Below are 42228 nucleotides of genomic sequence, written 5' to 3' on the forward strand. Positions count from 1 at the left end.
CAGGGTGTGTCACTTGCTCCGCGACACGAACTGTGTCAACTCAGCTGAGACTGAAGACGCCGCCGTCGCGGTGCCAGTAGGTCACCTCCGACCCGGACAGGCTGACCTCGTCGTGTTCCACACCGGACAGGTACCGGGTCACGTCCTCGGTCCTGCCGATGCCGACGAACACGTTCTGGCCGGTCTTCAGCCGCACCTCGCCCAGCCAGTTGTCGGCGAGCACCCAGTCCGCGTCGGTCCAGCGCAGTTCCACCGTGCCGAACTCGAGCGCGTATCCGTTGCCGTGGAACGACTGCGCGCTCGTGCTGAGGAACCCCTCTGCGTCGCGCTGCGTCGAGTCGGCCCAGAGCCCGAAGCCGCCGGTGCCGCCCAGCGCGCCACCGGTGACGAACAGCAGTGCGCCGATGACGACGGCGATGACCCGTCCCGGCGTCCAGCCGCCGTGACCGGACGCCGGTGGCGGCGATGGCTGCTCGATCGTCGTGACGCCGGGCTCCTCGCCGCCCGAGTCGAACCGGAACGGCGGGTAGGTGTCGGTCATCAGCCCGGCGTAGGCCGCCACGCGCAGCGCCCAGCGGTCCATGCCGAGCACGAAGTCGAAGAGCCCCTTGGGATAGCGGCCGGTGAAGAGCAACGCCACGCCCGCGAACAACGCCATCAGGCCGACCAGCCCGCCGGAGTTGTAGACGGTCTCCCCCGTCTGATAGGCGACGTAGCTGCCGCCGCCGACGAAGAACCCGACGATGAGGTAGTGCGGAATCGCGAGCAGCCACCACTTCACCAGCACCAGGCCGCGCGAGAGGTGCTCGGGGTAGGCGATGTCGAGGGTGGCCGGGTAGTCCGGCTCCGCGCCGAGGCTGAACGGCGGATAGCGGTCGGTCGCCAGGGCGCCGTAGGTGTAGTAGGCGACGCGCCACGACCAGCGCAGCACGCCGACGTTGAAGTCGAACAGGACGCGCGGGTAGCGGCCGGTGATCAGGATCGCGAAGAACGCCACCACGCTGAAGACCGCGAACCCCAGCCACAGCAACGCGAGCAGCAGGTAGTGCGGGATCGCGAGGAACCACTTCACCAGCCACAGCCAGCGGCTCAGGCCCGGTTCCAGGTGGGCGTGCACGTGCACCGGATAACCGGCGGTAGCGGTGGTCATGAAATCCTCCCGAAAGCGATCAGCTGTTTGCTCGCTGCACGCGGATCTCGACCTCCGGCGGCTGCCGGACGGAGAGCCGGTGGAAGATCGGTCTTGCCGACGTGATGGTCATGCGGGACTCACGGCCCCTCGCGCGTCGCCCGCCTTCACGACCACGACGGGACAGCTCGCGTGGTGCACGCAGTAGGAGCTCACCGAGCCGAGCAGCAGTTCGGCCAGCGGGCCGTGCCCCCGGTTGCCCACCACGAGAAACCTCGCGTCGTGGGACATCTCGACCAGCAGCTTCCTCGCTTCGCCCTCGACGAGGATCTCGCGCAGCTGCACTCCCGTCACGTTCACCGCCGCCTCGTCCATGATCTTGCGCTGCGCCCTCTCCGCGGCTGCCTCGCTCAGGCCGTCCGGGTCGGGGAACGCCTCCGTCATCAGGCCGTACTCCAGGTGCCACACGGAGATCACGTCGAGCGGGCACGCCAGCGCACGGGCCTGCTCGACGGCCCAGCGCAACGCCGCCGCCGCGGCCGCCGAGCCGTCCACACCCACCACGATCGGGCTGAGTTCGTCGTCGCTCATGCACTTCAGCGTCGTGCCCGGCACGCTCCGGGGTCAGTGGCCCGTGGCCCGCACGGCACAGGACCTTCGTCCCGGTCAGGACGCGACAGCGGTTCTCCGCACACCCGGCACGGTCCGCACCAGTGCCTCGACGACCCTGCGCTCGGCCTCGTCGGCGAACGGACCGCGCACGCTCACCTCGCCGTCGTCGACCGCCACCGTCCATCGTGGACCGCCGCTGTAGGCCCGCAGCGCGCCCTCGACCCGCGCCGCGAGCACGGCGTCGGCCGGTGTGAGGATGCGCAACAGGTCGCTGCGGCTCACCACGCCCACGAGCAGCTCGTCGTTCGCCACGATCGGCAGGCACCGCAACCGTTCCGAGAGCATGGTCGCGGTCAGCTCCGCGGGCGTGGCCGTCATCGGCGCGCTGATCACCGGATGGCGCATCACCCGTGCGACCGGGCCCTTCGCCGCCGCCGGCGTCATGCCGGCCAGCAGGAGGTCGGCGCCCGACACGATGCCGACCAGCCTGCCTTCGTCGTCCACCACCGGCAGCGCGGAGAAGCCGTGCTCGCCCAGCACCGCACTCGCCGTGCGGACGGGGGTGTCCGGGTTCACCACGACCGCCGGACCGGTCATCACATCTGCTGCGTTCATGTCGTTGAGCCTCTGTCTCTCTCGCGTGCCGCGGCAGAGCGGTTGGGCACGCCCGTGCGGGGACGTAGGTCCCCGTCCGTCACTCGGATTTGCGGACGATCGCCAGCGGACACGGCGCGTGGTACACGAGCGCCTGGCTCGTGGACCCCAGCAGCATGCCCACGAATCCCCCGTGGTCGTGGCTTCCGACCACCAGCAGCTGGGCCTCGGCGCCGTAGCGCATCAACGCCCGCGCCGGCCTGTCCCGCAGCACGACCCGCCGCACCTCGACGTCCGGGTACTTCTCCTGCCACCCGGCGAGGCGCTGCGCGAGGAGCCTGCGTTCGTCCTCCTCCACCTGCGCCCAGTCGATCGCGATGCGCGAGACGTTGTAGGCGCTGTCGACGGTGAAGTCCTGCGACGTCATCACGGCGGTCAACGGCGCGCCGCGCAACGAGGCCTCCTCGAACGCGAACGCCACCGCGGCCTCGCTCGTCGGCGACCCGTCCACGCCCACGACGACCGGCCCACCGGGCACCTCCGTGCCGCGCACCACGACCACCGGGCTACGGCCGTGGGCGGCGAGCGCGAGCGCCGTCGACCCGACCAGCAGGCCGGTGACGGTGCCGAGCCCCTGGGACCCGATCACCACGAGCCGCGCCTTCTCCGACTCCTCCACGAGCAACGCCGTGCCACCGCAGCACACCACCTCGGTCGTGATCTCCACGTCCGGCGCCGTGGCACGGGCGGCCGCGGCCGCCTCGGTCAGCCAGTCGCGGGCCTGCGTCTCGATCGCGTGCCTGGCCTCGACCGCCGTGATCACCAGGTCCGGATAGCCGTTGACGGGCAACATGAAGCCGTGCACGAGCCGCAACGGCACCTGGTGCCGTGCGCACTCGGCCGCCGCCCAGCTCGCGGCGGCGAGCGCCGACGCCGATCCGTCGATCCCCACGACGACCGGCGCGTCCGGGGCTTTCATCCTCTGGTCGCTCATGCCACCGACGATTCCGCCGCACACCACCACCTGGGCAGTGCGGACCGGCTCACCGTGCTCAGGTCCTTCGGCCCTGCGCGGCGAGGCGATCACGCGCCGCCGCGAGGTAGGTCGCCGCGGGCATGCCGGCGAACAGCTGCCACTCCTGCGGCATCGAGCTCGCCTCGTCGAGGAACCGCAAAGCCGGCTCCGCGGTGCGGTGGCGGAACAACGCCCCGAACGCCCGCTCCAGCTGCGCCGGCTCCCGCCTCACGACGTCGAGCAGCACGCCGTCGAACATCCGGAACCGCGCGGGCGGCACCGGCACGTCGAACGGATGGCCGTGCCGGTGCAGCGACTCGGCGATCGCCGCGCTGTCGCGCTGGATCCGCTGGTAGGCGAACCCGGTCGACGCCTTGAGCAGGCCCGCCTCGGCACCGATCGCGACCACTGAGCCGTTCCAGCGCGACACCGGCCGCGACCGCAACGGCAGCACGGCGTGCTCGGCCCGCTCGACCTCGTGGCCACCCGTGCGCACCACCTCGGTGAGGTACTCGCCGAGCGCTTCTCCTTGCGCCACCCCGTTTTCGACCACACCGGGAGCGGTGAACGACGTGTGCTCCACCAGGGCGTGATGCGCGTCGAACGGCAACACGTAGACGAAGCTCGCACCACCGACCTGCGCCGTGCGGAAGTCGAACAGAGTCGGTATCTCCGCGTCGAACGCCGCGCGCTCGCTGCGCACGTACCAGCCGCGGAAGGCGAGACAGGCGTCGACCGGCGGCACCACCGCCGGGCCGATCACGCTGTCGAAGACCCACGTCGCCCGCAGGTGCTGCCCGTCGACGACCACCCCGTCCTGCTCGACGCCGTCCACGTGGCCCCGCAGGGTGGTGAAGTGCCGCAACGGCGCGGTGAACCGCCCGGCCACCGCCGCCAGATCACCACCCCGCACCACCCGGTACCGGTAGCGCCCCAGCCGCAGGACCCTCGTCTCGCCGGACACGTGCACCCGGATCCGGTCGAACCACCGGCAGGCCGCGGCGTCGAGCAGGCCGGGCCGATCACTCCAGGACGCCCAGGTCCTCTCCGCGAGCGGACGGCTGCCGTCGTCGACCACGACGACGGGATGCCGGTGGTCCGCGACGGCGAGATGCGCCGCGAGACTCAGCCCGCTCAGCCCTCCGCCGGCGATCACGATCCGCGTCATGCGCCCACTGTCGTCCCCGAGTCCCCTGGCCGACACGGCACTGCGGACCGCGCAGATGGGGACCTTCGTCCCTGCGCTCGCCACCGCCGATGGCCGATCGTTGAACCATGAGCACCACGCTGACGACCGTCCGCAAGAGCTGGTTCGCCTGGGTGACGGCCGGTGAGTTCACCGGCTTCCTCGCCCCGGCCCTCGCCGGCGCGCTGACGTCGTCGGCCCCGCTGCTCGTCCTCGCGGGCATCGTGGAGGGCGTGATCCTCGGTGCGGCGCAGTGCCTCGTCCTGCGCCGCACCTTCCACTCCTTCGACGCACCGCGCTGGATCGGCGTCACAGCCCTCGCCGCGGGGTTCGCCTGGGCGGTCGCGATGCTCGCCGTCGACAACGCCGACCGCCTCAACACCCTGCCGCTGCCCGCGGTGGTCGTGCTGGCGGCGATCTCGGGCAGCGGCGTCCTGCTGTCACTGGGCACCGGTCAGTGGCTCGTGCTGCGGCACCACGTCCGCAACGCCTCCGGCTGGATCTGGGCCAACGCCCTGGCGTGGGGCGCGGGACTCGTCGCGTTCGCCGCCGTCACCACTCCCCTGTGGCAACCCGGCCAGCCCACCGTCGTGATCACCCTCATCGGCGCGCTGGGCGGCCTCGTGATGGCCGCGACCATGGCCGCCGTCACCGGCTTCGCCCTCACCCGCCTGGTCGAGCGCTGAGAAAGGAAACGGGGCAGGGAAAGAACTCCCTGCCCCGCACACCGTTCAGCCGACGTCAGCGCACCGCGCGCACACCGTTCTCGAAGAACGCGAGCCGCACCTCGCGGTCCACCGCCCGCTCCGGGTGGTCCATCAGCCCGAACGACAACCCGTCCAGGCTCGTGATGCCCGCGATGTTGTCGAACGAACCGTCCGGGTTGGACTCCTTCTCGTAGCGCAGCGCCACGCGGTACTCCGCACCGGTGCTGTCCGGGTGGAAGCGGCCCTCACCGTGCGCACACGGGAAGACGAGGGTCTGACCGCCCAGGCCGGTGAGCCACGGGCTGTCGTTCTCCTCGTCCACGACGTGACGCTGGTTCTCCTCGTTGCGGAACGTGCCGGAGCTGTTCACCTTCAGCCCCACCTTGCCGAAGCAGCCACCGCGCACCGCGATCTGGAACCCGTTGCAGATGCCGATCAGCGGCCGCGTCCGGCACGTCTCGAACTGGTCGGCCAGGTGACTGCGCAGCAACGCGCCCGCCACCGCACCCGCGCCGAGGTGGTCGCCGAACGAGAACCCGCCGGGGATGCAGAGGATGTCGGCGTCGTCGAGCCGCTCGGCACCGGCCAGCAGGTCGGCGGCGAACCTCAGCCGCGGGGTCGCACCGACCGCGGCGAAGGCCGCGACGGTCTCCTCCTGGCAGTTCGTGCCGGGGAGGTACAGGACGTTGACGGTCGGCTTCATGCGATCCTCGCCGTGAACGAGTTGAGCCAGCCGTCGCGCGCGGCCGGGGTGAACAGGTCGGTGCCGTCGAGCAGGATCCCCGCGCCCGGCACGAGCGCGCCGAGCACGACCGGGTTGAGCTCGGCCGGCAGGCGGTCGACGTCGGCCTGGGCCACCTCGACGACCGCGCCCACGCGGTGCTCGGCGAAGAGCGACTCGGTGGTCGCGGACTCCAGCCGCACGCCGATGCCGCTCGCCAGCACGCCCTGGGCGAGCGCGGCCGCGACACCACCGGCGCCGATGCGGGCACCGCTGCGCAGCAGGTTCCTGCTGCTCGCCAGCGCCGCCAGGTAGCTGTCCACATCGGACAGATCCAGGTCGTCCAGCGCACCGGACGTCAGACCGAGCTTGCGCCCGGCGACCGTGCCGACCGGCGACGCCGTCGACAGTCCGATGTGGACCAGCACGTTGTCCTGCGCGGTCCACTGCTCGCGCAGCAGGCCGTCGCGGTGCGGCACCTTGCCCAGCGCGCTCAGGAACACCGCGGGCGGCACGCTGACCAGGCCCTCGTCGGTGTGCACCGAACCGGCCGAGGAGTCCTTGCCCGAGATCAGCGGCACGCCGAAGTGGCGGACCAGCCCGGCCAGCTCGTCGACCATGCCGACCAGCCACTCACGCCAGTTCTCCGACAGGTGCGGGGTGTAGAAGTTGTCGCACATGCAGATGTCGCGCACCGCGACACCGGCGAGCACCTGCCCCGCGATCGCCGCGCAGAACATCTGACGGGTCGCCGCGACCGGATCGGCCTCGAACAGCCACGGGTTGAACGCGGTGTTCAGCACCGCCGCGGCGGGCGAGCCCGCGACCGGCGTGCCGGCCCAGTAGGCCGTGCGCACCGACTGCTCGGTGCCGTAGTGCGGGCCGTACCAGGTGTGGCCCTGGACCGTGGAGTCGTACTGCGAGTCCGCGTAGTGCTGCGACGCCACCTCCGCGTCGGAGACGACCTGCTCCAGCAGCCCGGCGAGCTCGGCGGGCGCCAGCGACGGCCACGCGGGAACACCGGACGGACGCGGCGGCGGGCCGACCTCCTGCCGTTCGACCTCGATGTCCAGCAGCTCGTACGGCACGTCGAAGCCGGTCTCGCCCTGGTGCGCGGGCACCGCGTCCGGCGCGGCCGCGATCAGGGCGTCCTCGGTCAGGTCCGGCGCGTGGAACACGTGGTAGCGGCCCGTGTCGGCGAACCGGCCGATGACCGTCGAGCGGACCATGTGCCGGTCGAGGATCTTCTTCGCCCGCTCCTGGTGCTCCGGCGGCACGGCGAGCAGCATGCGTTCCTGCGACTCCGACAGCAGGATGCGCCACATCGGCAGCGCCGCCGTCTTCAACGGCACCAGCGCGGTGTTGATCCACACCCCGCACGCCTCACCGATCTCACCGACGGCGCTGTTCAGGCCAGCGCCACCGACGTCGGTCAGCGCGCTCAGGCAGCCCTCCTCGCGCAGCTCGATCAGCGCCTTGCGGAACTTCACCTGTTCCAGCGGCGCGCCGATCTGCACCGCCGTGGTGTCCATCGTGGCGCCCGCCGAGCTGGCGGACGCGCCGTGGATGCCCTCGTTGCCGGTCAGACCGCCGATCAGCACGACGAAGTCGCCCGGCCGCGGGGTGCCGCGCTGCGCCGCCGACACCGGCAGCAGGCCGATGCTGCCGCCGAGCGCGAACGGCTTGGCGCGATAGGCCGGGTGGAACGTCATGCGCGACGACATCATCGGCACGCCGAACGTGTTGCCGTACTCCTTGATCGCCCGGATCGTCTCCCCGGCGAGCCTGCGCGCGTCCGGACGGCCCTTGATCGGCGCGGGCGCCTCCGGCTCGCCGACCGCCGTGTACTCGAAGCTGCCGATCGGGTCGGCGCTCAGCCCGGTGCCGAGGATGTCGCGCAGCACACCGCCGAGCTTGGTCAGCTGTCCGAAGTAGCCGGAGATCGCCGACGGCCCGTTGTGCGTCTCCGCCTTGATCGCGATCGCGTGGCCGTCGTAGAAGTCCCAGACGCCCGCGTTGTCGTGGAACATGCTCAGCACGTTCGGGTTCGCGACGTCCTTGGCGGCGTCGATCAGCTTGCCGAGCAGGCCGCCCAGCGACTTCCACGTGGTGTGCGCGCAGTGGTCGCTCCACCGCGCGTCCAGCGCCTCCAGCAGGACCTCGGTGACGTACTCGTCACCGAGGCTCTCCTGGATGTGCCGCACGTGCTTCATCTGGGCGAGCGAGAGGTTGCGGCCGCCGGCGAGACCCAGCTCGGCGAGCGCCGCGTCGTCGAGCCCGCGCAGGTCGAAGTGCACGGTCGGCTCGTAGTGCCCCTGCGGCAGGAGGGTGTCGTAGTGCGGTTCGGAGTCGTGCAGCTCTTCGATCGTCGCGTTGAACCGCGTGGAGGCCACCAGGTCGCGCAGCCGCGGCGACGCCGATCGGTAGGTGGTCGCGACCTTGCCCGCGCGCGCCCGCACGCCGAGCAGCCCGCACACGGTGACGATCGAGTCGCTCTCGTTGTCGACCACGCCGCGCTTGTACGCGACCTGCACGTCGCCCGGTTCCAGCGGCTGGTCCACGGAGACGACGACGTCGAGCTGGTCGCCGAGCACCCCGGCCACCTCGTCCAGCGCCGCCGGGGCTGGCTCGCCCTCGAACTCGACGTAGTAGTCGCGCCACACCTCGAGGTCGTCGAGCTCCCACGATCGGCCTAGCTCACGGATGTCGGGCTCCGCGATGCCCGCGGAGCGAACCGAGAACTTGTGGATCAACAATCCTCCTGGAGCTGTGCTCGGGCGTCGGAAGAGATTCTCCTAAATGGCGGCTGACGACGCTGAGGCACCCCTGGTAATTGCTTTTAGTCAACACTGAAGTAATCGTGATTACTGGGCCGGACCGGGGAACCCGGGCGGGATGATCATCTTGCGGCCCGCCGTCGCACCGCCGTCCACCATCACGGAGGCGCCGTTGAGGTAGCCGAACCCGTCCGCGGCGAGCCCGACGACGGCACTCGCGATCTCCTCCGGTGCCGCCATCCGTTCGATGCCCTCGATGTTGAGCGGTCCGAACGCGGCCTTGAACTTCTCCCAGACGTCGTCAGGGATCCCCGGCGGCCGGACGAACGGCGTGTCGGTGATGCCGGGCAGGATCGCGTTGACCCGGATGCCCTTGTTCCCGTACGCGAGCGCCGCCGCCTTCACGATGCCCTGGACAGCGCGTTTGCTGGCGGTGTAGGCGGCGCCGGTCGGCCTGGCCTGCTCCGTCGCCGACGACGAGGTGCAGATGATGACGCCGTGTCCTGCCTTCAGCATGTGCGGGATCTCGTGCTTGATCGCCAGGAACACCCCGCGCGCGTTGGTGTTCATGACGTCGTCCCACTGTTCGAGGGTGATGTCGTGCGGCGTGGCCGCGACGCCGATCCCCGCGTTGTTGAAGGCGATGTCGAGTCCTCCGTAACGGGCGGCGACGGCGTCGACGAAAGCTTTGACCTGGTCAGGTTCACGCACGTCGGCCTTGATGTAGCAGGCCTCGCCCCCTGCCGCGCGGATCTCCCGCTCGACCTGCCGGCCGAGCTGCTCGCGCCGGCCGCAGAAGCCGACCTTGGCCCCCCTGGCGGCGAACTGCTTCGCGGCGGCCTTGTCGATTCCGGACGTGCCCCCGGTGATGATGACGACCTTGCTGTGCGGGTTCGCCCGCGCCGGAACCACGGCGGAGAGCCCTGCTGCTGTCCCTGCGGCCAGAACCGTGCGACGGCTGATGTTGTTCATGGCGTTGATCCTCGGTGGGCCGCCACGACCGGGACATCTGTCGAAATGACTGGTGTAGTGGTGGTGTGATCTGCGAGCAGGAGGCTCTGGACGAGCTGCTGGCCGAAGCACGCGCAGGACACGGCGGTGCGCTCGTCCTGCGCGGCGAACCGGGCAGCGGCAAGACCACGCTTGTGCGCTGGGCCGCCGAGCGCGCGTCGGGGATGACGGTGCTGTCCGCGACGGGCGTCCGAGCCGAGTCGGAGCTGTTGTTCGCCGGGCTGCAGCAACTGCTCACCCCGTTGGACGGCTCTGCTCTGCCAGAGCCGCACCGGTCCGCGATCGAGGTGGCGCTCGGCCGCTCCACCGCCGCGTGCACCGACCTCGTCGTGTACACGGCCGTGCTGCGGTTGCTGCGTTCGGCAGGGCCGGTGCTGGTGATCGTCGACGACCTGCAGTGGTGGGACCGTTCCTCGGCCACCGCGCTGGGGTTCTGCGCGCGCCGGGTCGCCGACGCACCCGTCGCGTTCGTGCTGGCCACCGACGGGCCTGCTCTCGACCTGCCGGAGCTGGTACTGCCGGGCACCGAGACCGCGGATCGGTCCGTCGCGCACCGCGCGCCGGCCGCGTCCTGGCCGGACGAGGACCTGGCGGCCGCGCTGGAAGCCGAGGCCGCCACCGCCTCCAGGTGCGGTGGCCTGGCCACCGCGGCCGATCTGCTCCGGCGTGCGGCGGACCTGTCAGCGCCGTCCGAGCGCGAACGCAGGCTGGCGGCCGCGGGGTACGCGGCGTGGAAGTCCGGTCACCCGGCGCTCGCCCGCGCGCTGACCGCGTCGGTGTCCGACGCCGCCGCTCTGGACCGCCTGCACGGGCTCATCGCGCTGAGCGACGACGACCAGCGCTCAGCCCACGACCACCTCGTGCGCGCGGCCCTGCGCAGGCCACCGGAGGAAGCCGTCGGCCTGCTCTTCATGGCGGTCGCGGCCGCGATGCACGCCGACATCAACCCCTCCCCGGCGCTGGCCCACCTGTCCGAAGCCGGCGCGGAGCTGGGTTTCACGACGTTCGTCGAGCAGCTCGCCCGGCTGCGGGCCGGCACGACGGCCGACCCGTGGCAGTTGCGCGCCACCGCGCCACCCTCGTTGCTGCGCAGCGACGTCCACCAGTGGCTGTGGCCCCTCGTGATCGCCCGCCACGGCGCCGACCCGCGGGCCGCGCTGCGGTTCGGCATCGAGGCCAGGACGTCGTTCTCGGTGAACGGGATGCAGGCGGTGCTCGCGTTCCCCGAGCTGTGGCTGGCCGAACTGGAACACGAGCTGGGCCACTGGAGTGCGGCGTTCGCCCGTGCCGAGGAAGGACTCCGCTCGGCCCGCGAGACCGGCCAGCGCGCCCGTGCCGCCGACTTCCACGCCGTGCTCGCACTCGCCGCACCGAACCCGGAGCTCTGCCGCGAGCACGCCGCCGCGGCGCTCGCCCTGGCCGTGCCGCTGCACAACCGGCTGGCCGCCGCCAAGGCGACGTGGGCGCTGGGCCAGCTCGCGCTGTCCACAGGGGACAACGAGGCCGCCGTGGGCCACCTGTCCGCCATCGCCGAACCGACGTCCCCCACCGGACACACCGTGGTCAGCCGGTGGGCGGCCGCCGACCTCGTCGAAGCCCTCGTGCGCACCGGAACTCCGGCCGGCCACGTGCCTCTCCCGCCCGCCACGACACCGCTGATGCGCAGCAGGCGTTGCCGCGCCCTGGCGTTGCTCACCGACACACCCGGCCTGTTCGCCGAGGCCGCCGCCGAGGCGTTCCCCGACCACCCCCACGAGCAGGCCAGAGCAGCCCTGCTGCACGGCGAATGGTTGCGCCGCACCAAACACCGGTCCCGCTCGCAGCTGAGGCTGGCCCACGACACGTTCACCCACCTGGGCGCGACCCACTGGACCCGCGCGGCGGCTCTCCAGCTGCGCCCCGCGACCGGCACGGCCTCCGGACTGACGCCCCAGGAGCTCAGCGTCGCGCGCCTCGCCGCGCAGGGCCTCACCAACAAGGAGATCGGCGCCCGCCTGTTCCTCAGCCCCCGCACCGTCGGCCACCACCTGTACAAGATCTTCCCCAAGCTGGGCATCGCCACCAGGTCGCAGCTGCGCGAGCTGGACCTGGGCCACCCGGCGTACTGATCACGCTGCGTAACAGCCCCTCTGACTGCTCCGATAGCAGTAGGACACCCCTGGAGAAGGGCAGGCCGGCCATGCGCGCAGTCCGCTTCCACCAGTACGGCGACCCGCAGGTCCTCACCGTCGAGGAGGCCCCGGAACCCCACGCGGGACCGGGCGAGGTCCGGATCCGGGTCCATGCCGCGAGCGTGAACCCGGTCGACTGGAAGACCCGTGCCGGCTACCTGGCCGAGCACCTGCCGGTGACGTTCCCCGCGATCATCGGCTACGACGCGGCCGGTGTCGTCGACGAGGTCGGCGAGGGCGTCGAGGACGTGCGGCCAGGTGACCACGTGTTCGGCCTGGGCCAGGGCACCACGGCCGAGTACGCGGTCCTCACCGACTGGGCACCCGTGCCCAGCACGTGGACGCCCGAGCAGGCCGCGGGGGCGGGCCTCGTGTCCGCCACGGCGCTGGCGAGCCTGGACGTCCTCGGTGACCTCGCCGGCAGGACGTTGCTCGTCGAGGGTGCCGCGGGTGGCGTCGGGTCCGCCGCCGCGCAGATGGCCATCGCCGGCGGCACCACGGTGATCGGCACCGCGAGCGAGGCCAACCACGACTACCTGCGCGAGATCGGCGTCATCCCCGTCACCTACGGCGAGGGCCTGGCCGACCGGGTCGCGGCGGTCGCCCCGGACGGCGTCGACGCGGCGCTGGACACCGCCGGGTCCGGTTCGCTGGCCGAACTCGTGGCCATCGTCGGCGATCCCGCGCGCGTCGCGTCGATCGCCGACTTCAACGCCACCGCTCTCGGCGTCGCGCTCGTCGCGGGCAACGTCAACGCCACCGCGCACCTCGCCGCCGCGGCCCGGCTCGCGGAGGACGGCGCCTACGCGCCGCGCGTGCAGGCCACCTATCCGCTGGAGGAGGCCGGCGAAGCACACCTGGCCGTCCAGAGTGGTCACGCCAGGGGGAAGGTCCTCATCGCTCCCTGACGGTTGTGGTGACCGCGCCCGCCATCACCGGGAGCGCCGTCGGCTCACGGCATACCCACCGGTTCGCGGTGCGGCCTCCAGCGCAGGTGCACGTTCCGGTCCGGTGACTCCGCCCGCAACAACGACAGACGTGGCCGCACCGCATCGGTGCGCGCCGACGGCGGCTTCCGGCTCCCTGCCCGGTACTGCACGGGCCACTCAACGCGATACCCCTGCTCGGCCGCCGCGTGCAGGGTCCAGTGCGGGTCGTACAGATGCGTGCGGCCGATCGCGCACAGGTCGGCGCGGCCCGCCAGCAGGATGGAGTTGACGTCGTCGTAGGAGGCGATGGCCCCCACCGCGATGACGGCCGCGCCGGGGGCTTCGTGGCGGATCCGGTCGGCGAACGGGGTCTGGTAGGAGCGGCCGAACGCCGGGCGCTCGTCCGCGCCGACCTGGCCGGAGGAGACGTCGATCGCGTCCGCGCCGTGGGCGATGAAGGCGCGGGCGATCTCCACGGCGTCGTGTTCGGTGTTGCCGTCGGGCATCCAGTCGGTCGCGGAGATGCGCACGATCATCGGGCGCTCGGCCGGCCACGCCGCGCGGACGGCGTCGAACACCTCCAGCGGGTAGCGCAGCCGGTTGGCGAGCGAGCCGCCGTAGGAGTCGGTGCGGCGGTTCGCGATCGGCGACAGGAACGACGACAGCAGGTAGCCGTGCGCGCAGTGCAGTTCGAGCAGGTCGAACCCCGCGTCGGCACCGCGGCGGGCGGCGGCGGCGAACTCGGCGGTGATCCGGTCCATCTCGTCGCGGCCGAGCTCGCGCGGCACGGGCGATCCGGGGCCGTACGGCAGGGGCGACGGGCCGACGACCTCCCAGTTGCCGTCGGGCAGCGGTTCGTCCATGCCCTCCCACATCAGGCGGGTCGAGCCCTTGCGCCCGGAGTGGCCGAGCTGCAGACCGATGCGGGCGGTGCTCTGCGAGTGGACGAACGACACGATCCGCGCCCACGAGTCGCGCTGCTCGTCGGTCCACAACCCCGTGCAGCCGGGCGTGATCCGGCCGGAAGGCGAGACGCACACCATCTCGGTCATGACCAGGCCCGCCCCGCCCATGGCCTTGGATCCCAGGTGCACGAGGTGGAAGTCGCCCGGCACGCCGTCGACGGCGGAGTACATGTCCATCGGCGAGACGATCACGCGGTTCTTCAGTTCCAGCTGTCCCAGGCGGAACGGCTGGAACATCGCCGGGGCGACCGTCTCGAGGCCCTGGGACGCGGCGAAGGCGGCGTCGACCCGGTCGGCGAACTCTGCGTCGCGGGTGCGGAGGTTGTCGTAGGTGATGCGGCGGGACCGCGTCAGCAGGTTGAAGCAGAACCGGGTCGGCTCCTGGCCGGTGTACATGCCGATGTTCTCGAACCATTCCAGCGACGCCTGGGCGGCGCGCTGCGTCGACTCCACGACGGGACGCCGCTCGGCCTCGTAGGCGGTCAGCGCCGCTTCGACGTCGCGGTGCTCGTGCAGGCAGGCGGCGAGGGCGAGCGAGTCCTCCATCGCGAGCTTGGTGCCGGACCCGATCGAGAAGTGCGCGGTGTGCGCGGCGTCGCCGACGAGGACGAGATTGCCGTGATGCCACCGCTCGCTGCGCACGGTCGTGAAGCTCAGCCACTTCGAGTTGTTGGCGAACACCTGGTGCCCGGCCAGCTCCTCGGCGAACAGCTCGCGGATCCGTTCCACGGCGCGGTCGTCCGAGGCGCCCGGCGGAAACTCCTCGCCGGTGTCGAAACCGGCCCGGCGCCACACGTCGGAGTGCATCTCGACGATGAACGTCGAACCGCTGTCGGAGTAGGGATACCCGTGGACCTGCATGGTCCCCCACTCGGTGTCCTTGACGAAGAACTGGAACGCCTCGAAGACGAGATCCGTGCCGAGCCACATGTACTTGTTGTGCCTGCGGTCCAGCACCGGCCGGAACGAGTCCGAAAAGGACTGTCGCACGGCAGAGTTGAGGCCGTCGGCCGCGACCACGAGGTCGTGCGACTCGCGCAGGAGACGAGCGTCGGGCGCGGGCGTCGAGAAGTGCACGACGACGCCGAGATCGCGGCACCGCTCCTGCAACAGCCGCAGCAGCTCCTTGCGGCTCATCGCGGCGAACCCCTGCCCGCCGACGGTGTGGCTCTCACCGCGGTAGTGGATGTCGATGTCGGTCCACCGGGCGAACCTGCGCGCCATCGCGTCGGCGAACTCCGGGTCGGCGTTCTCGATCCCGCCCAGCGTCTCGTCGGAGAACACCACGCCGAAGCCGAAGGTGTCGTCCGGCGCGTTGCGTTCCCAGACGGTGATGTCGTGGCTCGGGTCGAGCTGTTTCATCAGCGCGGCGAAGTACAGGCCACCGGGGCCGCCGCCGACGACAGCGATCTTCACGTCAGCACCTCGTCCTCGACGATCTTGCGGAGCGCGAACCGCTGCAGCTTGCCGCTCGCGTTGCGCGGCAGCGAGGTGCGGAACCGCACGTCGCGCGGGTACTTGTAGGGGGCGATCGTCTGCTTGACGTGGTCCTGGATCTCCTTGACCTTCGCCGCGTCGCCCTCCACGCCCTCGCGCAGCACCACGAAGGCGCACACGACCGAACCCCGTTCCTCGTCGGGTTTGGCGACGACCGCGGACTCCACCACGTCCGGGTGGGTGTCGATGGCCTCCTCCACCTCGGGCCCGCCGATGTTGTAGCCGGACGAGACGATCATGTGGTCGCTGCGGGCGTGGTAGTGGAAGTAGCCGTCGGCGTCGCGGTGGAAGACGTCGCCGGTGACGTTCCAGCCGTTCACCACGTAGTCCTTCTGCCGCGCGTCGTCGAGGTAGCGGCAGCCGACCGGGCCGATCACGCCCAGCCGCCCCGGTTCGCCGACGCCCAGTTCGAGACCGTCGGGGTCGAGGATCGCGGCGCGGTAGCCCGGCACCGGCTTCCCGGTGGCACCCGGCCGGATGTCGTCACCGGCGGCGGAGATGAAGATGTGCAACAACTCCGTGGCGCCGATGCCGTCGATCACCTTGAGCCCCAACCGGTCCCGCAACCGTTCCCACGTCTCCCTGGGGATGTGCTCACCGGCCGACACCGCGGTCCGCAACCCGCGGAGCTTCCCGTCGACGCCGTCGCGCAGGATCGCCTTGTACGCCGTCGGCGCGGTCGCGAGCACCGTGACCCCGTGCTGCTCCACCAGATCCGCGACCTGGGCGGGCGTGGCGGCCTCGGTCAGCAGCGCGCAGGCACCGGCCCGCAACGGGAACACCACGAGCATGCCCAGGCCGAACGTGAACGCGAACGGCGCCGTGCACGCGACGAGGTCGTTCTCGTTCAGCCGCAACACGTGCCGGCCGAAGGTGTTGTCGATCGACAGCACGTCGCGGTGGAAGTGCATGGTGATCTTGGGTGTGCCGGTGCTGCCGGACGTCGGTGCCAGCAGCGCCACGTCGTCGGCGGCGGTGTCCACGGCGGTGAACTCCCCCGGCTTCGTCCCGCAGCGTGCCGCGAGGTCGTCGTACGTCACGACAGTCAGCGACGGCAGAGCGCGCACGTCCTCGGCGAACCGGTCGTCCGCCAAGGCGATCGACGGACGAGTCCGCTCCACGATCGGTGTGAGCTCACGGGTGCGCAACGCCGCCATCGTGGTCACGACGACGCCACCGGCCTTGAGCACGCCGAGCCACGCCGCCACCGTCCACGGGTTGTTCGGCGAACGCAGCAGAACCCGTTGCCCCGCAACGAGATCGAAGTCCTCGGTGAGCACCCGCGCCACCTGGTTGGCGCGGGTCAGCAGTTCGCCGTAGGACCACACCTCGCCTGCCGGGGTGCGCAGCGCCGGGCGGTCGGGCCCGAACCTCGCCACCGGGACGTCGATCAGTTCGGTAGCGGCGTTGAGGCGGTCCGGGTATTGCAGGTCCGGCGTCGTGAACTCGATCGTCGGCCACAGCGCCGCGGGCGGTAAGTGGTCGCGGGCGAAGGTGTCCATGGTGAGTCCTTCCTGGACCCGTGGCGGCGGGTCACGAGGCGCGGATCATGCCTTCCTGGGCGACGGTGGCGAGGTGCCGGCCGTCGCGCGTGAAGAAGCGGCCGTACCCGAGGCCGCGGCCGGAGTCGGCGGCGACGGCGTCCTGCAGGTAGAGCAGCCAGTCGCCGACCGGTCCCCCGCGGTGGAACCACATCGCGTGGTCGAGGCTCGCGGTGACGAGTCCCGGCTGGGCCCACGGCAGGTCGAGCACCCGCAGCACGGGCTCCAGGATCGTGTAGTCGCAGACGTAGGCCAGCGCGGCGAGGTCCCGCTGGGCGTCGGTCAGTCCCTCGACCGGGCGCAGCGCGTCGAACGGCTTGATCCACACGGCCTGGTGCGGCACCCGCTCGCCCTCCACCGCGAGGTAGACGGGGCCGGGCACGTGCCGCATGTCGAAACTGCGGCCACCGGACCAGTACGCCTTCGACACCTCGGTCATCGAGCCGCCGCTGCGCCCGGCGAGGTACTCCGCCGAACTGGGCAGGTCCTCCGGGCCGGGCAGGGCGCCGGTGAACGAGGCCTGGAAGCTGCCACCGGGCTCACCGGCGGCGAAGTTCGCCAGGCAGACGTAGAGGGGCTTGCCGTTCTGGTAGCCGCGCACCTGCCGGGTGCTGTAGCCCCGGCCGTCGCGCAGCAATTCCACCTCGTAGCGCACCTGCGCGCCGATGTCGGCCGGGCGCAGGAAGTAGCTGTGCATCGAGTGCATCGTCTTGCCGTCGGTCACCGAACGCATGGCCGCGGCGGCCGCGGCGGCGACCAGGTCTCCCCCGTACGCCTTGGGCCACGGGCAGGGCTGCGTGACGGCGGTGAAGGCCAGGTCGAAGTGCTCAGGATCGGCCTTCTCCAGCGTGATGGCCGAGGTGAAGATCGCGGAGGTGCCCGCCGTCATCGGGTCAGCCAGTCGCGCAGGTCCTCGTCCGGGACGTCGTCGAGGTTGACCACGATGTTCTCCGGCGTGCGTGTCGTCATCCACGTGAGCGGCTTGCTGCGGGAGAGGTTGCACTCGATGTGCGGCAGGAACGGCGGCACGAACACCCAGTCGCCCTCCTCCATGTCGACGTAGTCCTCGAACTTCTCACCGAAGTAGATCCGCGCGCGGCCGGAGAGCACGTAACCGCCGGTCTCGGCCTCACCGTGGTGGTGGGTCACCGAGCGGTAGCCGGGTTCGTTGGTGACCTTGCCGAACCACAGCTTCGTCGCCGGGGTGTGCTGGATGCTCACGCCGGAGATCCGGATCGCGCCACCGGAGTTCGCGGTGTCCGGGTTCTCCATGCCGCCGCGCGTCACCACCGGGGCGACCAGGCCGCTGGGCAGCCGGTACATCGAGTTGTCGCCTTCGAGCTGGTACTTGCTCAGGTCGGGCTCCATATATCGCATTCTTCACTGCCGTCAGATATTGTCAATACGCATGAGGCCCGTAGCAGTGAACCCGGCCAGCCTTCCCGCACCGAGCGGTTACTCGCACGGCACGCTCGCAGGCAACACCCTCCACCTGGGCGGACAGACGGCGCTGGACGCCGACATGAAGATCGTTCCCGGCGGCATCGTCGAGCAGTTCCGCCAGGCGTTCAGCAACGTGCTGACCACGCTGCGCGCGGCGGGCGGTGAACCGGAAGACCTGGTCAGCATCACGATCTACCTCACCGACATCCCGGACTACCAGGCGCACGGCAAGGAGATCGGCAAGGTGTGGCGCGAGCTCGCCGGCCCCGTCTACCCGGCAATGGCGGGCATCGGCTGCACGGCGCTGTGGCAGCCCGAGGCCCTGATCGAGATCCTCGGGGTCGCCGTGATCCCCGAGCACCGCCTGATCAAGCCATAGCGGTTTCATGATCACCGAAATGGGGACGCGATAGTGAAGCTCGCTTCCGTGACCGTCGACGGCGTCCGCCGGGCCGGTGTCGTGGACGTGGCCGCGCAGTCGATCGCGCTGCTGTCCACCACCGTGGACGACATCGTGCGCGGCGGCCCGCCGGGTGAGCGCGGCGACGTGCTGCCGCTGTCGTCGGTCCGCCTGGAGTCGCCGCTGCACCGCTTCAACCGCGACATCCTGTGCACCGGCTGGAACTACCTCGACCACTTCGAGGAGTCGAGGGGCAAGCGCGAAGGGCAGGACCCCGTCTCCCCGCCCGAGCGCCCCACGTTCTTCACCAAAGGCCCGGACACGGTGATCGGCCCGTCCGACGCCATCGCCTACGACCCGGACATCTCCCAGAAATGGGACTACGAAGCCGAAATCGCCATGGTCATCGGTCTGGACGGCCGTTCGATCCCGGAGGAGAAGGCCCTCGGCCACGTCTTCGGCTTCCTCGTCGCCAACGACGTGTCGCAGCGCGATCTCCAACGCGCCCACGGAGGACAGTGGCTCAAGGGCAAGAGCCTCGACGCCACGATGCCGCTCGGCCCGTGGCTGACCACCATCGACGAGATCGACGACCTCAGCGCGTTCCAGGTGCAGTGCGAGGTCAACGACCGGCTGCTGCAGAACGCCTCCAGCGGCCAGATGGCCTTCTCGTTCGCCCGCATCATCGCCGAGCTCAGCCACGGCATGACCCTGCGCGCCGGCGACGTCATCCTGACCGGCACGCCCAGCGGCATCGGCAGCGCCCGCGAGCCGCAGCTCTTCCTGCGCGACGGCGACGTCGTGGTGACGCGGGTCAGCGGCCTGGGCGAGCTGCGCAACACCGTCACGGCGACCGATAAGCTCACCGGCAGCTGATCAACGTGAGGAGAGGGCGCTGAACGTCGCGGTGACCACCGAGCCCGGCCAGGCGGCCCCGGCCGGCCGCGACCGCCTCGGCCCGCTGATCGTCACGATCTTCGGGCTGTACGCGCGCGGCGAGGACAACTGGCTGTCCGTGGCCTCCGTCGTGCAGCTGATGGCCGACCTCGGCGTGGAAGGCCAGGCCGTCCGCTCCTCGATCTCCCGGTTGAAGCGCCGAGGCGTGGTCCGCAGCGACCGCCGCGACGGCGCCGCGGGCTACGCCCTCGCCGAGTCCACCCTGGAAACCCTCGCGGAGGGCGACGCCCGCATCTTCGAACGCAGGCGGGCGACACTCGACGACGGCTGGCTCGTCGTCGTGTTCTCCGTCCCCGAGTCCGAACGCGAGAAGCGCCACGCCCTGCGCACCACCCTGACCCAGCTGGGCTTCGGCACCGCCGCCCCCGGCGTGTGGGTGGCACCGGGCAACCTGGCCACGGAGACCAGGCGCACCCTGGAACGCCGCGGCCTCGCCGAGTACGTCGACATCTTCACCGGCGACCACTTCGCGTTCGGCGACCTGCGCTCGAAGGTCCGCGCCTGGTGGGATCTCGACGAGCTGGCCGACCTCTACGCGGACTTCGTGCGCCGCCACCGCCCGGTCCTCGACGCCCTGCCGTCCGGCAGCATCGCGCCGGAGCAGGCGTTCCAGACGTACGTGCCGATGCTGACCCAGTGGCGGCGCCTGCCCTACAGCGATCCCGGCCTGCCCCTGTCCCTGCTCCCGCCGGGGTGGAACGGCGTGACGGCGGAGACGTTGTTCGAGGAGCTCAACACCAGGCTCAGCGCACCGGCCCGCGAGCACGCGCTGGCCGTGATCCACGGGCTCGGGTAGCTGATCGCGGCCTCGGCCTGCGTGCTGGCCGTCGAACCGGTCGTGCACCGCCGCTGGTACCGCGCTCCGGCCTGAGTCACCTTCCGGAACCGGCCAGCCACGCCACGTCTCCACGGCCCAACGGCTTCCTCCTTTCGGCCCTACCGAACGGGCCGTGTGCCACGGGCGGGCAGGGCCTGCCGGGTGCTCTCCTGGGGAACCAGTTCCAACCCGCAGGAGGCGGCCATGTCCGGTCTGCTCGTCAAGCACTTCGACACCCCAGAGGAAACCCGCCCCTTCGAGCAGGGCATGGGTCAGCTCGACCTGCTCAACCTCGACTCCGGCCCCGTCGGGCGCGCCGTCTTCCAGCCGGGCTGGCGCTGGTCGGAGCACGTCAAGCCGATCGCGGGGACCGACAGCTGCCAGGTGGCCCACCGGGGCTACTGCGTGTCGGGCCGGATGAAGATCGTCATGGACGACGGCGACGAGCAGGAAATCGGTCCCGGCGACCTCATGGTCGCCGCGCCGGGACACGACGCGTGGGTGCTGGGCGACGAGCCGTGCGTGCTGGTCGACTGGGCGGGCTACAACGACTACGCCAAGCGGAGCTGATCATCCTTTGTGGACGGCGCCGGTGGTCTTCACGCGGCGCACGAGCGGGCCCGCGCCCAGGCCGTGCAGCAACACGCTGCCCAGGACGCAGGTCACCGTGATCAGCAGGATGGTGTCGGCCGCGTCGCTGCTCGGCAGTTTGTTGAACGCCAGCAGACCGAACACGATCGACGTCGTGCCGCGCGGGCCGAGGGCTCCGACGAGCAGACGTTCGCGTTGCGACAGGGTCGAGCCCAGCAGGGAGACGTGGACCGGCACCATCCGCACGACGGTGAGCACCGCCGCGCAGAACAGCAGGACCTGCCAGGAGACACCGGTGGAGTAGACGAGCACGGCGGCGATGCCCACGACGAACCACATCAGCATCATCAGCACGGACGTGACGTCCTCCAGCAGGCGGAAGTTCTCGTGCATCGAGTGCGCGCCGTTGTGCTCGGTCGCGGTCTGCCGGATCCGCCGGGCCGTGGCCGTGCGGTGGACGTAGCGGAACGCGATGCCGCAGACGAAGGACGCGACGAAGCCGTTGCCGTCGATGAGAGCCGTCAACGCGTAGGTCGTCAAAGGTGCCAGCAGCACGACGATGCGGCCGGACTGGTCGGTGAGCCAACCGGCACGCTGGGCGCGATCCATCAGCCACGCCAGCAGTGAACCGACGACGATGCCGACGACCAGGGCCTTGAGCGCGAACGGGACCACCGTCGCGAGCGCCTCGAGCGGGGTGCGCTCCTGGGTCACGTCGCCCGCCATGAGCAGCGCGAACAGGAACAGCGGCGAGACGATGCCGTCGTTGTAGCCGCCCTCCACGTTCAGCACGCTGCGCACCCTGGCGGACAGGCCGCGGTCGCGCACCACGCGTTCGGCGGGGGCGAAGTCGATCGGGACGACCACTCCGGCGATCAGCAGGAGCACCGGCCAGGGCAGGCCGGGGAACAGCGCCCAGCCCACCAGCATCGCCGCGCCGAGGCTCAGCGGGAGCGCGAGGAACAGCAGGCGGGCCACCACGCCGGGCCAGTTGCCCCAGAACCGGCCCGCGCGGACCTCCGTGGCGTCGACGAACAGCAGCACCGCCAGGATGATCTCGGCCACGTACTGCACGGTCTCGGTGTTCAGCACGGCGTTGATCGAGTTGTCGTTGAGCAGGCCCACGACGACACCGGCGACGACCATGATGATCGGCGCGCCGAGGTTCCACCGGTCGAGCCGGCCGGCGGCCAGCGATCGCACCGCGATCGCGATGGCGATGGCGAGCAGGAAGGAGTTCATTCGTGGAGTTCCTCGTCGACTGGCCGCTGGCGTGCGCGCAAGCCTAACGTCCACATCGGACGCCTGAGGGCACGGCTCCCCCGCCGGTCGGATGGTGAATTCCAGCCAGTCGGCTGGTTGCGCCTGCCAGGACCCGGATGGTGCGCGGGTGCCGGAATCGGTGACACTGAGCGTGTGCGGGTTCCAGGAAAAGGCATGATCCGGGTGGTCGTCGTCGACGACGAGGAGCTGGTGCGGTCGGGCTTCCGCCTGATCCTGCAGGCCGCGGGGGACATCGACGTCGTCGCCACCGCGACGGGGGCGCAGGCCGTGCGCGAGGTGGCCATGCACCGGCCCGACGTCGTGCTGCTCGACATCCGGATGCCGGACGTGGACGGGCTCACGATCCTCCGCGAGCTGCAGGGGCTCACGCCGCCGCCGACCGTCGCGATGCTGACGACGTTCGACTCCGACGAGTACATCTCCACGGCGCTGCGGTCGGGTGCGGCGGGTTTCATCCTCAAGGACACCGGGCCGGAGCAGCTCGCCCAGATGGTGCGCACGCTCGCCGCGGGCGGGGTGGTGCTGTCGTCGAAGGTCACCAGGACCGTCGTGGACGGCTATCTCGGCTCTGCGGCGGACTCGCGCGCCGCCGCGCAGGTCGAGCAGCTGAGCGAGCGGGAACGCGCGGTGCTCGTGCTGATCGCCGAGGGACTGTCCAACTCGGACATCGGCGCCCGGATCCACGTGAGCGTCGGCACGGTGAAGGACCACGTCAGCGCGATCCTCACCAAGCTGCGGGTCGGCAGCAGGGTGCAGGCCGCGCTGGTGGCCGAGCGGGCCGGTCTCCTCGCGGACGGCCGGTCGTGACGCGCCGGATGCCGGCGTGGGTCGCTCCCGCCGCGCTGATCGCGGTCGCCGCGGCCGAGGGAGCGCTCACCGCGCTCACCGAGATCTCCGAGACGACGCCGGTCGACGTCGCCGTGACGGTGCTCGCCGTGCTGGCGCTCGTGGTGCGCGACCGGTGGCCGCTGCCGGCCTTCGCGGCGACGCTGCCCGCCGCCGTGCTGCCCGGCGCGATCGTCCCCGCGATCGTCGCGCTGTACTCGGTGTCCGCCCGGTACCGCAGCTGGTGGCTGCTCACCGGCTGCGGCCTGCTCGCCGCGGGCAGCCTCGCGTTCCCGCTGTCCGACGTCAGCGAGACGTTCTGGACGACCGACGTGCTGCTCGGCCTCATCTACATGACGATGACCGCGCTCGCTCCGATCCTGCTCGGCCAGTTCCTGCACACCCAGCGCGAGCTGGCGCTGCGGCTCGAGGAGGTCAAGCAGGCCCGCGAGCACGAGCGGCGGATGGACGCCCAGGCGATCCTCACCCAGGAGCGCAACCAGCTGGCCCGCGAGATGCACGACGTCGTGTCCCACCAGGTGAGCCTCATCGCGGTGCAGGCGGGAGCGCTCCAGGTCAGCACGCGGGACCCGGCCGCGAAGGACGCCTCCGAGAACATCCGCAAGCTGTCGGTGAACACGCTCGACGAGCTGCGGCACATGGTGAACCTGCTGCGCGCCTCCGGCACCCCGGCGACCGAGCTCGCTCCGCAGCCGACGCTGACCGACCTGGAGCGGCTCGTCGAGGGCAGCGCGATCGACGCCCGGCTCGTCGGCAGCGCACCGTCCACTGTGGAACCCGCCGCGCAACGCGCCATCTACCGCACGGTCCAGGAAGCGCTGACCAACGTCCGCAAGCACGCGCCGGGAGCGAGCGCGGTCGTCGACATCAGCCACGACGACACCGACCTGACGGTCACCGTGACCAACACGCCGCCGACCAGGCCGGCGCTGGCGTTGCCCAGCGCCCGCCACGGTCTCGTCGGTCTGCACGAGCGGGCCGCGCTGCTCGACGGGAAGGTCCACACCGGACCGACGCCGGACGGCGGTTTCCAGCTGCGGCTGCAGCTCCCGCTTCACCCGGTCAGCAGCTGAGTCGCGGCGAACTCCGCGTAGAGCGGATCGTTCGCGACCAGCTCGTCGTGCGTGCCCACCGCGCGCACGATCCCGTTGTCCAGCACCACGATCCGGTCGGCGCTGGTGACCGTCGACAGCCGGTGCGCCACCACCAGCACGGTCGCCGTCTTCGCCACCGCCGTGACCACCTCCCTGATCGCCATCTCGTTGACGGCGTCGAGCTGCGAGGTGACCTCGTCGAGCAGCAGCACGCGAGGACGCCGGACCAGGGCGCGGGCGAGCGCGATCCGTTGCCGCTCACCACCGGACAGGTGGTTGCCGCGGTGGCCGACCGCGGTGTCCAGCCCGTCCGGCAGCCGTTCGACCAGCGTGTCCAGCCGGGTCTGCACCACGGCGTCCCAGATCTCCTCGTCGGTGGCCTCCGGACGGCCGTAGACGAGGTTGTCGCGCAACGTCCCGGACAGCACGGGTGCGTCCTGTTCGACGTACCCGATCGACGCCCGCAGCTCCGCCAGGTCCCAGTCCGCGAGAGCCCGGCCGTCGAGCAGGATCCGCCCGGCGTCCGGCTCGTAGAAGCGCTCGATCAGCCCGAACATCGTGGACTTGCCCGCACCGGACGCACCGACGAACGCGGTCATGCCACCCGCGGGGATCTCGAAGCTCACGCCGCGCAGCACCTCCGGCCGCTCCGGCCCGTACCGGAAGCGGACGTCCTCGAACGCCAGCGGTGCCGCGCCGGTGCCGGGCTGCGCGGTCCCCTGCGGGGCCGGCTCGGCGGGCATCCCGTCCACCTCGGCCAGGCGGCGCACCGCGGCCAGCCCGATCTGCAGCCTGCTGCTCGCGTGCAGCAGCTCCCCGATCGGTTCGGTCAGGTAGAAGAGGAACAGCAGGAACGCGACCAAAGTGGACAGTGACATGGCGCCGGTCGCCACCCGCCCGCCGCCGACGGCGAGCACGGCGAGGAACGCCGCCTGGATCGCGAGTCCGTTGGAACCGTGGACGATCGACTCCCAGCGCGCCGACCGGATTCCGGCCAGCCACGCGCGTCCTGCGCTGTCCTCGATCGCGGCGATCTCCCTGGCCTCGGCACCGGCCGCCTTGACCGTGCGGACGGCGCCGAGCGCGCGCTCCAGCCGTGCCCCGGTCTCGCCGACGGCCTCCTGGGCGGCGCGGGACGCCTTCTCGATCATCGGCATCCCGGCACCGGCCAGCACGCCGACGACCACCAGCACGGCGGCGGTCACCCCGAGCAGGACGAGGTCCATCACGCCCATCATCACGATCATCACGACCGTCGTGACGGCACCGGTGACCAGCCCGACGAGCGCGTTGGTGCACACCTCGCGCAGCAGCGTCGTGTCGCTGGTGAACCGGGACAGCAGGTCGCCGGGCTCGGCCCGGTGCACGGCGGGCACCCGCAGCGAGACCAGCCGCCTGGCCAGCCGCTTCCGCGCGACCAGGACGACCGACTCGCCCGCGCGTTCGAGCAGGTACTGCCCCGCCATCGCGATCGCGGCACCGGCGAGCGCGAGGCCGACCAGCAGCACGAGGAAGCCGGTGATCTCGTCGCCCGTTCCCAGCCGGTCGACCAGTGCCTTCGCCGCGAGCGGCTGGGCCGCCGCCGCAAGACCGGCCAGCAGGACGAGCGTCCCTCCGAAGAGGACGGTGCGCCGCTGCGGCCTGGCGTACGACATGAGCATCCGCCAGGCCGGGCGGTCGAACTTGGCGCGCACGGTGAAACTTCTCCATCGTCGGTGATCGGTACGTTCCGATCTTCGACGAGGCGGTGTGGCCGCGGTATCCGTGCACCGGCCGGTCGGTCCAGCCAGGCGGCTGGAGCCCTAGCGGCGGCCTGCGGTCGGCCGGTCGTGTCCGGCGTCGGCGCCCGCCACCCGGTGGGGCACGTCCAGCCGACCGACGGGGTGTTCCGGACGCCCGGCAGATGGCCGCGGACCGGCCGGCGCCACGAAGCTGGTGGCACGGCTTCAGTCCATTGTGGTGTGCAGGAGGAGATAGATCATGTTCAACCGGATGCTGAGCGCCCTGGGAATCGGCGGTCCGTCCGTCGACACGGTCCTCGACTCGCCGCACGCCGTGCCTGGCCAGGCGATCACCGGCCAGGTCCGCGTCCAGGGCGGCAGTTCGGACACCGAGATCGGTCAGGTCGCCCTCTCGCTCGTCGTGGGGCACCAGGCCGAGTTCTTCCGGCTCGTCGTGCAGGAGGGTGTGCGGGTTCCCGCCAACCAGCTCGTGTCGATCCCGTTCCAGCTCACGCTGCCGTGGGAAACCCCGATCACCGCGGTCGGCGGCATGCAGCTGCCGGGCGTGAACGTGGGCGTGCGGACCGAGCTCACGATCGCGGGCGCGCCGGACAAGGGCGACCTCGACCCGATCCTGGTCGGGCCGCTGCCGTCGCAGAACAAGGTGCTGGACGCCTTCGGGCAGCTCGGTTTCACCTTCCGCGGCACCGAGATCGAGGCGGGCCGCCAGGAGCTCGCGTTCTTCCCTCCCGCGCAGTACGCGGGCGGGGTCAGCGAGGTCGAGCTGACCTTCGTCGCGAGCGCGGACGAGCTGTACGTCGTGCTGGAGGCCGACAAGCGCGGCGGCGGGTTCTCCTCAGGGGACACCACCGGGCAGATGCGGATCTCCCACCAGGAAGCGCAGGTCACCGACTGGGCGTCGGCGATCACCGGCTGGCTGACCCAGGTCGCCGGGCGCGGCCAGTTGAACCCGGCCTTCGGCCACCAGCCGGCGGGATTCGGCAACCAGGGCTACGACCACGACGGCCACGGCCAGAGGCGTGGACCGGGCATGGGCGGCATGATGGCCGCGGGTGCGGCCGGTGTCGTCGGCGGCATGGTCCTCGGCGGGGTCGCCGGCGAGTTCTTCGACGACGAGGACTGATCCCGTGGCGATCTCCGGACTCTTCAGCGCCCTGATCGTCGGACTGGTCATCGGCGCCCTCGGCAGACTCGTCGTGCCGGGGAAGCAGCGGATCCCCATCTGGATGACCATCCTCATCGGCGTCGTCGCCGCGGTGATCGGCACCTTCGTCGCCAACGCGCTCGGTGTCGGCGACACGCGCGGCATCGACTGGATCGAGCTGATCATCCAGATCGCTCTCGCCGCGGGAGGAGTGAGCCTGGTGGCCGGGATCTACGGCCGCCAGCACCACTAGCCCGGTGCTCCCGCCGCACGGGCGGCCCGCCGCGCCAGCCCGGCGAAGGCGTCGCGCAACGCCTGCGGGGCGACGACGTCGACGTCGGTGTCGAACCGCGCCAGCCGCGCGGCGAGCGCGGCCCACGACCACGACCCGACCACCAGCCGGGTCGTGGTCGCGCCGATCTCCTCGGCGACGCCGTCGCCCACGAACGGCGCCACCTCCGCTACGGGACGGTGGAGCACCACCTCCCCTTCGCACGGCCAGGCGTTCGTGGTGCCGGATCCCTTGAAGCGGGCCGAGAGAAAGGCCGCGACGTCCCCGCCTGGCACCTCCCGCGGCGTGAACCGGGGCCCGGTGGGGATGCGGAGCGTCATCCGGTCCGCCCGGTAGGTCCGCCAGTCCTCACGTTCCGGGCTCCAGCCGACGAGATACCAGCGACCGGCGGAGACCACGAGGTGGTGCGGCTGCACCCGGCGGGCCGGTCCGGCGTCCTCGCCCCGGCCGGGTGAGCGGTAGTCGAACCGCACCTCCTCACCCGCCCGGATCGCACTGCTCAGCGCGAGCAGAACCTCCGTGTCCACCTGACGTCGCGCCGATTCGGCGGTGGTGACCTCCAGGGCGTCGACGCGGCGGCGCAACCGGGCGGGCAGCACCTGGCGCACGGTGACCAGGGCGCGGGCGGCGGCCTCCTCGATGCCCGCCCCGGTGCCCACCGCGATCCGCAGCGCCACGGCCAGCGCGACCGCCTGCTCCTCGTCGAACAACAACGGCGGCACCTCGCTGCCCGCCTCCAGCCGGTAACCGCCGTCCGGTCCCTTGATCGCGTGGACGGCGTAGCCGAGCTCGCGCAGCCGGTCGACGTCCCGGCGCACGGTGCGTTCGCTGACGCCGAGCCGCTGGGCGAGCAGGCTTCCCGGCCAGTCGCGGCGGATCTGCAGCATCGACAGCAGCGCGAGCAGGCGGCCGGAGGTGGTCGCGGAGGAGGCGATCGGCATGGTCGAAGCCTCGCACGAGTAGCGGACGTTCCCTGTCCGCTACTGCTGACATCGTGGTTCTCGTCGCCGGAAACCTCCCGCGGCCAGAACGACTTCCGAAGGACCACCATGTCGCTCAACGCAGTCGCCCACCTGAACTTCCGCGGCGAGGCCAGGGAAGCCCTGGAGTTCTACCAGTCGGTGTTCGGTGGAAAGGCCACCATCGCCACCTACGGCGACTTCGGCATGCCCGCCGACCTGCCAGGCGCTGGCAACGTGGTGTTCGGCCAGGTCGTCGCCGACAACGGCTTCCGGGTCATGGCCTACGACGTGCCGGGCGAGAACGCACCGCTGCCCAGGGGCACCACGCGCAGGGAGAACGGCGTCACGATCACCGACGAGCCGTTCTTCCTCTCCGTGCGCGGCGAGACCGTCGAGGAGGTCACCGAGCACTGGAACCGCCTCGCCGACGGGGCCGTGGTGATCGAGGCCTTCGGTCCCGCGCCGTGGGCAGCCGGCTTCGGCATGCTCACCGACCGGTTCGGCGTGACCTGGATCCTCGACGTCGCCTGAGAAACCGCCGGGGTGCGGCTCTGAGCCTTGCGGCACAACAGCTGCCCGTCTTTTGCCCGGTCCGGTGCGCGTGCTGAGTGGGATGAACGGAACCTTCGTCCACCTGGGGTGGATGAAGGTTCCGTTCATCCACAACGTGCGAGCGTGCGAGCTCAGCGGGAGGTCGCCGCGCTCGTCGCGCAACGCCGTTCCTGCGCGGCGAGCACCTCCGGGCCGGTCGCCTGCTGGTAGGCGCGGACCACGTCGAGGGCCACGCGGTCCCACGCGTAGCGGACCCGCGTGCGGTCCTGACCCGCTGCCCCCAGCTCCTGGCGCCGGATGTCGTCTCCCACCAGGGATCGCAGCGCCCGCGCCAGCACCGCGGGCTTGCGCGGCGGGACGTGCACACCTGTCACCTCGTGCACCACGGACTCGGCCAGGCCACCGACCGCCGACGCCACCACCGGCACGCCGCACGCCATCGCCTCCAGCGGCACCACCCCGAACGGTTCGTGCCGCTGGGCGCACGCCACGACGTCCGCGGATCGGATCAACGCGGGCATGTCCGAGTGCGGCACGCGGCCGAGGAAGCCGACCCGGTCGGAGACGCAATGCCGCGCCGCCAACGCACGCAGGCGCTGGAGCTCCACGTCGTCCAGGTTTCCGGCCACCACCAGCTCGGTCCAGGTGACCATGGTGAGCGCGACGATCAGGTCGTCGGCTCCGTCAGCGCCCACCGCGAGGATGCGCGGCATCCCGTTGCGCGGCGCAGTTGGGCCGTTCACCGTGAAGATCCTCGTGTCCACGCCCCACGGCACGATCGAGATCCTGGACCGGCGCACGCCCAGCCGGCCGAGCTCCCGCGCCTCGTGGGCCGACGTGGCGATCACACCGGAGGCTCCGCGGCCGACCAGCCGCTCGATGCCGGTGGAGTCGCCGCCTTCGAGTCCGTGGAAGCTCTGCACGATCGGGATTGCGGTGCGCCGGGCGCTGAGGACCGCGGCGAGGCCGGAGGTCCAGTGGTGCGCGTGGATGACGTCCGGCGGATCACCGGCCCATCGTTCGTTCAGGAACCGCGCGAACTCCCCGATGTGCGGGACGACGTCGTTCTGGCCGAGCTCCCGCACGGGCCCTGCCGGACCGTGCACGACCTCGAAGCCCTCGCCGATCCGCCGGCGGGCGGGAACGCGCCGGTCCGTCTGTCGCGTGTAGACGGTCAGGTCGTGCCCTCGCCGGTGCAGTGCCTCCGCGAGCTTCGCCACGTGCAGGCGTTGCCCGGTCACGTCGGGGTCGCGCAGCGCGGTCAACGGGTTCGCCCGCAGCGAGATCATCGCGATCTTCATCTCGCCACCTCCGGGTTCGGCCACGGGTTCGGCACGCACGTCCTGCCGTCCCGCGGGACCGCCGTCCCCTGGGGCGCACCGGCGACGATGTCGGCGAGCCTGTCGTTCGAGATCGACAGGGTCTGCTGCATCATCACGGGCGCGGGAGCACCGTTGGCGGGGCACGGTTCGTGGCCGCGGCCGAGGAAGTGCCCGATCTCGTGGTTGATCAGGTACTTGCGGTACCCCTCCAGGTCGCCCGCGAACGACTGGGCGCCGCGGAACCACCGCGCCGCGCTCACGTACACCACACCGCGGACGTAGCACGAGGTGTCGTAGGGCAGGTCGAACCCGCAGGTCGCCCGCGCCGTTTCCGGTGCGGTGAGCCGGATTCGGACGTCGGGCTCCGCCACGTCGACCCGGCGGAACGCGACGTCGCCGGACGCGGTCCAGCCGCGCGGATCCGCGATGGCCGCGTCGACCGCGGCACCGAAGGCGTTCTGCGCCTGCGGCGGCACGACACCCTGCTCGACCTCGACGGAGTAGGTCCGCACCCGGCCACGGCCGACCTGGGCGGTCGTGCCCGCCACCGTGCGCCACCAGCCTTCGCCCTGAGCGAGCACCGGTTCACCCGGCGGCAGCTCCGGTCCCGGCCGGGGCGCCGCCAGCGCGGCCGGTGCCGGCGAGCTGGACGACGACGGCGGCGGCGACGACGGTGGTGACGAGGGCCGCGGCTTCACCGAGATGCTCGCCACCACAACGGGAACCTCGGGCTGCGCCACGTCCTGGCGGGTCGGCGCCGGCCAGCTCTTCAGCAGGCCGATCGTCACCCCTGCCAGCATGGCGGCGAAGACGTACACGACGATTCTGCCGGTGGTCATGAGGTCACTCCCCCTGTCACGAACAGCTGAACAGCACGGGGCAGGCCGCGTGGTGCAACGCCGCCCTCGCGGCCGGTTGGAGGCCCTCCGCAGGGCCTCGCTCCCGGCCGGACACCACGAGCAGGTCGCTCGGGTGCGTCGCCGTCTCCTCGGTCACGGACCTCGCTTCCCGCACCAGTTCGACGATCACGCCGGGGCAGGCGGCGTGGACGGCGTCCGCGATGGCGTCGAGCGGGTCGCAGGTTCCCGCGAACGGCAGCATCAGCACGCGGAGCCGGGTGGCCTGTCGCGCACGGCAGAACGCGATCGCGCGCCGCACCACGCCTTCACCGCCGACGCACTCGACGACCGCGGTCACCACGCCGAAGCGACCGGCGACCGCGGCGGGCGTGCCGCCCAGGACCACGACGTCACGCAGGTCACGGCCGGCGAGGGGCGGTGCGGCGAGCGCACGGGAGCGGGAGATGACCACGAGCCCGCCTTCCCACCGGGCGGGCGGCGAGTCGTGGTGTTCGATGTGGACGGTCAGGTCCGGGTGCTCCGCCAGGAAAGCGGCCACATCGGCGTGCGCCGGGTCGTTCTCCGGTGCCGCGTGCACGACCAGCCCGACACCGAGCGCGTCCGCGCACGCGGCAGCCCACCGGACGCCGGCGACCCCGCAGTCCCGGAGGTCGACCAGCACGCAGGTGGCCGTGACCTGCCGCGGTTCGGGGGCGAGGGCGGTCACGACGTCACGCTCGCCGCTTCCGACCGCCTCGGCAACGGCAGGTCCGGTGTCGAGGCGACCTCGGCGTGCCACTGCTCCAGCAACCGTTGCCGCTCGGTCAGGCCGGCGAGCATGGCGCGGGACTGCTCCAGCGCCTCGCCGACGATCTCGCGGGCGCGGCGGCTGGCCTCGGCGAGCCTGCGCTGGGTCTCCTGCTCGGTCTCGTCGAGCAGGCGGGCGTGCCGTCCCGCGGCTTCCTCCGCCTGCCGCACCGCCTGGTCCGCGCGGACGCGGGCAGCGGTCTCGATCTCCTCCGCCTTCCGCTTCGCGACGTGCAGGAGGTAGCGGATGCACCCGGACACGGCGTCGTCCTTGCTGTGGCCCGCGTGGATCATCCGGTACTCGGCGAGCTCGGAGCGGGCTTCCTCCAGGTGCCGGGCGAGGTCCTCGGCGGTGGCGAGGGCCGCGTCCCGATCGGTGCGGGCGACGTCGAGCTGTCCTTCGAGCCGGGCGTACTCCTCGTCCACCTGGGCGCGGTCGTAGCCGAACCACCGGGTGCGAAATGTCCTGGGTCCCTCGTTCAGGAGGTCTTCGATGGCCATTGCCTTTGTCCTTTCCTGAACGTGGGCCTTGGTGCTGGTAAATACCCGTGGACGGACCTGCCAGACATTCTTGACGAGGTAAGCACCCTCATCGGTGAATTCCTCACGGAGTGTCACCGGGAACGACCCGCCCGAGTGCAGTCGAAAGGCGCGCCGTGCTCCGGCGCGCCTTCGGTCCCGTACCGGGATCAGCCCTGCCTGGTGCGCAGGTGACCGAGGTAGGACTCGGCAGCCGTCCTGGCCCTCTCGCGCAGAGCCTGCGGGTCGGTCGCGGCCGCGGCCTTGAGCCCTTCACAGCCGGCGGCGAGCGCTTCCGGGCCGAGCGTGGTCATGGCCAGGTCCGGCAGTTCGTCCTTCAGGCAGCGGGTGGCCCGCCCGACGGCGTCCGGGCTGCAGTAGTCCTGCGGCGAGTAGCACTTCTCCACGGCGCCGTCGAGGACCGGCTTGGCCCGTGCGTAGATCTGCTCCAGACCGCCGAGGCCGGACACGGCCTTGGGCAGCACGACGTCCTTGAGCTCCTGGACGTCCCTGCGGTCTGTTCCTGGTTGGAGGTGCGCGGCGCAGACCCGCGACACGAACTCCTCGCGCGTGATCTTCGTGAGGGTGCCGACTGTGTCGCTGAAGTTGCCGAGGCACGCGACCGCGTTCGCGGCCGCGGGGGCGAGCACCAGCGGAATCGCCGCGCACAACGCGGCCAGGGCGGTTGTCCTCGTCTTCATCTGTCCTCCTGGGACTCTCGCAGAGTCGATCGGTCAGTCGGCTGGTACCCACGTGATCACGAAAAGCACGCGGGCACGCCCGGTTCAACCGCATCGAGTGACGGTGAACGCGTGCTCGACCTTGGCGTCCAGCAGCAACGGAGTGGCGTTGCGAACACGGACGAGCAGCGTGTGGTCCCCTTCGGACGGTGCGAAACCGCGCAGTGTCAACCGGTTTCCGTCGCGGTGCGTGGCGACAGCCGAGTCGTCGACGAGAACTTCCACCCGATCCAACGTCTTCGGGTCACCCGCAGTGACGCTGACGTCCTGCACGGCCGCGGCCGCAAGCACCGCGCCGTCCTCCAGCCCGTCGACGGCGAGACCGGCCCGCTCGATGTGCACGACGGAACCCACCACGACCGTCGACGACACCGCGAAGACCACGGCGAGGAAGACGAGCAGGACGAGTTCCGACCTGCGGACCGGGCCGCGCATCACTCATCCTGTGGCCAGTGCCGCGAGCCGGTCGGCGCCACCGTTGAACACGTTCTGGTCGATCGGCGACGACGTGTACTGCCAGATGGTGTGGAACGGCCACTTGAACGGCATCGGACCGACGGCGGGCGCGTACCTCGCCACCCACAACGCGTTGGTGGAGGTGAAGTCGCCGGTGCGGCCGGTGCACCTGTCCCACCACAGGGTCGACGTGTAGATCACCGGCCAGCGCTTCGTGAGCGCGTGGTAGGTGTCGCTGAAGCTGCGGATCCAGCCCACCATCGCGGCGTGGTTCAGGCCGTAGCAGATGTCGCCGCCGTACGGGTTGTACTCGATGTCGAGCGTTCCCGGGAGCGTCTTGCCGTCGCGCGACCAGCCTCCGCCGTTCTGCACGAAGAACCGGGCCTGCGTCGCGCCGTCGGAACGGTTGGGCAGAGCGAAGTGGTAGGAGCCCCTGATCATCCCGACGGCCGCGGATCCGTTGTACTGCTGGGTGAAGTTCGGGTTGCGGTAGCCGGTTCCCTCGGTGGCCTTGACGTAGGCGAACCGCTTGCCCGAACGCCAGTGGTGACCCCAGTCGACTTTCCCCTGATGGCTGCTGACGTCCATGCCGTCCACCCGGCCCACGCCGAGCTCCGGTGGTGTCAACGGCATCTCACCGGTGCCTTCGTGCTTGGCGATCTGCGAGCCCGCCGGGTGATCTTCCTGCCCCTCGTCCGCGTGCGCGGGCGCGGGACTCAGCACGCTGACGACCAACGCGATCGCAGCAGTGCGAACAAGACGATAACCAGCACGTGGTTGCGACGGCATTGGTTTTCCTCCCCGCTCATGAATGGTCCTGCCAGGCCAGCTACCCCTGCCGGAAACGGAAAAACCGGCCTCACGCCTTGTTGACACGAGAGAGTGAGCCAGCCGGGGTGGACGCCTGATCGCCGATTCGCCGGGTAACCGCCGGAAACCGCACTCGGCGAGGGGAGTCTCATCGTGGTTCGCACACCGATCGCGCGCTGCGCCGGCAAGCTCGCCGGGTGCTGCGTGCTCGCCGGCGTTCTCGTGGCCGGACTTCTCTTTCCCGCCACGGCGACGCTCGGCGCGTTGTCCAACAAGATCAGCGATCAGGTGAAGGACACCCTCGCCCTCATGCTGAACACGGATCCACCGCTGATGACGACGGTGACGGATTCCGGCGGCGCGCCGATCGCCCACCTGTACGACCAGTACCGGGTGCGGACGCCACCGGACCGGATCTCCCCGCACATGAAGACCGCATTGCTCGCGATCGAGGACCGCCGGTTCTACGACCATCACGGCGTCGACTGGCTCGCGACCCTGCGTGCCGCCGCCCGCAACAACTCGAGCGGTTCGGTGCAGCAGGGCGCGTCCACCCTGACCCAGCAGTACGTGAAGAACTACCTCGTGCACGTGCTCGCCCGCACCGACAAGAACGCCCAGCGCGCGGCCCAGGAGCAGAGCATCACGCGCAAGCTCCGCGAGGCACGCATCGCGGTGGGCCTGGAAACCGCGCTGAGCAAGGACGAGATCCTCGCGCGTTATCTCGACCTCGTCCCGTTCGGGTCGACGATCTTCGGTGTCGCCGCCGCGGCCCAGGCCTACTTCGACACGACCCCGGACAAGCTGACGCTCACCCAGGCCGCGACGCTCGCCGGCATGGTCAACAGCCCGACGGCGCTGGATCCGGAGGCGCGTCCCGACAAGGCCGTCGAACGCAGGAACCTCGTGATCGACGCGATGGTGGCGGACGAGAAGCTGCCGAAAGACGAAGCGGAACGTCACAAGTCCGCTCCCCTCGGCCTGAGCGAACCCGTCCGTCCACTGCAGACCGGCTGCGTCGGCGCCGGGCCGTCGTACGGGTTCTTCTGCTCGTTCCTCCTCGAGTACCTGACGGAGGCGGGCTTCGACCTCGACGAGCTGAAGATCGGCGGCTACCGGGTGGAGACCACGCTCGACCCGAAGATCACCGAGCACGCGAAGAAGGCTGTCGAGGCACAGGCACCGAAGACCACGCCCGGCGTCGCCAACACCATGGCGGTCGTGCGGCCGGGCAAGGACGCGCACGAGGTCGTCGCACTGGTGGCCAACCGCGACTTCGGCCTGAAGAAGGAGGAGTTCGAGACCCAGTTCGACCTGCCGAGCGGGGTGGAGAACAAGTTCGGCACGGGATCGGTCTACAAGGTCTTCACCGCGGCCGCCGCGCTGGAGAAGGGCTTCGGCATCGACACGGTGGTCGCCGCTCCCAACACCCACACCTCGAAGGTGTTCAAGGGCGGTGCGGCGTCCTGCCCTCCCACGGGTGAACCGAACACGTACTGGTACTGCCTGGCCAACCACAACGACCGCTACCCGCCGCGGATGCCGTTGCGGCAGGCACTCGCGACCTCGCCCAACACGGCGTTCGTCATCCTGGAGGAGCAGACGGGACTGGATGCCGTGGTGGACATGGCCTCCCGGCTCGGCATGCGCAGGACGATGGCGACGAACATCGCCGGGGTGGCGCCGGATCCGAAGGCAGCCAAGGAACTGCGCGTCTCGCAGGCCGAGTTCTACAAGGCCAACCGCAACGCGTCGTTCACCCTGGGACCCGCCCCGTCGAGCACGCTCGAACTCGCGAACGTCGCCGCGACGATCATCAGCGGTGGTGTCTGGTGCAAGCCCACCCCGGTGCGGCGGATCGTCGACAGGGACGGCAAAGCGGTGGAGCTGAAGCGGCCGCCGTGCGAACAGGCCGTACCGGAGCCTCTCGCCAACGCTCTCGCCGTCGGCCTGAGCGAGGACAGCAAGGGCATGGGCACCGCGGCGTTCACCGCCCGCAAGGCCGGCTGGAAGCGCCCGATGATGGGCAAGACCGGCACGACCGAGGAGTACAAGTCGGCCGCGTACCTGGGCGCCACGCCCGACTACGCCGGTGCCGTGCAGGTGTTCAACGACAGCACCTCGCCGAAGGGCATCTGCGTCGGCGCGGGGCCGCCCCGGCTGTGCGCCGAGGGCAACATCTACGGCGGCACCGTGCCCGCGGCCACGTGGTTCGACACGATGACGAAGGTGCACGCCGACCTGCCGGAGAAGCCGTTGCCGCAGGTCGAGGACCGCTATCGGCACGGGGACGCGCGGATGCGGGCACCGGTGGACGCCGGTCCTGCCCCGTCGACCACCTCCGCACCACCGACGAGCTGATCATCCGGCCTGTCGCCGACTACCTGCGCAGCGGCGACGAAGCGGGCATGTACCTGCCCGACCTCGCGGATTCCGCGCTGGAGACGATGCGCCTGGTCGCCACCCGGTGACCCTCATTCCGCTGACCAGTCGATGTCCTCCCACGGCACCTCGCGCGTCCCGCGGTGCAGCAGGGAGGAGATCCGTTCGAGCAGCCAGGGCCGTTGGATGCCGGGCCGTTCGAACCCGAGCAGACGGCCGCGCCGGCGTGGCGTCACGAGCACCCGGACCACCCGCTGCCTGCCGTGCTCGTCCGGTTCGGTCAGCAGGTCGGCCACCCGGCCGAGCGGCTTGCCGTCGCGGTCGCGGACCGGGCGTCCCAGCAGGTCACTGGCCAGCATCAGAGGCTCCCGGAATGCGTCCGATCACGTTGTCGCGCAACCACAGCTCCAACGCGGGCGTGTTCAGCAGCTCGTGCCGGACGTCGAGCCGGATCGCGCTGCCGATCTCCGCGACCCGCTCGAACGGGATGCGCAGCGGCTGCGGGTCGCCGGTCGTGTGCAACCGCCGTGCCACGGCGGCCATCCACCGGCCGAGCCTTCCCCCGATCCGCTCGCCCAGCGCGTGGTGACCGACGAGGATCGCGGCCACGAACGGCCGGCCGTCCGCGGTCGTGCCGAACTCGACGTCGTCGACCTTGCCGACGGGATGGCCGTCCAGATCGACGATCTGGCGGTCCAGCAGGTCGAAGTCGACCCGCAGCACTTCGTTCGTCACGATCCCATCCCCGTCAGGATCATCAGCGGCACCGCGGCGATCGCCGCGACGAGAATGATCACCAGGTACGTCACGCCCAGCACGTTGGTGAGCGGGCTGTTCACCTCGTCGCCCAGGTAGTCGCGGTCGTTCGCGACGATCAGGATCGGCAGGTAGGTCAACGGCAACGCGACCGCGCTGAACACCAGCGAGTACTCCGTGATCGCGATCGGGTCGGCCGTCGTGAGCAACAGCGCGACCCCGAGCAGCACGCTGATGAGCACGACGGTGTGGAAGCGCGCGGCCTGCCTGGGCCGGACGAGCTTGCCCCACTGCCAGCCGAAGTACTGCGCCACCGTGTACCCGGCGGACAGACCGGTCTCGAGCGCCGCGCCGAACGTCGCCGCGAAGAACCCGAGGATCACCACGACCAGCCCGAGCTTGCCGAGCGCCATCGCCACCGGCAGCGCGGTCTGCCCGAGGGTGTCGACCTGGGCCTGGAGCGGCTCGTAGACGACCGCCGCACAGCCCATGACCGCCAGCGAGAGCACCCCGCCGAGGGGAAAGCCGACGAAGACGTTGACCCGCGAGATCGCGAGGTCGCGCGACGTCCACTTCTCCTCGACCCCGCCAGAGGAGAAGAAGAACACCTCGTACGGCGTCATGGCCGCGGCGAACAGCGCGACGGCGAAGAACCCGTAGGTCCCCCAGTCCTCAGTGGCCGGTGGGACGGGGCTCGTGACCTGCTGCCCGAGCTGCGCCCACGGCGGGTCGAGCGCGATGAGGGCGACGACGAACACGACGAGTGCCAGCCCGGCGAGCCCGAACACCCGTTCCATGGGCTCGAACTTCACCTTCCACAGCACGACCCACAGCACGAAAGCCGCGATCGGCACCCACAGCAGGTAGTGCACGCTCGTGGCCAGCTCGATCGCGAGCGCGACACCACCGATCTCCGCGCTCAGGGTGAGCAGGGTGACGAGGTAGGACCCGGCCAGGTTGGCCAGGGCGACGCGGGCGCCGAGCCGTTCCCGCACGAGGTCGAACACGGGCCGGCCGCTGACGGCGGCGACCCGGCCCGACATCTCGGCGTAGAGGCAGATGCCGATGACACCGACCACGACGACCCAGGCGAGCCGCATGCCGAACCGGGCGCCGGTCTCGGAGTTCGCCACGAGGTCGCCGATGTCGACGAAGCCGCCGATCGCGGTGAGGATGCCGAGCGTGACGGCCAGGAACCGCTTCACCGCAACCCCTCCAGCGCCGCAGTCAGCCGCTCCCCCACCTCGGCGAGCCCGTCCGTCGCGCTCGACGCCAGGCCCCGGTCGTCCGAGTCGAGGCCGGTGCCCAGATCACCGATGAGCCGCGCGGACTCCTGCAACAACGGCAGCACTTCGTCGCGGAGCCGCCGGGAGTCCTGATCAGGCACTTCGGACTCGACGACGTCCGTGATCGCCGTCGCCACGCTCTTGCGGGTGTCGTCGAGCACAGTGGACTCGTACGCGCCGAAGGTGTTGCCCCGCAACGCGGTTTGCCCGGTTGTGCGCGCGGTGCCCACGGAGGAGACCGCGTCCTGCACGCTGGATTCCACTGTGGACCGAAACTGGCCGGACGTCGTGGGCCAGACACCCAGCAACACGAGCGCGAGCAGCACCGCACCCAGGCTGATCAACACTGCCCACCGACGCGTTCGCACACCGAACGCTTACCCGTCTTCCGACGGTCCAAACCTCGGTCAGCGCAGGCCGCCGGCGCGCTCCTCGCGTGCCTTCTCGATCCGCAGCTCCAGCGCCTCGAACCACTCCTCGCCCTGCGGACCGCAGCTGTCGCGGATCTCGAACTTGAGCTCCGAGGTGTTGGCGTTCAGGGTGCGCACCATGCCCAGTCCCTGGTCGACCTGGGCGCGGAGCTCGAGGTGCGACTGGGCGAGGTGCGTTGCGGCGGCGTGCATCTCGGCGCGAGCCCGGCCCGGCAGGCCCAGGCGATGCGGGGCGAACCGCGCTCGCCGCACCAGCTGCGACATCGTGCGCATCGACGTCTGGGCCGACTGGTAGGCCAGGTGCGCGGTGTCGGCGCACTGGTAGGACTCGCGGTGGAAGGTGCGCAGCGCGTGGAACTCGACGTCCGGCCGGCCTGGCGGACGGGTGCGCAGCTGCACCAGGCGTGCCTGCACCTGGTCGGCCTGCCGGCGCACGCGGTCGTTCTGGGCGCGGACGCGGCGCAACACGCGGTCCGCCTCCGCGGCCGCCGTGCGGACCTCGCCAAGCGTGACTCGCCGCGGGCGCCGGTCCCAGAGCGACACGGCGATGAGCGCGCCGATGCCCGCGGCCGCCGCACCGAGGAGCGGGCCCATGCCGTCCTCGATGACGTGCTCGCCGGGGTTCAACGTCAGGAAGGCGGTCGCGTTCATCACGCCGAGCAATGCCAGAGCCCGCGCGAGCATCCCCGGCCAGCGCTTGACCAGCCGCTGACGCCGCAGCCGCCCGTTCCTGTTCAGCACCGACCGGACCAGCACCAGGGCCAGCGGCAGCGACCCGGTCGAGGCCCACAGCCACTCCTGGAGGTAGACCGCCTGAGCCTGCGACGCACCGGCCACGATGTGCGCCGCGATCGCCGGTGCCACCAGCAGCATGGTCAGCGGCAGACCGAAGAACAGCAGGAACAGGCCGAGCAGCGGGACGGCACACCCGCACCCGCCGCGTCTGGCGGGCGTCAACGACGCCTGCCGGACCGGCGGCGGGCGGGCGCCAGAGCGGTCGCGCCGGATCCGTTGAGCACCTTGTCGATGACGTCGGCGACTCCGCCGGTGAGGTCGGAGTGGTGCCGCACGAGCGCGGTGGTGAAGTGCTGGGTCAGCTCGATGTACGCACGGCGTTCGGCCAGCGGCAGCCCCGGTTCGACGGTCGCGCGCTGCATGTTGACCATGCACTCGCGCAGCGCCTGCGCGCTGTTGTCGGCGCGGCCCAGCTCCTTGCGCATCTGCCGCAGCGACGCCGAGGACTCCTGCCTGCGCTGGTCCAGCAGTTTGAGCTTGATCTCCTTGGCGTCGGCGGCCTGGGTCTCCTCCAGGCGGATCCGGCGCATCTCCGCGTCCAGGGCGTACGACTCGGCGACGTGCCTGCCCGCCGGGCCCAACGGCTTCAACGACTCCGCGATGCGCTTCACCGATTCGCCGAACACGACGTTGTCGCCGGTCACGCGGATCAACTCGTCTGCCACGGCGGGTTAATCCGACCGGCCGCGCGGAGCGTTACAGGGCAAACGACTCGGTAGCATCGGGTGGCGTGCTGGAGCCCACGCCGATCCACGTGTCCGACGAGGTTCTCGACGACCTCAAAGCCCGCCTCGCTCGCACGCGCGCGCCGCTGGACGAGGGCAACGACGACTGGTCGTACGGCGTCCCGGCGAGCTACCTGAGCGAACTGGTCGACTACTGGCGCACCGACTTCGACTGGCGCAAGGCCGAGGCCGCGATCAACGCCTACGACCACCACCAGGTGACCGTGAGGAACATCCCGCTGCACTTCCTGCGCAAACCCGGCCGCGGACCCCGCCCGATCCCGCTGATCCTCACCCACGGCTGGCCGTGGACGTTCTGGCACTGGTCGAAGGTGATCGACCCGCTCGCCGACCCCGCCGCGTCCGGCGGTGACCCCGCCGACGCGTTCGACGTCATCGTGCCGTCCCTGCCCGGCTTCGGTTTCCCCGGCCCGCTCACCGGCTTTCCCGACGTCAACTTCTGGAAGGTCGCCGACCTCTGGCACGTCCTGATGACCGAGACCCTGGGCTACGAGAAGTACGCCGCCGGGGGCTGCGACATCGGCGGGATCGTCTCCAGCCAGCTCGGCCACAAGTACGCCGACGCGCTGTACGGCATCCACATCGGTTCCGGACTGCCGCTCGACTTCTTCACCGGCCCCCGCGCCTGGGACTTCGCCCGCAACCGCCCGCTCACCGACGACCAGCCGGCCGACGTCAGGGCCCGCATCGTCGAGCAGGACCGCCGCTGGGCGTCCCACCTCGCCGTGCACATGATCGACGGCGCCACCCTGGCCCACGGCCTGAGCGACTCCCCGGCCGGACTGCTCGCCTGGCTGCTCGAACGCTGGACCGCCTGGAGCGACAACGGCGGCGACGTCGAGTCGGTCTTCACCAGGGACGACCTGCTCACCCACGCCACGATCTACTGGGCCACCAACTCCATCGCCACCTCGATGCGCTACTACGCCAACGCCAACCGCTACCCGTGGACCCCCTCCCACGACCGCACCCCGGTCGTGCAGGCCCCGACCGGCCTCACCTTCGTCACCTACGAGAACCCGCCCGGCATCCACACCGCCGACGAGCGCGTCCGTGCGTTCGAGAACGGCCCGCAGGCTGCCTGGTTCAACCACGTCAACGTGAACGCCCACGACCACGGCGGTCACTTCATCCCCTGGGAGAACCCGGACGCCTGGGTGAACGACCTGCGCCGCACGTTCCGCGGCCGCAGGCCCTGACTCACGCACTCGGATCCACGCCGCCCCGCGAAGGACTACGCCTGCTTTGCCCGGCTTGCGCGCGTGCTGGGGGGTGGGATGAAGGGCTCCTTCATCCACGTCAGGGGTGGATTCGAGGGGTCGTCGCAACACAGGTGATCAACTGGCTTGGGTCAGGAGCA

The 42228-nt window shown here is 71.0% G+C and carries 42 protein-coding genes; 14 read left to right on the forward strand and 28 right to left on the reverse strand.

Features of this window, described 5'->3' with window-relative positions:
• Positions 1-40 precede the first annotated feature (40 nt).
• The 5 genes from IEZ09_RS39680 to IEZ09_RS39700 all read right to left on the reverse strand — a co-directional run bounded on the left by IEZ09_RS39680 (position 41) and on the right by IEZ09_RS39700 (position 4518).
• Positions 41-1150, reverse strand: coding sequence for a DUF4389 domain-containing protein (locus IEZ09_RS39680; protein WP_189259002.1), 1110 nt, complete (start codon positions 1148-1150; stop codon positions 41-43).
• 108 nt (positions 1151-1258) lie between these two features.
• Positions 1259-1720 carry a universal stress protein gene (locus IEZ09_RS39685; RefSeq protein ID WP_189259003.1) on the reverse strand — a complete coding sequence of 154 codons (462 nt, stop codon included), beginning with the start codon at positions 1718-1720 and terminating at the stop codon, positions 1259-1261.
• Positions 1721-1795: 75 nt separating this feature from the next.
• On the reverse strand, positions 1796-2356 hold the full coding sequence (locus IEZ09_RS39690; RefSeq protein WP_189259004.1) for a CBS domain-containing protein: 561 nt from the start codon (positions 2354-2356) through the stop codon (positions 1796-1798).
• A 79-nt stretch (positions 2357-2435) separates the two neighbouring features.
• Entirely contained in the window at positions 2436-3329 is an 894-nt protein-coding gene (locus tag IEZ09_RS39695) for a universal stress protein (protein WP_229813358.1), read from the reverse strand.
• A 58-nt stretch (positions 3330-3387) separates the two neighbouring features.
• Entirely contained in the window at positions 3388-4518 is a 1131-nt protein-coding gene (locus IEZ09_RS39700; RefSeq protein WP_189259005.1) for a lycopene cyclase family protein, read from the reverse strand.
• 107 nt (positions 4519-4625) lie between these two features.
• On the opposite strand from IEZ09_RS39700, the gene IEZ09_RS39705 reads away from it, so the two are divergent.
• Complete coding sequence (locus IEZ09_RS39705; RefSeq protein WP_189259006.1) at positions 4626-5222, forward strand: hypothetical protein; 597 nt, start codon at positions 4626-4628, stop codon at positions 5220-5222.
• A 55-nt stretch (positions 5223-5277) separates the two neighbouring features.
• Here IEZ09_RS39705 and IEZ09_RS39710 read toward each other — a convergent pair whose 3' ends face one another.
• The 3 genes from IEZ09_RS39710 to IEZ09_RS39720 form a co-directional block, all read right to left on the reverse strand.
• Positions 5278-5946, reverse strand: coding sequence for a phosphoribosylformylglycinamidine synthase subunit PurQ (locus IEZ09_RS39710; protein WP_189259007.1), 669 nt, complete (start codon positions 5944-5946; stop codon positions 5278-5280).
• The gene (locus IEZ09_RS39715) at positions 5943-8717 is read right to left on the reverse strand and encodes an AIR synthase-related protein (protein ID WP_189259008.1); all 2775 of its coding nucleotides are present in this window, start codon (positions 8715-8717) and stop codon (positions 5943-5945) included. Before IEZ09_RS39715 ends, IEZ09_RS39710 begins: the two co-directional genes overlap by 4 nt.
• Positions 8718-8828: 111 nt before the next feature.
• Complete coding sequence (locus IEZ09_RS39720) at positions 8829-9713, reverse strand: SDR family NAD(P)-dependent oxidoreductase (protein ID WP_189259009.1); 885 nt, start codon at positions 9711-9713, stop codon at positions 8829-8831.
• Between the two features lie 65 nt (positions 9714-9778).
• Here IEZ09_RS39720 and IEZ09_RS39725 point away from each other — a divergent pair, with 65 nt between their 5' ends.
• Both IEZ09_RS39725 and IEZ09_RS39730 read left to right on the forward strand, forming a co-directional pair.
• Positions 9779-11860 (forward strand): helix-turn-helix transcriptional regulator, encoded by a 2082-nt coding sequence (locus tag IEZ09_RS39725; RefSeq protein ID WP_189259010.1) that lies wholly within the window; start codon positions 9779-9781, stop codon positions 11858-11860.
• A 71-nt stretch (positions 11861-11931) separates the two neighbouring features.
• Entirely contained in the window at positions 11932-12831 is a 900-nt protein-coding gene (locus IEZ09_RS39730; protein WP_189259011.1) for an NADP-dependent oxidoreductase, read from the forward strand.
• A 44-nt stretch (positions 12832-12875) separates the two neighbouring features.
• Here IEZ09_RS39730 and IEZ09_RS39735 read toward each other — a convergent pair whose 3' ends face one another.
• The 4 genes from IEZ09_RS39735 to IEZ09_RS39750 are packed head-to-tail and all read right to left on the reverse strand — an operon-like array spanning position 12876 to position 18223.
• Entirely contained in the window at positions 12876-15233 is a 2358-nt protein-coding gene (locus tag IEZ09_RS39735; RefSeq protein WP_189259012.1) for a bifunctional salicylyl-CoA 5-hydroxylase/oxidoreductase, read from the reverse strand.
• A complete protein-coding gene (locus tag IEZ09_RS39740; RefSeq protein WP_189259013.1) occupies positions 15230-16816 on the reverse strand; it encodes an AMP-binding protein in 1587 nt (528 codons plus the stop codon). The genes IEZ09_RS39735 and IEZ09_RS39740 overlap by 4 nt, the downstream gene beginning before the upstream one ends.
• 31 nt (positions 16817-16847) lie before the next feature.
• On the reverse strand, positions 16848-17744 hold the full coding sequence (locus IEZ09_RS39745) for an acyl-CoA thioesterase (protein ID WP_189259014.1): 897 nt from the start codon (positions 17742-17744) through the stop codon (positions 16848-16850).
• Positions 17741-18223, reverse strand: coding sequence for a cupin domain-containing protein (locus IEZ09_RS39750; RefSeq protein ID WP_189259015.1), 483 nt, complete (start codon positions 18221-18223; stop codon positions 17741-17743). The genes IEZ09_RS39745 and IEZ09_RS39750 overlap by 4 nt, the downstream gene beginning before the upstream one ends.
• A gap of 40 nt (positions 18224-18263) precedes the next feature.
• On the opposite strand from IEZ09_RS39750, the gene IEZ09_RS39755 reads away from it, so the two are divergent.
• The 4 genes from IEZ09_RS39755 to IEZ09_RS39770 all read left to right on the forward strand — a co-directional run bounded on the left by IEZ09_RS39755 (position 18264) and on the right by IEZ09_RS39770 (position 21042).
• Entirely contained in the window at positions 18264-18677 is a 414-nt protein-coding gene (locus tag IEZ09_RS39755) for a RidA family protein (RefSeq protein WP_189259016.1), read from the forward strand.
• Positions 18678-18710: 33 nt separating this feature from the next.
• A complete protein-coding gene (locus IEZ09_RS39760; protein WP_189259017.1) occupies positions 18711-19574 on the forward strand; it encodes a fumarylacetoacetate hydrolase family protein in 864 nt (287 codons plus the stop codon).
• 31 nt (positions 19575-19605) lie between these two features.
• A complete protein-coding gene (locus IEZ09_RS39765; protein ID WP_189259018.1) occupies positions 19606-20451 on the forward strand; it encodes a PaaX family transcriptional regulator in 846 nt (281 codons plus the stop codon).
• Positions 20452-20676: 225 nt separating this feature from the next.
• Entirely contained in the window at positions 20677-21042 is a 366-nt protein-coding gene (locus IEZ09_RS39770) for a cupin domain-containing protein (protein WP_189259019.1), read from the forward strand.
• On the opposite strand, the gene IEZ09_RS39775 is transcribed toward IEZ09_RS39770, so the two are convergent.
• The gene (locus IEZ09_RS39775) at positions 21043-22305 is read right to left on the reverse strand and encodes a cation:proton antiporter (protein ID WP_189259020.1); all 1263 of its coding nucleotides are present in this window, start codon (positions 22303-22305) and stop codon (positions 21043-21045) included. It lies immediately after the preceding gene.
• 195 nt (positions 22306-22500) lie between these two features.
• On the opposite strand from IEZ09_RS39775, the gene IEZ09_RS39780 reads away from it, so the two are divergent.
• A complete protein-coding gene (locus IEZ09_RS39780; RefSeq protein ID WP_189259021.1) occupies positions 22501-23154 on the forward strand; it encodes a response regulator in 654 nt (217 codons plus the stop codon).
• Entirely contained in the window at positions 23151-24266 is a 1116-nt protein-coding gene (locus tag IEZ09_RS39785; protein WP_229813359.1) for a sensor histidine kinase, read from the forward strand. Before IEZ09_RS39780 ends, IEZ09_RS39785 begins: the two co-directional genes overlap by 4 nt.
• Here the strand turns inward: IEZ09_RS39785 and IEZ09_RS39790 are convergent.
• A complete protein-coding gene (locus IEZ09_RS39790) occupies positions 24248-25981 on the reverse strand; it encodes an ABC transporter ATP-binding protein (protein ID WP_229813360.1) in 1734 nt (577 codons plus the stop codon). The genes IEZ09_RS39785 and IEZ09_RS39790 overlap by 19 nt on opposite strands.
• Before the next feature lie 286 nt (positions 25982-26267).
• On the opposite strand from IEZ09_RS39790, the gene IEZ09_RS39795 reads away from it, so the two are divergent.
• Together IEZ09_RS39795 and IEZ09_RS39800 are read left to right on the forward strand one after the other, a co-directional pair.
• Positions 26268-27152, forward strand: a complete 885-nt coding sequence (locus IEZ09_RS39795; protein ID WP_189259022.1) for a sporulation protein — start codon at positions 26268-26270, stop codon at positions 27150-27152.
• A gap of 4 nt (positions 27153-27156) precedes the next feature.
• Positions 27157-27426 (forward strand): GlsB/YeaQ/YmgE family stress response membrane protein, encoded by a 270-nt coding sequence (locus tag IEZ09_RS39800; RefSeq protein WP_189259023.1) that lies wholly within the window; start codon positions 27157-27159, stop codon positions 27424-27426.
• Here the strand turns inward: IEZ09_RS39800 and IEZ09_RS39805 are convergent.
• Positions 27423-28406, reverse strand: a complete 984-nt coding sequence (locus IEZ09_RS39805) for a helix-turn-helix transcriptional regulator (protein WP_189259024.1) — start codon at positions 28404-28406, stop codon at positions 27423-27425. The genes IEZ09_RS39800 and IEZ09_RS39805 overlap by 4 nt on opposite strands.
• A 108-nt stretch (positions 28407-28514) precedes the next feature.
• Between IEZ09_RS39805 and IEZ09_RS39810 the strand changes: the two genes are divergently transcribed.
• The gene (locus tag IEZ09_RS39810; RefSeq protein WP_189259025.1) at positions 28515-28958 is read left to right on the forward strand and encodes a VOC family protein; all 444 of its coding nucleotides are present in this window, start codon (positions 28515-28517) and stop codon (positions 28956-28958) included.
• A 152-nt stretch (positions 28959-29110) separates the two neighbouring features.
• On the opposite strand, the gene IEZ09_RS39815 is transcribed toward IEZ09_RS39810, so the two are convergent.
• The 7 genes from IEZ09_RS39815 to IEZ09_RS39845 form a co-directional block, all read right to left on the reverse strand.
• Positions 29111-30280 carry a glycosyltransferase gene (locus IEZ09_RS39815; protein WP_189259026.1) on the reverse strand — a complete coding sequence of 390 codons (1170 nt, stop codon included), beginning with the start codon at positions 30278-30280 and terminating at the stop codon, positions 29111-29113.
• Positions 30277-31140, reverse strand: a complete 864-nt coding sequence (locus IEZ09_RS39820) for a DUF3152 domain-containing protein (protein ID WP_229813361.1) — start codon at positions 31138-31140, stop codon at positions 30277-30279. Before IEZ09_RS39820 ends, IEZ09_RS39815 begins: the two co-directional genes overlap by 4 nt.
• A 16-nt stretch (positions 31141-31156) precedes the next feature.
• Positions 31157-31867, reverse strand: coding sequence for a hypothetical protein (locus tag IEZ09_RS39825; protein WP_189259027.1), 711 nt, complete (start codon positions 31865-31867; stop codon positions 31157-31159).
• Positions 31864-32448: a hypothetical protein gene (locus IEZ09_RS39830; RefSeq protein ID WP_189259028.1), complete on the reverse strand. Its 585-nt coding sequence runs from the start codon at positions 32446-32448 to the stop codon at positions 31864-31866. Before IEZ09_RS39830 ends, IEZ09_RS39825 begins: the two co-directional genes overlap by 4 nt.
• 188 nt (positions 32449-32636) lie before the next feature.
• Positions 32637-33167: a hypothetical protein gene (locus IEZ09_RS39835; protein ID WP_189259029.1), complete on the reverse strand. Its 531-nt coding sequence runs from the start codon at positions 33165-33167 to the stop codon at positions 32637-32639.
• Between the two features lie 84 nt (positions 33168-33251).
• Positions 33252-33641: a hypothetical protein gene (locus IEZ09_RS39840; RefSeq protein WP_189259030.1), complete on the reverse strand. Its 390-nt coding sequence runs from the start codon at positions 33639-33641 to the stop codon at positions 33252-33254.
• A 3-nt stretch (positions 33642-33644) separates the two neighbouring features.
• On the reverse strand, positions 33645-34451 hold the full coding sequence (locus IEZ09_RS39845) for a lysozyme (RefSeq protein WP_189259031.1): 807 nt from the start codon (positions 34449-34451) through the stop codon (positions 33645-33647).
• 174 nt (positions 34452-34625) lie between these two features.
• Here IEZ09_RS39845 and IEZ09_RS39850 point away from each other — a divergent pair, with 174 nt between their 5' ends.
• Entirely contained in the window at positions 34626-36833 is a 2208-nt protein-coding gene (locus IEZ09_RS39850) for a transglycosylase domain-containing protein (protein ID WP_229813363.1), read from the forward strand.
• Between the two features lie 113 nt (positions 36834-36946).
• Here IEZ09_RS39850 and IEZ09_RS39855 read toward each other — a convergent pair whose 3' ends face one another.
• The 6 genes from IEZ09_RS39855 to IEZ09_RS39880 are packed head-to-tail and all read right to left on the reverse strand — an operon-like array spanning position 36947 to position 40787.
• Entirely contained in the window at positions 36947-37213 is a 267-nt protein-coding gene (locus tag IEZ09_RS39855) for a PRC-barrel domain-containing protein (RefSeq protein WP_189259032.1), read from the reverse strand.
• On the reverse strand, positions 37200-37589 hold the full coding sequence (locus IEZ09_RS39860) for a PRC-barrel domain-containing protein (protein ID WP_189259033.1): 390 nt from the start codon (positions 37587-37589) through the stop codon (positions 37200-37202). The genes IEZ09_RS39855 and IEZ09_RS39860 overlap by 14 nt, the downstream gene beginning before the upstream one ends.
• Positions 37586-38815: an NRAMP family divalent metal transporter gene (locus IEZ09_RS39865; RefSeq protein WP_189259034.1), complete on the reverse strand. Its 1230-nt coding sequence runs from the start codon at positions 38813-38815 to the stop codon at positions 37586-37588. Before IEZ09_RS39865 ends, IEZ09_RS39860 begins: the two co-directional genes overlap by 4 nt.
• Positions 38812-39243, reverse strand: coding sequence for a hypothetical protein (locus IEZ09_RS39870; protein ID WP_189259035.1), 432 nt, complete (start codon positions 39241-39243; stop codon positions 38812-38814). The genes IEZ09_RS39865 and IEZ09_RS39870 overlap by 4 nt, the downstream gene beginning before the upstream one ends.
• A 60-nt stretch (positions 39244-39303) precedes the next feature.
• Positions 39304-40284: a hypothetical protein gene (locus IEZ09_RS39875; protein WP_189259036.1), complete on the reverse strand. Its 981-nt coding sequence runs from the start codon at positions 40282-40284 to the stop codon at positions 39304-39306.
• Positions 40281-40787, reverse strand: a complete 507-nt coding sequence (locus IEZ09_RS39880; protein ID WP_189259037.1) for a hypothetical protein — start codon at positions 40785-40787, stop codon at positions 40281-40283. Before IEZ09_RS39880 ends, IEZ09_RS39875 begins: the two co-directional genes overlap by 4 nt.
• 65 nt (positions 40788-40852) lie before the next feature.
• On the opposite strand from IEZ09_RS39880, the gene IEZ09_RS39885 reads away from it, so the two are divergent.
• On the forward strand, positions 40853-42067 hold the full coding sequence (locus IEZ09_RS39885; RefSeq protein WP_189259038.1) for an epoxide hydrolase family protein: 1215 nt from the start codon (positions 40853-40855) through the stop codon (positions 42065-42067).
• Positions 42068-42228: the final 161 nt, after the last annotated feature.

This window comes from Lentzea flava, from assembly GCF_014648475.1.
Taxonomy (GTDB): Bacteria; Actinomycetota; Actinomycetes; order Mycobacteriales; family Pseudonocardiaceae; genus Lentzea; species Lentzea flava.

Excerpts from the sequence above, each read along its gene's own strand:
- IEZ09_RS39680 (WP_189259002.1), bottom strand. The coding sequence starts at position 1,150 with ATGACCACCGCTACCGCCGGTTATCCGGTGCACGTGCACGCCCACCTG.
- IEZ09_RS39685 (WP_189259003.1), bottom strand. The coding sequence starts at position 1,720 with ATGAGCGACGACGAACTCAGCCCGATCGTGGTGGGTGTGGACGGCTCG.
- IEZ09_RS39690 (WP_189259004.1), bottom strand. The coding sequence starts at position 2,356 with ATGAACGCAGCAGATGTGATGACCGGTCCGGCGGTCGTGGTGAACCCG.
- IEZ09_RS39695 (WP_229813358.1), bottom strand. The coding sequence starts at position 3,329 with ATGAGCGACCAGAGGATGAAAGCCCCGGACGCGCCGGTCGTCGTGGGG.
- IEZ09_RS39700 (WP_189259005.1), bottom strand. The coding sequence starts at position 4,518 with ATGACGCGGATCGTGATCGCCGGCGGAGGGCTGAGCGGGCTGAGTCTC.
- IEZ09_RS39705 (WP_189259006.1), top strand. The coding sequence starts at position 4,626 with ATGAGCACCACGCTGACGACCGTCCGCAAGAGCTGGTTCGCCTGGGTG.
- IEZ09_RS39710 (WP_189259007.1), bottom strand. The coding sequence starts at position 5,946 with ATGAAGCCGACCGTCAACGTCCTGTACCTCCCCGGCACGAACTGCCAG.
- IEZ09_RS39720 (WP_189259009.1), bottom strand. The coding sequence starts at position 9,713 with ATGAACAACATCAGCCGTCGCACGGTTCTGGCCGCAGGGACAGCAGCA.
- IEZ09_RS39730 (WP_189259011.1), top strand. The coding sequence starts at position 11,932 with ATGCGCGCAGTCCGCTTCCACCAGTACGGCGACCCGCAGGTCCTCACC.
- IEZ09_RS39740 (WP_189259013.1), bottom strand. The coding sequence starts at position 16,816 with ATGGACACCTTCGCCCGCGACCACTTACCGCCCGCGGCGCTGTGGCCG.
- IEZ09_RS39745 (WP_189259014.1), bottom strand. The coding sequence starts at position 17,744 with ATGACGGCGGGCACCTCCGCGATCTTCACCTCGGCCATCACGCTGGAG.
- IEZ09_RS39750 (WP_189259015.1), bottom strand. The coding sequence starts at position 18,223 with ATGGAGCCCGACCTGAGCAAGTACCAGCTCGAAGGCGACAACTCGATG.
- IEZ09_RS39755 (WP_189259016.1), top strand. The coding sequence starts at position 18,264 with ATGAGGCCCGTAGCAGTGAACCCGGCCAGCCTTCCCGCACCGAGCGGT.
- IEZ09_RS39770 (WP_189259019.1), top strand. The coding sequence starts at position 20,677 with ATGTCCGGTCTGCTCGTCAAGCACTTCGACACCCCAGAGGAAACCCGC.
- IEZ09_RS39775 (WP_189259020.1), bottom strand. The coding sequence starts at position 22,305 with ATGAACTCCTTCCTGCTCGCCATCGCCATCGCGATCGCGGTGCGATCG.
- IEZ09_RS39780 (WP_189259021.1), top strand. The coding sequence starts at position 22,501 with ATGATCCGGGTGGTCGTCGTCGACGACGAGGAGCTGGTGCGGTCGGGC.
- IEZ09_RS39795 (WP_189259022.1), top strand. The coding sequence starts at position 26,268 with ATGTTCAACCGGATGCTGAGCGCCCTGGGAATCGGCGGTCCGTCCGTC.
- IEZ09_RS39805 (WP_189259024.1), bottom strand. The coding sequence starts at position 28,406 with ATGCCGATCGCCTCCTCCGCGACCACCTCCGGCCGCCTGCTCGCGCTG.
- IEZ09_RS39810 (WP_189259025.1), top strand. The coding sequence starts at position 28,515 with ATGTCGCTCAACGCAGTCGCCCACCTGAACTTCCGCGGCGAGGCCAGG.
- IEZ09_RS39815 (WP_189259026.1), bottom strand. The coding sequence starts at position 30,280 with ATGAAGATCGCGATGATCTCGCTGCGGGCGAACCCGTTGACCGCGCTG.
- IEZ09_RS39820 (WP_229813361.1), bottom strand. The coding sequence starts at position 31,140 with ATGACCACCGGCAGAATCGTCGTGTACGTCTTCGCCGCCATGCTGGCA.
- IEZ09_RS39830 (WP_189259028.1), bottom strand. The coding sequence starts at position 32,448 with ATGGCCATCGAAGACCTCCTGAACGAGGGACCCAGGACATTTCGCACC.
- IEZ09_RS39835 (WP_189259029.1), bottom strand. The coding sequence starts at position 33,167 with ATGAAGACGAGGACAACCGCCCTGGCCGCGTTGTGCGCGGCGATTCCG.
- IEZ09_RS39840 (WP_189259030.1), bottom strand. The coding sequence starts at position 33,641 with ATGCGCGGCCCGGTCCGCAGGTCGGAACTCGTCCTGCTCGTCTTCCTC.
- IEZ09_RS39845 (WP_189259031.1), bottom strand. The coding sequence starts at position 34,451 with ATGCCGTCGCAACCACGTGCTGGTTATCGTCTTGTTCGCACTGCTGCG.
- IEZ09_RS39855 (WP_189259032.1), bottom strand. The coding sequence starts at position 37,213 with ATGCTGGCCAGTGACCTGCTGGGACGCCCGGTCCGCGACCGCGACGGC.